Genomic DNA, 52860 nt, shown 5'->3' with positions numbered 1-52860 from the left:
GCCGTCGACGTCGAAAAACGCGGCCTTGATCATGTTGCCTCCCCCGAACAGGCGCTTCTTGCGCCCTCGATTCTAAACGTTTGCGCCCTGCGCCGTTAGGCGACGCCCCTGATGCGCAAAAAAGCCCGCAGGTACAGATACCTGCGGGCCGCGATTCTTGCCACTTGCACAAAGAGTTGCACCAAGCGCTATGCCAGGGCCTCCACGACCTTGTCGCCCATCTCGGCGGTGCCGAGGATGTGGTCGGCCGGGGTGCTGGCGTCGGCGATGTCGCGGGTGCGCCAGCCGTCGTTGAGCACGCGCTCCACGGCGTCCTCGATCCGGCCGGCCTCCTCGACCATGTCGAGCGCGTAGGTCAGAAGCATGCCCGCGGAGAGGATCTGCGCGAGCGGGTTGGCGATGCCCTGGCCCGCGATGTCGGGGGCGGAGCCGGCGCTCGGCTCAAAGAGGCTCACGCCGTCGCCGAGGGAGGCGGACGCCAGCATGCCGAGCGAGCCCGTGATCTGGGCGGCCTCGTCGGAGAGGATGTCGCCGAACATGTTCTCGGTCACCACGACGTCGAAGTCTGCCGGGCGGTTGATGAGCTGCATGGCGGTGTTGTCGACGAGAAGGTCCTCGAGCTCCACGTCGGCGTACTCCTCGTCGTGGACGCGGTGCACGACCTCGCGCCACATGCGGGAGGTCTCCAGGACGTTTCTCTTGTCGACGCTCGTCACCTTGTTCTTGCGCTTGCGGGCGGCCTCGAAGGCCTGGCGGGCGATGCGCTCGACCTCGTACTCGCGGTACTCCAGGGTGTCGTAGGCGCGCTGGCCGGGGGCACCGTTGGCGCCGGCGCCCTCCTCGTCGTAGAAGCGCTCGCGACGGCCGAAGTACAGGCCGCCCGTGAGCTCGCGCACGAGGACCATGTCCACGCCCTTGATGACCTCGGGGCGCAGGGTGGAGGCGCCGGCCAGGGCGTCGTAGATCTTGACGGGGCGCAGGTTGGTGTAGAGGCCAAGAGCCTTGCGGATGCCCAGAAGGCCCTGCTCCGGACGCGGGGCGTTCGGGTCGGTGGAGTCCCACTTGGGGCCGCCGACGCTGGCGAGAAGCACGGCGTCGCTGCTGAGGGCCGCGTCCAGGGTCTCCTGCGGCAGCGGGTTGCCGCACGCGTCGATGGCGGCGCCGCCGATCAGGTGGTCCTCGAAGACGAACTCGACATCGGCCTTGGCGCCCACGGCAGCCAGGACCTTCTTGCCCTCGGCGATGATCTCCGGGCCGATGCCGTCGCCCGGCAGGCTGCAGATGCGATAGGTCTTGGAAGCCATGGTTACTCGCCCTTCTTCTCGGAAAGCACGCGCTTGGTGCGCTCCACCAGGCCGCCGTTGTTAATAATCTCCTGGATGAACGGCGGGAACGGCTGCGCATGGAACTCGGCGCCGGTGGTCTCGTCGGTGATGGTGCCGGTGTCGGCGTCGATGCTCACGACGTCGCCCTCGGAGATGGCGTCGACGGCCTCGGGGCACTCCAGGATGGGCAGGCCCATGTTGATGGAGTTGCGGTAGAAGATGCGCGCGAAGCTCTTGGCAACGACGCAGGAGACGCCGGCGGCCTTGATGGCCACGGGGGCGTGCTCGCGGGAGGAGCCGCAGCCGAAGTTCTCGTCCGCGACGATGATGTCGCCGGACTTGACGCGGCTGGTGAAGGTGGTGTCCAGGTCCTCGAGGCAGTGCTTGGCGAGCTCTGCGGGGTCGGAGGTGTTGAGGTAGCGGGCCGGGATGATGACGTCGGTGTCGATGTCGCGGCCGTAGCGGAAGACGGTTCCCTTGAACTGCACGGCGTTTCCTTTCGTTGGCGCGGTTTCGGGCCAGATGTTCTTATTGTAGCGAAGCGGGGGCCGTCCGCGCGGCGAGGGCGGCTCTTGATGCGACACGCTTTCATCTTCCCGAGTTCGGAAGGCTTCCGAACTCGCAGGCGCTTCTCAGCGCGGCAGCAGCAAGTCGTTTACCTGCGGTTATATAATCTTAAACCGAAGTTCGGAAGGCTTCCGAAGTTTGGAAGCCTTCCGAACTCCAAAGGGGCAAGAGGGGCGGGAAGCGCTGCGGGGAGCGACTAGCGTTCGAAGGGGTTCTCGGTGGGGTACGGCAGGCTCGCGGGCTGGTTGTACGCGATGTCATCGATGCCTAGGTAGCGCAGCACATCGAAGAGCGTCTTGCCGGCGTGGCTGAAGGCGACGGCGCCGTGGTGCGGGTAGCGCTTCTGGATGAGGACGTGGCGATAGAAGCGACCCATCTCCGGAATGGCGAAGACGCCGATGCCACCGAAGGAGCGGGTGGCCACGGGCAGGATCTGGCCCTCGGCCACGTAGCTGCGAAGGTTGCCCTCGGAGTCGCACTGCAGGCGGTAGAAGGTCACGTCGGAGGCGGCGATGTCGCCCTCGAGGGTGCCGCGGGTGAAGTCGGGGTCGGAGCCCTCGGGCTCAAGCAGGCGGTGCTGGATCAGCTGGTACTTCACGGCGCGGTCGGCGCACATCTTGCAGCTGGGGGTGTTGCCGCAGTGGAAGCCCATGAAGGTGTCGGTGAGGCTGTAGTCGAAGTTGCCCTTGATGTCCTCGTCGTAGATGTAGCGGGGCACGGAGTTGTTGATGTCCAGCAGGGTCACGGTGTCGTCCGTGGCGCACATGCCGATGTACTCGGAAAGCGCGCCGTAGATGTCGACCTCGCAGGCCACGGGGATGCCGCGGCTGACCAAGCGGGAGTTGACGTAGCAGGGCTCGAAGCCGAACTCGGACGGGAAGGCCGGCCAGCACTTGTCGGCAAACGCGACGTACTTGCGGGCGCCCTTGTGGGCCTCTGCCCAGTCAAGAAGGGTGAGCTCGAACTGCGCCATGCGCTCGAGGAGGTCGGGGTAGTAGTGGCCCTCCCCCATCTCGGAGGCCATGTCGGCGCAGACGTCGGCGATTCTGGGGTCGCCCTCGTGCTCGCGATAGGAGACGAGAAGGTCGAGCTCGGAGTTCTCCTCGACCTCGACGCCCAGCTCGTAGAGGCCCTTGATCGGGGCGTTGCAGGCGAAGAAGTCCTGCGGGCGCGGGCCGAAGGTGATGATCTTGAGGTTCTTGACGCCGATGACGGCGCGGGCCACGGGCACGAAGTCGTCCATCATCTTGGCGATGTCGGTGGCGGTACCCACGGGATAGCTCGGGATATGCGCGTTCACATGGCGCATGCCCAGGTTGTAGCTGCAGTTGAGCATGCCGCAGTAGGCGTCGCCGCGGCCGTTGATCATGTCGCCATCGCCCTCGGCAGCGGCCACGTACATCACGGGGCCCTCGAAGCGCTGGGCGATGAGGGTCTCGGGGGTCTCCGGGCCGAAGTTGCCGAGGAAGACCGTGAGGGCGTTGACGCCTGCGGCCTCGGCCTCGGCGAGAGCGGCCAGCATGTCGGCCTCGGACTCCACGGCCTGCTTGATCTCCACGACGGGCAGGCCGGCGCGCTCGCACTCGGCCACGATGGCCTCGCGGCGGCTCACGGCGAGCTTGATCGGGAAGCAGTCGCGCGAGACCGCGATGATGCCCAGCTTGACGTTCGGGATGTTGCTCGATTTCAATGCCATGTTCTTTCCTCTCCTGCTACCTGCAAAAGGGACTGTCCCTTTTGCAGGTGATTTGCCATTTACATGCTGATGTTGACGCCGGTCAGGCGGACGGGGGCGCCAGAGGTGGCCTCGGCGCTCTCGGGGTGTGCGAGCAGCCATTTGTTGGATGCCCAGAGCAAGTCCGAATCGCCGGCGGCGGCGGGGAGCTCCGGCGCGTTGAGGTTCGTGCCGGCAGGAAGCGCCACGAGAACCTTGAAGCCGTCGTCTTCCGCGTTGCAGGGCGCGTAGTGAAGCGTGGTGGCATAGACCTCCACGAGCACGCCGGCGGGCACGCGGAAGGCCTTGACGCAGGTGGTGTCGAGCTTGCCGTCAACGATGTCGGACTGCTTGGCCAGAAGGAGCACGAAGTCGCGAGACCCCAGGTTGAACTCGCTCGTGCGGTGGTACTCCAGGCAGTTGAGTTTGAGGTTGTGGCCATTGCACCAGCCGAACTCGACCGGCAGGCCGCCGAAGAGCGCGGGAGCGAGCTTAGTCGCGGCCTCGAGGCCCTGGATCGCAGGGTCCTCGGGCACGTAGTCGGTGGCCTCGGGCAGGGGCGTGGCGGCCTCGAGCGCATCGGCGATGGCGCCGATAAGGCTCGCGTCCACGTTGGACCAGACGGCGCCGTACTCAGCGAACGCCGGGTCGCTCACAGGAAGAATCTCGGTCATTCTTTATGCTCCAATCTGCGCAAAGCAAGGCTTAAGGGCGGGATACATCTGGCGCCACGCCTGGTAGCGGGCCTCGTAAGCGACAACAACGGCCGGATCGGGCGCAACCGTGGCGCGCACGCTGATCACGGCGTCGCAGGCAGCGGCAACGTCCGGATAGACGCCCGCGGCCACCGCGGCGAGAAGCGCGCCGCCGTAGCCCGGGCCCTGCTCGGTGGTGGGCAGGCGAAGCTCGATGCCCAGGACGTTGACAAGCATCTGCAGCCAAAGCGGGCTCTTGGCGCCGCCGCCGCAGACAGTGGAGGCCGCCACGTCCACGCCGAGCGAGCGGGCGATCTCCACGGAGTCGCGGATGGCGAAGGCCACGCCCTCGAGCACGGCGCGCGTGAAGTCCGCGCGCGTGGTGGACATGCTCATGCCCACGAAGGCGCCGCGGGCCAGCGTGTCGTTATGCGGGGTGCGCTCACCCATGAGGTAGGGCAAAAAGTACGGGAGGTCGAGGCTCGCGTCCGCGGCGTCGATGCCCGCCTGCTCGCCGGCGAAGTCGTCGGTGCCCAGGACGTCGCCCATCCACCAGGCGTTGCAGCTCGCGGCCGAGAGGATGCAGCCCATGAGATGCCAGTTGCCGTCGGCATGGCAGAAGGAGTGGATGCGGTCGCCCACCGGCGAGAAGCCCGCCGTGGGGATGAAGACGGTGCCGGAGGTGCCCAGGCTCACGTTCATGGAGCCGGCGCCCACGCAGCCCGTGCCCACGGCGGCCGCGGCGTTGTCGCCCGCGCCGGCGCAGACCACGACGCCCTCGGGCAGGCCGAGCTCGGAGGCCACCTCGGGCAGCAGCGTGCCGATCTTCTCGTAGCTCTCGAAGACGTGGGGCAGCTGCTCGGCGGTGAGGCCGCAGAGCTCAAGCATGGGCGCTGACCAGCTGCGCGTTGCCACGTCGAGCAGCAGCATGCCGGAGGCATCGGAGACGTCGGTGGCGTAGGCGCCGGTGAGGAGATGGTTCAGATAGTCCTTCGGCAGCATCACATGGGCGATGCGCGCGTAGTTGTCGGGCTCCTCGTCGCGCATCCACATGATCTTGGGCGCGGTGAAGCCGGCATAGGCGATGTTGCCCGTCCACTCCAGGAGCTTCGCGGTACCAACCTCCTCGTTGAGGTAGCGGACCTGCTCGACCGTGCGGCCGTCGTTCCAGAGGATGGCGGGGCGGATGACCTCGTCGTCGGCATCGAGCGCCACGAGGCCGTGCATCTGGCCGCCGCAGCCGATGCCCGCGACCTGCGAGGCGTCGCGTCCCTCGAGCAGCGCCGGGATGCCGCGGCGAACGGCCTCCCACCAGTCGGCCGGGTTCTGCTGGCTCCAGCCGGGACGCGGGTACTCGACGTCATAGCTCTCGCTGACGACGTTGGCGATGACGCCATCCTCGTCCATAAGCAGAAATTTGCACGCAGAGGTGCCCAAGTCAATACCAATGAAGTACATGGCCTCTCCTTAGCTTTCGCGGCGCCCGCGGTGTGCCCCTCGGAGTCGCCGCGCAATGTTCTATAAAGCCGTTTTATAAAAGCATTTGCTAGAATACTACCAGAAGAGTCATCGGCCGTGAACGACCTATTTCCGCGATTATTTGCGGCCAGCCCCGAGCCCCGAGGAAGACCCCATGCCCGCAAAGGACACCAGCGCAATAACCAAGAGCACGCCCGCCACGTCTGTCATCTTCCGCTGCCTCTACGACGCGCGCCGAGCCATGACCAAGCAAGAGGTCGCCGACGCGTGCGGGCTCAGCCTCCCCACCGTCTATCAGGGCTTCGCCACCCTCGATGAGCAGGGGCTCATCGAGGTCGGCGGCGATCGCAGCTCCACCGGCGGCCGGCGCGCGCAGACCTTCGCCGTAGCGAGCGAGGGCTCGGCGGCCGTAGGCATCTCGCTCACCGGCCACAGCGCGCGCTGCATCGCGTGCGACCTCTACGGCGAGAGAATCGCCGGCCTCTACATCAAGCAGCCGCTGCCCGGCGAGCGCACGGCCGAGAGCCTCACCGCGGCCATCGAGGACATCGCAGGCGCCATGGAGGTCGAGCTCAAGCAGAGGAAGATCCGCCCCATCGGCATCGGCATCGCCGTCCCGTCGGCCCTCGACCCGCAGATGGGCAAGCTCCTCAACACCTCGGTTCTCAGGCTCGGGGACGCGGAGCTCTATGCCCACGACCTCACGCGTCGCCTCGCCTTCCCCGCCGGCGTCTTCAACGACGCCAACTGCGGCGGGTTCAGCCAGGTCTTCCCCAACTCCGAGGACACGAGCCTCGCCTACCTCTCGCTCGAGCGCGGCGTCGGCGGCGCGCTGATCATCAACGGCAAGCCGTTCGAGGGCCCTCGCGGCACGAGCGGCGAGTTCGGCCACATCTGCATCGTCCCCGGCGGCAAGAAGTGCGCCTGCGGGCAAAACGGCTGCTTAGAGGCCTATTGCTCGAGCAACGTGCTCTCCGAGGAACAGGGCATGACACTCGACGAGTTCTTCGCGGACGCGGAGCGCGGCGTCGAGCCCGCCAAGTCCGTGCTCGACGAGTACATCGGCCACCTGGCCCGCGGCATCCAGGCCATCCACACCACCCTCGGCTGCGACGTCTGCCTAGGCGGCGAGCTCTCGGGCTACCTCGTACCTTTCTTCGGCGAGATCCAGGCAGCGGTCGAGGCCATCAACCCCTTCCCCGACGGCGAGCCCTGCGCCGTCCACGCGCGCCACCCGTTCCACGGCGTGCCCATCGGCGCCGCCCAGCTCATGATCCAGCGCTTCATCGAGAGCGTGTAGGGGCAAAGTCGCGCCGCCGACATCGGGCTGATATGTGTACATAGATCTAAACAACAGACCGGAAATCGATGATTATTAGCCCATTTATTATTTTCTTGTACACTAACGCGCCGGCTAGCAGCGCCCAGCTGAGCCGAGGACAAGGACGTCGCCCCAGATTATTCGCGACGAAATAACGCTGCCGACGCGGGTACGTCGGCAGCGTTATTGATGCGATGACGAACAGCGATTCTACGACTCGACGATTGCGACGCCCCAGGCGCCGAGCTTCAGCGCCTCGCCGACCGCGACGCTCGCCTCGCCGAGCAGCTCATGGCCGCCCTTCTCGCAAACCGCGCTCTGCTCAGACGCCGAGAAGTTGAGATAGTACGTCACGTCCTTGCCCGCGGCGTTCTTGCCGTGCTTGGTCACGACCGGGAACGCGTTCGGGCCGCACTCGACGCCGGACGCCTCGAGCACGTGGGCCACGAGCTCGTGCATCTTCTCGCCCGTGGGCAGCGTGCCGAAGTAGAAGCCCTTACCCCCACCGAAGTCGTTCTCGGTCACGGCAGCGTACTCGCTCCACGCCGGGTTATCGTAACTCATGAGGACCTTCGCGCCCTTGGGCTCGACAAGCTCCATGAACCACTTGCAGCTCGACTCCATCTGGGGCTCGACATAGCTGAACTCCTGGTAAGTGGCTCCGAGGCACTCGCAAATAACGTGCGGCTGCGCGTCGTGATACACCTTGACGTCCTCGTTGCAGAAACCGGTCTTGAAGGTGGCGAGCAGATGACCGCCCTCGCGCACGTAGTCGTTCAGGGCCACGAGCTGCGCCTCGGGCACGCAGAAGTCGCACGGCACGACGACAAGGTCGTAGTCACCGAAGTTCATGCTCGAAGGGTTGAGGATGTCGACCTCGCAGTTCTGACGATAGAACTCGTCATAGAACGCGCGGAAAACGTCGTTGTACACCACGGAGCCGGGCGCGAAGCCGTGGGTGTCGAGCGGGAACCGGTCCATGGCGGTGAGCGACTCGTTGCTCACGAGGAACGCCACGCGGTTCTTCTTGGCAAGGCCGACGACGCTGCCGCCGATGCGCTTGAGCTCGGCGCCAATCTGGGACGCCTCTCGATAACAGGCATTCGGCTGCAGGTCGTGAGAGAGTATGCCCTTCCAAAACGTCTCGAAGCTGTTGTGGATGGAGTGCCAGTGCCAGTACTCGACGCAGTCGGCGCCGCTCGCATAGTGCGCATAGGCCTGCAGGCGAAGCTGCCCCGGGTACGGGGTCCAACCGGGATTGCCCTGGGCCTCGGTCTCGAGCACGAGGTAGTTCTCGCCGCCCTTGAGACTACGGGAGATGTCGCCGCTGAAGGAGATTTCAGCGCCGGTGAGCGCGGATTGCGTAGGGTGGTAGATGTCCACGCCCGCGACGTCGAGGCACGCGGAGGCCTGGAAGTGGTCGACGTCACGCTGCACGCCGAAGGAATAACCACGCCACTCGTAGTCGAAGTTGTGCGTAACAAACTGGTCGTTGCGCGCATACTCGCGCACGATGGCCGCCTGCCAGGCCAGATACTCCGTGACCATGCCGCGGCGGAACTTCTCGAACTCCCCCGCCACGCTCGCGTTGATGGTGTTGCGCACGTCGGGGAAGTCGGCCCAGTCGCTGACGCGGTTGGACCAGTAATCCAGGCCGAACTCCTGGTTCATGGCCTCGATGTCGCCATCGAAGCGCTGCTTGAGGTACTCGACAAAGGCGGCCTGCACGTTCGGACCGAGGGCGTCGTAATGCTTGGTCTCGTTATCGACCTGAAAGCCGATGACGCAGTCATAGCCCTGCACGGCCTCCATGAGCTTGCGAATCACGCGCTCGGCGTGGAGGCGGTAGTGCTCGTTGGAGATGTCCATGATCTGGCGCGGGCCGTAGTGGCCGGGCCCGTTGTGGGTCTCGGCGAGGACATCGGGGTACTTGCGAACAAGCCAAGAAGGAACGGCGTAGGTCGGCGTGCCGACGATGACCTTGAGGCCGTGGGCCGTCGCCGCGTCGAGCACGCGCGTGACGTGGGAGAAGTCGAAGACGCCATCGGAGGGCTCCTCGGTCGCCCAGGTGGATTCGGCGATGCGGATAAGGTTCATGCCCGCGTCGCAAATCATCTGCATGTCCTTCTCGAGGCGCTCCTCTGGCATGTACTCGTCGTAATAGGCGACGCCGAAAAGCGGCTCATTGGTGATGCTCATATCGGGTCCTTTCGGAAGTTTCGTGAACATGATAGGGGGCGCGGCCGCCGCGAGGGGAACGCGGCCGCCGCCGGAAAGGGGTTCGCGGCTACTCGACGCTCTTAATCTTGAGGATGAAGACACAGGCGAGAAGTGCGGCGACGACGGAAGTGGCGAACACGGAGCCGTAGCCACCGGTAACGGAAACGAGCAGAGAGGCGGCGATAGGGCCGACCATCTGGCCGAGCGTCGTGGCCATGTTGAGGATACCGAGGTCCTTGCCGGCAGCCTCGGGATCAGGCAGAACGTCGACGTTCAGGGCCTGGTCGACGGCGCTGTACACGCCGTAGCCGAACCCGCCGACGGCAACGTAGAGCACCATGGAGAACGGGGTGTGGATGAACCACGGGAGCGCGGTGCCGATGGCGAGGAGCACGGAAGCGATGACCACAGGCGGCTTGCGGCGACCAATCATGTCGGAGATGCGGCCGGCGGACAGCGACGAGATAAGCGAGGCAACCATGAGCACAATCGACATGACAGAGATGGTGGCCGCGGACTCCTCGGCGCTCTGGCCCATATAGTCCTGCAGGATGTAGAGCTGGTAGACGCTGATCATCTGGTAAGCGAAGAGGATGAGCGTGCGGCCGGCGAACGCCAGATAGAAGTCGGGCGCGTTCTTGGGCGGGCGGAAGGAGACGAGCAGCTCGGAGAGGCCGCCCTCGAGCTTAGGCATATCCTTGGAGGAAGCCTCCTTGGGCCAGACGAGCACGGCGACGAGGCCGGAGATACCCATGAGGACGCCGGAGAGCACGAAGCCCGGAACCATAACGGTGATGAAATACGCGCCGATGAGGGTGCCGAGCGAGTTGCCCATGAGGTTGCCGGCGGCGATGAAGCCCGAGACGGTGCCACGCATGTCATCGGGCACGCGGTCGGCAAGGGCAGCCATGATGGGGGCGATCATGGCGTTGAGTCCCACCATGGCAAGCGAGTACATGACGCCGATGAGAACCACATTGGGGACGACGCCCATGAGAAACATGGAGACGCCGGCCAGCACACCGCCGCCGACGATCCACGGGCTGCGACGACCGAAGATGGAGCGCGTGCGGTCGGAGAGGTTGCCGACCACGAGGTTGGAGGCGAGCGAGACGAACGCGGTGACGGCGTTGAGAACGCCTGTCGCAGCGACCTTGGTGGCCGGGTCAATATCGGTCAGGCGCTGCGGGAGCAGGACGACCGACACGATGCACAGGCCGACCATCCAAAGCAACGAGAACAGGAAGTACGAGGCTCCGAAGCGAATTTTCTGAGAGGACGTTGTGGTCTTTGCGGACTTTTCACCTGCAGAAACGTTCGAGTTCGTAGCCGTGGTTTCGTTCGATGACATACATGGGCTCCCTTCGTGAATGCTATGGCTCTACGTGGGACGGGCTGCCGGCAAGCTCGTCTTTGTACGTATTTATCTTATATCTGTAAGTTAGTAGTTAGAATAGACGGGGCACCGTCAGCGGCACCGTTCATGACGACGAGCGGTAGATTTTGGAGTCTGATATCTTATAAACAGCTGATAAACGCCGAGGAGGAGCCGTGGCCGCTAGCAAGCAGAGCAATGCGAGAGGAGCCGCCCGCGGGCAGCGAACGCGCATGAAGCCCGAGGAGCGTCGCGAGATGATCGCGCGCGAGGGCGCCTCGCTCGTCGCGCGCTATGGCATGTACGGCTTCTCGATGAACGCGCTGGCGGACGCCGTTGGTCTCACCGTACCTGGCCTCACCCACTACGTGAAGGACCGCGAGGAACTCTGCACGCTCATCATCGAGACCTGTTACGACAAACCGACCGACGCAGGTTTCATCTCCAGCGTCCTACTCGAGAACGCCCAGATCGAGGGCACGGACGAGTTCTCGCTCCCCCGCTACCTGCTCAACATGATTGAGGAGAACGGCGAGCGCGTCGAGATGTACCGCCTCTTCATGGAGCTGCAGATCGAGGCGCACGACGAGGACCACCCCGCCCATGGCTACTTCCGCGAACGCCATGCGGAAATCTTGCAGAGCATGCTCGATCAGCCCTGGCGCCTGCCGGAGCGCTATCAGGGCGACCGGGAGCTGCTCATCCATCTCATCAAGACATGCTTCATGGCCATGGACGGCGCGCAGCTCCACTCCCTCACCAGCCCAGACGAGTCCCTGAGCGACTTCTGGGCGCACGCCGAGGCGATTCTCTTCCCGTCGCCCGAGTGGGATGGATACCGATAGGAAAAACCACGCGCTCGCATATAGCCGGCGATCGCCTATGCGGCGCAAGCGGCCGGGCTCGCCAAGGTAGACCGCGGAGTTCGGGTTGCCCATCGGCGCCGCCCAGCTCATGATCCAGCGCTTCATCGAGAGCGTGTAGGCGGCGCCTGCGGTTTGGGGACCGTCCCCCAACCGCAGGCCCATCAAACCCTGCAGTTGGGGTCAAAATCGCGGCCGAAAATGACCCTAAATGCAGGGTTTGACAAATGTCTGTTTCGGGACCACTCCTTTTTGGCACGCTGGGGTACGCTGTTGTCCGTTGATTTCGTACCGAGTCGCGGCGGGGCGCCCCCGCAACGCGCCGGCGATGTCTAGGAGAGGAATATGACAAAGCAGCTGGTTATGGGTAACCAGGCCTTTGCCTACGCCGCGCTTCAGGCGGGCGTTCGCGTGGTGGCCGGCTACCCGGGCACGCCCTCGACGGAGCTCGTCGAGACGGTGGCCAAACTCAAGAAGCAGGGCGTGGCCCACGGCGTCCACGTCGAGTGGTCCACCAACGAGAAGGCCGCCCTCGAGGTGCTGGCAGGCGCCTCCTACGCAGGCGCGCGATGCCTCTTTACCTGCAAGCAGGTGGGCTTGAACGTTGCCTCCGACCCGCTCATGAGCCTGAACTACGTGGGCATCAAGGGCGGCCTCGTCCTCTTTGTGACGGACGACCCCGGCCCCATCTCGTCCCAGACCGAGCAGGACACGCGTCGCTTTGCCGCCTTCGCAAAGATCCCGGTCCTCGACCCCGAGAACCTCGAGCAGGGCTACGCCATGATGCAGGAGGCCTTCGAGATCTCCGAGCGCTACCACACCCCCGTCATCGTGCGCCCCACCACCCGCGTCTGCCACGCCTCCACCTACATCGACGTGCCCGAGAGCACCGAGGCGCGCCCGGCCGGAACCTTCGAGAAGGACCCCAAGTGGGTCATCTTCCCGCGCCGCTCCTTCCAGGCCCACGGCGAGGTGAACGAGCGCCTGCCGAGAATCGCCGACGAGTTCTCCGACGGCGAGCGTGGCGGCACCTTCAACCCCATCGAGGACCACGGCGAGAATCCGCGCCTGGGCATCATGGCCGGCGGCGTCTCTGCCGCCTACGCCCGCGAGGCGCTTGCCATCATCGAGCGCCGCGCGAAGGCCGCGGGCGCCAAGGTACCCGCCTACCGCTTCATGCAAGTGGGCCTTCCCTACCCGTTCCCGAAGGCAGCGGCCGAGCGCTTTGCCGACGGCCTTGAGCAGGTCGTCGTTGCCGAGGAGCTCGACTTCGTGCTCGAGGACGAGATGCTTCGCCTCGCCGGCCGCACCCACGCCGCGTGGGCAGTGCGCGGCAAGCTCGACGACACCATGCCCGGCCGCGGCGAGAACACCGTGGACGCCTTCGTGGTCCGTCTCGCCAAGTTCCTGGGCGTGGACGAGAAGGCCATGGCCGTCGCAGGCACCGACCGACCCGAGCCGCCCGCGCTTCCCGTGCGCCCGCCCGTGCTCTGCCCCGGCTGCCCGCACCGCGGCAGCTTCTATGCCGTCAAGCAGGCGCTGAAGAAGCTCGGCTGCACCGACGCCGTCCTCTCCGGCGACATCGGTTGCTACACGCTGGGCAACGCCGCCCCGCTCGACGCCGTGGACACGTGCCTGTGCATGGGCGCGGGCATCACCATGGCGCAGGGCCTGGGCATCGCCGAGCCCGAGCGCAAGCAGATCGCCTTCGTGGGCGACTCGACGTTTTTTGCCAGCGCCATGACCGGCATCGCCAACGCCGTGTACAACGGCCACGACATCACCGTCTTTGTGCTGGACAACGCCATCACCGCCATGACCGGCGGCCAGCCCCACCCGGGCACGGGCCTGCGCCTCTCCGGCGAGCGCTCGCAGCCCATCAGCATCGAGGCCGTGCTTCGCGCCCTGGGCGTGACCTGCATCGAACACGCGCACTCCTTCGACCTGGGCGAGACCGTCGAGGCCGCGAGCCGCGCCATCGCGCACGAGGGCCCCTCGGCCGTCATCTGCGAGGGCCTGTGCGTCAGCCTCTCCAAGCCCAAGCCGGCGCTGCACGTCGACAACGACCTCTGCCGCGGCTGCAAGCGCTGCATCACGCAGATCGGCTGCCCGGCCATCGGCTGGGACGCCGAGGGCAGGCGCGCCTTTGTGAACCCGGCGCTGTGCAACGGCTGCGGCCTGTGCACGCAGGTCTGCGGCTTCGGCGCCATCGTGCGCCCGGACGACGCCGCGAGCGGCGACGGCGCCGCAACCGCCGCGCCCACCGAAGCCACGAAGGGAGGCGAGGCCTCATGCTGAACATCATGATCACCGGCGTGGGCGGCCAGGGAACCGTCCTTGCCGCCAAGCTCCTGGCCCAGGCCGCCGAGGCCCGCAACTGGCGCGTGCGCACCGCCGAGACTATCGGCATGGCGCAGCGCGGCGGCTCCGTTGTCTCCCACGTGCGCCTGGGCAACGACGGCGAGAAGCGCATCGACTCGCCGCTCATCGCCCACGGCGAGGCCGACCTCATCATCGCCTTCGAGCCCGCCGAGGCCGTGCGCGTCCTGCCGTACCTGCGCGAGGGCGGTTGCGTGGTCACGGCCACAAGCGCCGTTCAGCCCGTGACGGCCGCGCTCTCCAAGGAGCCCTACACCGCCGGCCCCGTTCTGGACTACCTGGCCCAGGCCGTCCCCGGCACCGTGCTCGTGGACGACCGTGCCCTTATCGAGAAGATCGGCTCCCCGAAGGCGCTGAACGTGGCGCTTCTCGCCTGCGCGCTCGCCTGCGCCAACGTCGGCATCTCCGTGGACGAGCTTCGCGAGGCCGTCGTTGCCGCCGTGCGCCCGCAGTTCCACGAGCTCAACCTGCGCGCCGTCGACGCCGCTCTGGCGTCGCTCGGCCGCTAGCCGCCCGCACCTCTCCCCCGCACCTCTCGCCTATCGCAAAGGATCTCTTTCATGCCCGCCATGACGCCCGAGCAGCTGCAGCTCATAACCGACCAGTTCAAGACCCTCAAGGACCGCTCGCCCTTCTACGCAAAGAAGTTCGACGGCATCGACATCGCTAGCATCACCTCCCAGGAGGAGTTCGAGCAGCTGCCGTTCTCCGAGAAGGCCGACCTGCGCGAGGCCTACCCCCTGGGGATTCAGGCCGTGCCCGACGAGGAGGTCGTGCGCATCCACAGCTCCTCGGGCACCACGGGTACGCCCGTGATCATTCCCTACACCGCGCAGGACGTGAGCGACTGGGCCGACATGTTCGCCCGCTGCTACAGGACCGCCGGCATCACCGAGACCGACCGCATCCAGATCACGCCGGGCTACGGCCTGTGGACGGCCGGCATCGGCTTCCAGCTGGGCTGCGAGCGCCTGGGCGCCATGGCCATCCCCATGGGCCCCGGCAACACCGACAAGCAGCTCAAGATGATGCAGGACCTGGGCAGCACCGTCATCACCGCCACCTCGAGCTACGCGCTGCTGCTGGCCGAGGAGATCAGCAAGCGCGGCCTGCGCGACAAGATCAAGCTCAAGCGCGGCGTCATCGGCTCCGAGCGCTGGGGCGACAAGATGCGCCGCCGCATCCAGGACGAGATGGGCATCGAGATCTTCGACATCTACGGCCTGACAGAGATCTATGGCCCGGGCATCGGCATCTCCTGCAGCGAGCACCACGGCATGCACGTGTGGGCCGACTACGTGTACTGCGAGATCGTGGACCCTAAGACCGGCGAGGCACTGCCCGACGGCGAGGTCGGCGAGCTCGTGCTCACCACGCTGCGCAAGCAGGGCGCGCCGCTCATCCGCTACCGCACGCACGACCTCACGCGCATCATCCCCGAGCCCTGCCCGTGCGGCCTCAACCACCCGCGCATCGACACGCTGACGGGCCGCACCGACGACATGATCAAGGTCAAGGGCTGCAACATGTTCCCGGCGCAGATCGAGGAGGTCCTCAGGTTCGTGGACGGCGCGAGCTCCGAGTACCAGGTCATGATCGAGGCCGTGAACGGCCGCGACGTGCTCGAGCTGCTCTTTGAGTGCGAGTACGAGGGAGAGGCGCGCGAGGCCTGCGAGCGCGAGGTGGCCGCGGTCTTCAAGGCCAAGATCGGCTGCACGCCCAAGGCCACTGCCGTCCCCATGGGCGAGCTGCCGCGCTCCGAGAAGAAGACCCGCCGCATCTTCGACAGCCGCTACTAGGCCGTTCGCGGGCGGTGCCGCACGCCGCACACAACAAACCCTGCAGTTGGGGTCAAAATCGATGCCGAAATTGACCCTAACTGCAGGGTTTTCTTTGTAGCGGCGCGGAAGTCATAATCGCTTCAGCCAAAAAACTAGGCGGAGACGCTTTCCGCGGCTCCGCCTTACAAAACCAAAGGTTTTTTTATCTGTCCTAATTATCGGGCCTCAGAACCATTTGTCAATCAAGTCCGCCAAAAACAGCAAGGGCGCCCGCGCCGAGTTATCAATGCCGGCGATACCCGTGACCTTGTCAATCTTTGCTCTGAGCTCGTGCATATCCCTCGCCGCCCTTCTCTTTCCAGCTCCATCGGGCACCATTCGAGCATGGAGGTAAAGCAGTGTGGCTATCTGCTGAACTTGGGCAGACCGCATTCTCGACGTCCTTACCCTGTGGGAGAATCCGGCCTCGGATAGCGCGCGCTGGACTTCTGAGTCGGTCTCGACAGTCGCGTCCATTCTCGCGAAGCCGTTAAGCACATCGGAGGAGTGCGCGCATGCGTTGCGCACCGACTGCGCCTGCCTGAGCATGTAATGCTCGCCGACCATGGCGCGATCGCCCCATCGCTCTGCGCAAAAGAGATACAGATCCCTGAAGCCACCGAACGAGAACAGCTCCAATAGCACCCATACCGGGATTGTTGCAGGGTCGGAGCCGTATTTCGCCACGAGTTCGCCGCAGTAGGCATCCTTCGCAAGGGCAGCAACCTCGCCTTTACGGCGATTCTTCTCCTTGTGGTTCAAAGACTCGAAGTAGTCCAACGAGAGCGAGTAACCATCCTCATCCTCCCGCTCGGTCACGATGCGCATGAGCTTCGTCCTCGCAGCGTGCTCAACGTCGAGCGTCAACTGCAGCAGCGCGTACCTCATGTCGCGATCAAGAGCGGCCAGCCGACGGAGATACTCAAAATCCAGCCTTAACGTACTGACCGTCGCGCGCACCGCCGACGCGGCGCTCGAACAGCGCGCGGAAAGCAGTCAACTTGAAGAAGTAAGTATGCTCGGCAAGATAGCTCCTTGCCTCTTCCTTAGAGCACAGCTCGAACGCGACGCCTCGGCGCTCAAGGTCTTCCACCTGCTCTTCGAGGGTGAGCAGAGGCTTCGCGCATATCGAAGGGCCAACGGCAGCCTCGGTCATCGGAGCTCCTTGGTTGGTGATAAGTGGTCGCTGATTATAGCGTGATGAGCAGCTCCCGCCCCTCTCGGCATTCTGACAAACGCGACCATAGATATTCCCCGAAGGTTGCGCTCGTGCCAGTGCTGGCACGAGCGTCAGAAGCACTTTGCCGTTCGCGGGCGGTGCCGCGCGCCGCACACAACAAACCCTGCAATTGGAGTCAAAATCGATGCCGAAATTGACCCTAACTGCAGGGTTTTCTTTGTAGCGGCGCAAACGCGGGCAACAACCGCGCCCGTAATGCCTAGAGCTTCGTCACCTCGACGGCCTCGTAGACGTCGTTCCACTTGTCCATGGGCAAGTGGCCCGTCTTGGGATCCATGGCGTTCAGGGTTCCGCACGTGTTGCCCAGGCGCAAAACCTCGGCAGGCTCGGCGGCGGCGGCGATGCCGTGCGCGAAGCCTGCGATGGTCGAGTCGCCCGACCCCGTGGCGTTCACGCACTCGATGCGCGGCGCCTTCGCGCGGTACACCTCGTCGCCGACAAACGCGACGGACCCCGCGTCCCCCATCGAGACGACCACCCAGACCACACCGTCGAAGCGCCCGTCTTCGTCAATAGCGGCCTTGAGGGCCTCGATGTCGTCTGGGTCGAATGTGCGGCCGAGCAGCGCGCCGAGCTCGCTCAGGTTGGGCTTTACCAGGTACGGCTTCTCCTTAGCCGCCAGCGCGGCGTCGAGCGACGCGCCCGAGGTGTCGAGCAGCACCTTGGCCCCGGCCTCCGAGGCGATCTGCGCGAGCCTGGCGTAGCAGCCCGCATCGACCCCGCGCGGCAGGCTGCCGGACATCGTTACGACGTCGGCCTTCTCCGCAAGCTCGCGGAACTTCTCGACGAACCCCTCGAGCTCATCAGCGCCCACCTCGGGGCCCGACTCCAAAAACTCGGTCTGGTTGCCCTCGTGGAGCACCGCGATGCACACGCGGCTCTCGCCCGCGATGCGCGCGAAGTCGTGCTTAACCCCGTCCTCGTCCATACGGTCGGCGAGAAACTCGCCCATCTTGCCGCCGAGAAGACCCGTCGCCATAACGTCGTCGCCCAGCTGCCCGAGCACGCGCGTGACGTTCAGGCCTTTGCCGCCGGCGGTCTTTATCGGCGCAACACGGTTGACGTCGTCGATGACGAGCGGCCCGTCCAGGTGGTAGGCCGTGTCGATCGATGGGTTCATGGTCACGGTCAGAATCATCTTCGCTCCCTAGAAAGAAGGCCCCCTGCCCCGCCATGCTGGGACAAGGGGCCGACGCGCCGATTAGTCGTGGTAGTAGCCCTGGTCCCACTTCTCGATGATCTCGTCGAAGAAGTGAGGGTCGGCCTGCGCCTCGGCATCGGCCTTGTTGACCGCGTCGATCTTCGCGACGAGCGCGTCGTGCTCGGGCGTGGCCTCGTAGCTCTCCTTGAGGAAGGCGAGCATGATGTCGGCCATGAGGAACTCACCGGTGATCTTGCCGCCGAAGCCGACGACGTTGGCGTTCAGGCAACGGCGGGCGTAAAGGGCGCTCGTCATGTCGCGGACGAGGGCGCAGCGGGCGCCGGGGACCTTGTTCACGGAGTTGGTGATGCCGATGCCGGTGCCGCAAAGAATAACGCCCAGGTCAGCCTTGCCGGAAGCCACAGCCTCGCCGACGGCCTTGCCAAAGATCGGGTAGTGCGTGCGGGTGTGGCTATAAGTGCCGACGTCGAGGACCTCGTAGCCGGCTTCCTCCAGGCGGTCGTGCAGGTAGGTCTTCTCGTCGGTGACGATGTGGTCGCAGCCAAGCGCGATGATCATGGTCTGTCTCCTTTGGATGGTGTGTTCAAATTCGATGTGAGGGTCCCGTTAGGCCATCTTGTCGAGCATGTCGACGCGGACCTGGTGGCGGCCGGCGGCGTAGTCGGCGGCGAGAAACTCGCGGGCGATCTTCTTGGCGACCTCGGGACCGACGACGTTCGGGCCCATGCAGACGATGCGGGAGTTGTTGTGCTCGCGGGTCATGTAGGCGCTGCGCTCGTCGGAGATGTTGGCGCAGACCATGCCCTTGACGCGGGTGCAGACCATGTAGCTGCCCACGCCGAAACCGTCGAAGCAGAAGCCGAGCGAGCCCTCGTTGGCCTTCACATCCTGGGCGACGGCGAGCGCGGAGTCGACGAAGTCGGCGGCGGGCTCTTCGGAGAGGTCCACGACCTCGTGGCCGTCCTCGACAAGCGTCTCCTTGATGATGTTCTTGAGGGACATGCCCTCGGCGTCGGAACCGATAACAACTCTCATGTTTCCTCCTTTTGGGCAAGACGGTCCCTAGGTCACGTCGCCGAGCCTCATTTGACAAGGCTGCGCCAAGGGCGGGGTCTGCCGCGTTTGTTATTCACTTGGTTGCGGGTTTTATGATGCGTAGTTCAAAAGACGTGCTATGAACCCTCGCGCGGCGCCGGGCACACCGCTCGCTGGTAACGAAGGGATTATGCGGGCCGGATCACCCGCGTGAACTCACCGATGGCCGCCGCCTGCTCGGGCGTGATCGCGCCGTCGCAGACCAAGGCATCGATGTCGGAGAGCTTATAGAACGAATAGAAGTCGCGGACGGCGATTTTGCTTGCATCAGCGACCACGTAGCGAGAATCGGCCTGGTCGAAGGCGGCTTTCTGGAAATGCCCCTCCTCCATGTTGGAGGTGTATACGTCGTTTCCGACGATACCGTTGACGCCGACGAACGCAGTATCGATGCCGACCTGGGCAATCGCGGACTCAGCCATAGGACCGACGAAGGCGCCGGTCCGCTCACGGAAATTGCCACCGGTAAGAAAGAGCTCGCAGCCGGCGCGCCCACAGAGCAGGTTGAAGACGTTGATGGAATTGGTGATAACGCGCAGCTCGCCGGACGGCAGGTAAGAAACCATCTGCTCAACGGTGGTGCCGGTGCCGAGGAAGATGGTCGAGCCCTCTTCCACGAGGCCCGCGGCAAGGCAGGCCGCCTCGGCTTTCTCGGCGGCGTTCTTGTCGCGCTTCTCGGTATGGGTGTACTCGCGGCGAAGCATGGAGTGCACGGGCGAGTTGCAGCGACGGGCACCGCCATGGACGCGCTCGATGTCGCCGGAGGAGCTCAGCTCCTCGAGGTCGCGGCGGATCGTCATCTCCGAGACGTCGAGGGCCTCGGAGATCTCCTTGACGGAAACGGTTCCCCGAGCATCGAGAAGGGCGCGGATCTGCTCGTGCCGCTCTGCTTTGATCATGAGTGCCGCTCCCTTCGTCGCGTCGTTGTTTGTCTCCTACATTTGAACACTTTCGAACAGTTGCGAACGCGAGAATCGAAAATTCTTTGCAAATAACCGCTCACGGGCTGTTTGATACCGTTCGTAGTTGTTCGTTTTGTTTATCGATGTTCTTTATTGTTTGAGATGTATCGTAGTTACAGCAACACGCTCGGCAGCGGATGCCCGGACGCCGGCGAGCACACGCGATCCATCGAACAAGAGAAAGGTGACTCATATGGCCACCAAAGAAGAAATCTCGATGATCGGCTTCGAGATCGTCGCTTACGCGGGCGACGCCATGACCGACCTGCTCCACGGCCTCGACGCTGCCCGCGAGGGCGACTTCGACAAGGCCGAGGAGCTGCGCAAGAGCGCCTACGACTCCTTGATCGAGGCGCACAACATCCAGACCAACATCCTCTCCAAGGAGTGCGGCGGCAACGAGATGGACGTGACCTTCATCATGATCCACGCCCAGGACACCCTCATGACCACCATGATGCTCGAGAAGCAGTTCAAGTTCATCGTCGACCAGTACAAGCGCATCGCCGAGCTCGAGGCAAAGAACGCCTAAGCCTGCCGCGCCACATCCCGGCCAAAGACAGCGCGCCCCGCATAACCAAGTGTGCGGGGCGCGCTTCTATTTGTGAATTCTCTAACATGGCCCTTGAACTGGTATTTTTAGTTGTAATAAGAACGCATGTTTTGTAGAATATGACTTGAAGGACACCCTTGGCCGGTGGTATAAATTAACCAGGTCCTCCCGAAAGGGTCGGCCTCCAAGAGCCGGGGTCTTACCCCCGGCATTTTTTATGATTGGAGGCCGCGCATGCGAGAGCTATCCGTCTTCATCGATGAATCGGGCGATCTCGGAGAGGTTTCCGAATACTACCTGGTATCTCTCGTCCTGCACGACCAATCCGTTGACATTTCCAAGCGTGTAGGTCGCTACGTCGATTCTCTCAACAGGCGAGACCTGCCCGATATACCGATGCATGCCGGTCCGCTTCTCAACGGCAACGACAGCTATAGGCACCTCGACAAGGAGACTCGACGCCACATGCTCAGCACTTTCAGGGCGTTTGTGCAGCACCTCCCATTCGACTACCTTTGCTTCTCGTACAGAAAATCCCAGTTCGGAAATAACAGCGACAGGCTGGCGGCGGCCATGAAGCGCGACGTCACTTACGCGCTGTTCGAGAAGCTCGAATCCCTTCAGGTGTTCGATCGGGTCAAGATGTACTACGACAACGGCCAGGGAATTGTCACCGAGGTTATCCACGACGCCTTCGAGTATGTGTTGGCCAAGGAAGCAATTTTTTATAGAGACGCTAAGCCTGCCGACTACCGATTGCTGCAGGTCGTCGATTACGTCTGCACAATCGAGTTGACGGCCATCAAGTTCGAAACCGGCAAAAACACTGCTACTGATTCTCTCTTCTTTGGTACGCGCAGGGATTTCAAGAAGGGGTTTCTTGCACACCTGCGCAAGCACCGGTTGGGCTAGGCACCCATAGCTCTCTTAACGCAGCGGCATACCGATGCTCGCGCGCTCGATGAGAGTGGGCTGCACCAGGATGCGACGAGGATCGGTGTCGGCGAGCAAAGCCTCTTCAAGTGCACGGGCGCCCAGTTCAGCATGGTTGAAGCGGATGGACGAGAGCTGAGCGTTCGGCACGACACCCTCGAGCGAGTCGTCGAAGCCGATAACGCTCACGTCCACGGGGATTTGCTTCCCGGCGTCTCGCAGCGCCTGCATGGCGCCGAGGGCCATGTGGTCGTTGCCGGCGAGAACGGCCGTGCAATTCGCGTCCTGAGCCAAACGCGCACCAGCCTCGTAGCCGGAGTCCGCCCCCCAATCGCCGCGCTCCGGCTCAACAACGCGCAGGCCAGTTACCTGAAGCGCTTCTCGCCAGCCGGACTCGCGGTTGCGGCTGGCGAGCGACTCGTCGGGGCCCGCGATAAAGCGAATCTCTCGGTGACCAAGCTCTATCAGACGCTCGACCGCCACCTTGGAAGCACCTGTCTGGTCGTCGGAGACCGTCGTGCACGCAGCGTGCTCAAACGGCGTTACGATCACGGTCTTGAGGCCCGTAGGCGGACGGTACGTCTCAAAATCCTCGACCATCTGACCCAAGTTGAAAATCATGGCGTCGACCGCGAGCGTCGACATGCGGCGTGACGCCTCTCCCAAGGTAAGCTGCTCGCCTTCCCTGCCCGTGAGCAGCGTAATGGCGTAATCGTTATCGGCGGCAGCAGAGGTGATGCCGCGAAGGACACTCATCTCGCCACCCTTGAGCTCAAAGAACACGAGGCCGACGGTCTTGTAGCTGCCGAGCTTGAGAGAACGGGCGGCATAATTCGTCCTGAAGCCCAGACGGCTCATCGCCGCCTCTACCGCCTCGCGTGTCGAGGTTCGCACCGTACCGGGCTCATTGACCACGCGAGAAACGGTCTTCAGCGAGACACCCGCCTCGCGCGCGACATCGACCATCGAGGGACCGCTCGTGTTCTTTCTTGTCATTCGAAACCTTTCGCACAATCTCGAACAAAACCGCTCACGCTAAGAATCTAACCGTTCACCGCATTAGCTCGATTTTACGACCTCGGTGCAGCAAGAAATGTCTTACGTTGTCATCAAGCCAAATGACAACGTTGTCATTCTCAAATCCACACAGGATTGAGAGGTCAGCAAGGGGCAACCGGGCTGCCCCGAGCGAACCGGCGCCACCGGGCAGGCGCCGGAGCACCAGGCGCGTAAACGCCCTATCCAATAAGCATCCAACGCAAAGGAGCGCTATGGACGCAATCATCAAGATGCTCGAGAAGCATCAGCCCCTTTTCGAGAAAATCGGAAAGAACCCCTTCCTGCAGGCAATTAAGGACGGCTTCCTCGGCTGCATGCCGATTGTCCTCACCTCGTCGATCTTCCTGCTCATCGCGACGCTTCCCGGCGTCGTCGGCATCACCTTGCCCCAGGAGATCATCGACTGGTGCAACAAGCTCTACAACTTCACCATGGGCGTCATGGGCATCATGTGCGCTGGCACCACCGCCAAGAACTTCACGGCTTCCATGAACCGCAGGATGCCGGACGGCAAGGTGCTGAACGACTCCTCCACCATGATCGCCGCCCAGTGCAGCATGCTGCTGCTCGCCGTCACGCAGCTCTCTGTCACCGTCGACGGCTCCGAGCTCTCCGTCATGGACTGCACGAGCATGGGCACCCGCGGACTGTACTCCGCCTTCATCGCGGCGTTCATCACCGTCGGCGTGTACATGTTCTGCGTGAAGCGTGACCTCACCATCCAGCTGCCCAAGGAGGTCCCCGGCGCCATTGCCCAGAACTTCCGCGACATCATCCCGTTCGGCGGCGCCGTCATCATCTGCGCCCTCATCGACGCGGCCGTTCGCGCCCTCTCCGGCGTGCCCTTCTCTGAGATTCTGATCAAGCTCCTCTCGCCGCTCTTCGCCGCGGCCGAGACCTACCCCGGCCTGATCATCATCCAGTTCTTCACCGCGTTCTTCTGGTTCATCGGCATCCACGGCCCCTCGATCGTCCAGCCTGGCATCGACCCGATCCGTCTTGCCAACCAGGCCGAGAACCTGCAGGTGCTCCTGGCCGGCGGCCACCCTGCGCACTCTCTGTGCTTCAACCTCAGCCTCGTCGGCGAGTTCGGCGGCACCGGCGCCACCTTCATCGTGCCCCTTCTGCTCATCCTCTTCATGAAGTCCAAGCAGCTCAAGGCCGTGGGCAAGGCCTCCATCGTGCCCGTCGCCTTCGCTGTGAACGAGCCGTTGCTCTTCGGCGCCCCGATGGTCCTCAACCCCTACATGTTCATCCCCTTCACCGTTACCGGCTGCGTCAACGTCTGCCTGGCCAAGTTCTTCATCGACGTCGTGGGCATGAACGGCTTCAGCTTCGTCGTGCCTTGGGCAACCCCCGGCCCCATCGGCATCTTCATCTCGACGAACTTCCAGCTGATCTCGCTGGTGTTCATCGTGCTGCTGCTGGTCATCGATGCAGTCATCTACCTGCCGTTCCTTAAGGCATACGACAAGATGCTCTGCGACCAGGAGGCCGAGCGCGCCGGCGAGGTCGCCGTCGAGGCCGCCGTGGCCGAGGCTCCCGCCGCCGCCATCGCCGAGACCAGCACCGAGCCCGTCGCTGCTCCCGAGGCTGCCGCCCCCTCCGCCGCAGGCAAGTCCGTCGACGGCCTGAAGGTCCTCGTGCTCTGCGCCGGCGCCGGCACCTCCGCGCTTCTCGCCAACGCCATCAAGGAGGGCGCCGCAAAGACCGGTGAGAACATCGCCTCCTCCGCCGGCGCCTACGGCCAGCACACCGCGATCATGGACCAGTACGACGTGATCGTCCTCGCCCCGCAGGTCCGCACCTATTACGACGACATCAAGGTGGACACCGACCGCCTCGGCATCAAGCTCCTCTCGCCGCGCGGCCAGGAGTACATCGCCCTCACCCGCGATCCCGAGGGCGCCGTCAAGTGGCTCCGCGAGAACGTCTCCAAGTAAGCACCACCCTTCTTTCCTTGTGCTCCCCGGGCCGTCCCCCTGGCCCGGGGAGGCCTTCGCAAAGCAAAGCCCGGATGCCGGCGACTCGGCACCCGGGCCCACTAGAAAGGAACCAATATGACCAGGCAGTTCCCCGAGGGATTCGTCTACGGCGGCGCCACAGCGGCCTACCAGGTTGAGGGTGAGACCCGTACCCACGGCAAAGGTAAGGTGCCCTGGGACGACTTCCTCGCCGCCCAGGGACGCTTCTCCCCCGACCCCGCATCCGACTTCTACAACAGCTACCCCGTCGATCTCGAGCTCTGCGAGCGCTTCGGCGTGAACGGAATCCGCGTTTCCATCGCCTGGACGCGAATCTTCCCTGCCGGCACGGGCGAACTCAACCCTGAGGGCGTGGCGTATTACCACGAGCTCTTCGCCGAGTGCGAGCGCCGCCACGTGACCCCTTACGTGACGCTCGATCACTTCGATACGCCCGAGGCGTTCTACGAGAATGGCGGCGAGGGTTTCCTCACCCGCTCGACCATCGACGCCTTTGAGGCCTACGCCAAGTTCTGCTTCGGCGAGTTCACCGAGGTCAAGCACTGGTTCACCTTCAACGAGATCCCCGCGACGGCCGAGGGTATGTACATCGTGGGCAACTGGCCGCACGGCGAGAAGTATCGTCTGGACAAGGCCTTCCAGGTCATGCACAACATGATGGTCGCACACGCCCGCGCCGCCGTCGCTTTCCACGAGGGCGGCTACGAGGGCGAGATCGGCATCGTGCAGAACCTTGAGCCCAAGTACCCGCTCGATCCGAACTCGGCAGAGGACGCCGAGGCCGCACGCATGGCCGACGTAATCAACAACCGCTGGGTGCTCGACGCCACATTCCGCGGACACTACGCGGCCGATACCTGGGAAGCCGCGAGCAAGCTCGCGCAGATCGCCGGCGGTGAGCTCGATGTGACCGATCAGGACATCGCCGACCTGACCGCCGCTCTCCCTTACTGCGACTGCTTGGGCGTCAACACCTACAAGTGCCAGTTCCTGCGCGCCGCCGAGGGCGAGAACGACATCCACCACAACGGCACGGGCGACAAGGGATCGAGCCGTTGGTTCCTCAAGGGCGTGGGCGAGTCCAGCGTGCGTGAGGGTATCCCCACGACTGACTGGGACTGGATCATCTACCCCGAGGGCCTCTACGACCTGCTGTGCCGCATCAAGAACGACTACCCCAACTACAAGAAGATCTACGTGACCGAGAACGGCATGGGGTACAAGGATGATTTCGTCGGCGGCTTCATCGACGACGCGCCGCGCATCGACTATCTGCGCCAGCACCTCACGTGGATTCACCACGCCATCGAGGGCGGCGTGAACGTAGAAGGCTACTTCGTTTGGTCGCTGCAGGACCAGTTCAGCTGGACCAACGGATACAACAAGCGCTACGGCCTGTTCTACGTGGACTTCGAAACCCAGAAGCGCTACCCCAAGGCCAGCGCCTACTGGTTCAAAAACCTGGCCGAGACCGGGCGCCTCGAAGACTAAGGGCTAAAGCTCGATTTGACAACATTTGCTTACCCCCTTCCCGCTGAGAGCGACGGCCCTCAGCGGGTTTTTTGAAAGGAGCAGATATGATCAAAACGCTTCGCTACATGCGCCATGGCCAAACCGTTTTCAACGAGCGCGGCATCTGGCAGGGCCGCGCCGATTCGCCGCTGAGTGCTATGGGCATTGCCCAGGCACGAGCAACGCGGGCATACTTTGCCGGGCTCCCGACGCCGATCGACCACGTGTATTGCTCGCCGCTTGGGCGTGTGATCCAAACGTTGGAGGAGGCGCTGCCTGAAATCGGTAAGAATTACGTCGTGGACCCGAAGCTTATAGAGATGAGCTTCGGCGAGGTTGACGGAACCCCGATTGCTGGCGAGGCGACCGACTACGAACGGTACGACTTTTCGCAAATCGGCGGCGAGCGAGAAGAAACAGCTGGCGAGCGCACATGCCGGGCACTCGAGCGGATTATGAACCGGACCGGCAACGTCAACGTCCTTGCCGTGGGGCACGGCGGGACGGGCCGCTACTTTTACAAGCGCTGGCGCGAGCTGTCGCAGGTGGCATTCGATGAGGCGTTGCCCAACTGCTCGGTGGCCACGTACACCTACGACACGAATACGCGCACCTTTAGCTGCATCGACATCTGGATTCCCAAGGTTTAGCGCGAGGCGTGGCACAATTTGGCCACGCTTTCTAGGGAGGGCGTCATGGCGGTTTGCGTGCCGATAAGGGACCTAAAGGACACGGCCAAGTTTACCGAGACGGTCAATTCGGCCGCCGGGCCCGTGTTCGTGACCAAAAACGGACGCGAGAGCTATGTTTCCACGTCCATGGCCGAGTACGAGGGGCTTCGCATGGAAGCGGCGCGCGCCAAGCTGTACGAAAAGGTCGCATTTGCCGAAAAGGACGTTGCCGAGGGGCGCGTTTCTGACGCGGTCGATACGGTCGCGCAGCTAAAGGCCCGCTATGACCTATAAGGTCCTAGAGACGGCCACGATCAAAAGGGAGCCGCTCGAAACCCTGCACTACATCGAGGGCGCTCCTTGCGAGCCGTCCGCAGCGGTCGAGCTTGCCGGGCGCTACATTGAGTTCGCCGAAAATGTCGGCGCGTTTCCCGAGGTGTACCCGCAGATGCGCGAAGCGGCACTTCAGTCTAAGGGCTATCGCAAGGCGGCGCTTAAGAACTATCTGGTGCTCTATCGGATCGACGGCGGCATCGCGTATGTGATACACCTGTTCCATCAATCACGGGATTACGCACGTCTGGTATAGACCTCGCCTTGCAGCAGGCGCTTGCTTCCAAGATGCGATTGGACGCCGAAGCAGCCGCAGCGCCCCCTACCGCAGGTCGCGGACCGTGTCGCGCTCCACGAGCTCGCCGGGAAACAGCACGTGCTCGACGGCAGCGCCGCCTTCGCCGGCGTTGACGATCTTCTCGACGGCCCACTCGCCCACGCGCTTGTTGTCGAAGCGCATGGTGGTAAGGCCCAGGTCGGGCACCACGTCGCCCAGCGAGTCGTCGACGCCCACCACGCTCACGTCGGCCGGCACGCTCTTGCCGCGCGACTGCAAGCCGAGGATGCATCCGTAGGCCATAGCGTCGTTGCTGGCATACACGGCAGTGCAAGTCGGGTCATCGGCAAGGGCCTGGCCTGCGGCGTAGCCGCTCTTCGCGGTCCAGTCGCCGCGAATAAGGCGCGGCGGCTCGATCCCTCGCCCTTGCAGCGCGGCGCACCAGCCCTCCTCACGTTGCATGCCCGACAGCGAGCGCTCGGGGCAGCTTATGAAGTGGACGGTCTTGTGCCCGCGCGCAAGCAGGTGCTCCACGATGGTGCGCGACGCGGCGAACTGGTCGTTGTCCACCGTTGAGCACGTGGGATGCTCCAGCATGGTTACCAGCACCGTCTCCAAACCGGGCAGCGGCTTAAACGAGCCGAAGTCGGCCGTCATGCGGTTCATGACGATGACCATGCCATCCACCGGCAGACCGCCCATGCGCCGCGCCGCCGCCTCCAACGTAAACGGCGGCTGCGAGCCCATCTTTACCAGCGTGAGCGCATGGTCGTTCTTGTCGGCGGCGGTGGTAAAGCCCTCAAGACGGTCGAGGTTACCCGTGCCGGCCATGTTGAACATGGCCACGCCCACGGTCTTGAACTTGCCGCGTCTGAGCGAGCGGCCGGCGAAGTTGGGGCGATACCCCAGCTCGCGCATAGCGGCGCGCACGCGTTTCTTGGTTTCGGGGCGCACGCTCGGCGAATCGTGCACGGTGCGCGACACGGTCTGCTCGGACACGCCGGCCAGACGCGCCACGTCCTTAACAGATACCGATTTAGAGATGCGCGAAGACATGCGGCACCCGTCCCCTATCTATGGCGACGCTAACAATTGCTAAACCAACAGTATAAGAAACTCACCAAAATACGACGCTCGCGACCCGTTTTGTACCGTTCGCCGACACTGGGCAACGCAATATCACGCTCCTTTCTTGTCAATGTTAACGTTGCCATTGTTAGTAAGACGGCCACCGGGCGGCCGAATATTTCGCAGCAGGAACCATCGCATGCAACGTCACAGGTGCGAAAGAGGTTCGAATCTATTTGTGCAATTTTATGGCAACGTTCACATTCTAGAGAATCAACCGCTGCGTACGATCGTTGCCGAATGCACCGCATACGTTAGGAGAAAACATGGAGCAGCTCATCGCTACCATCGAGAAGGGCCAGCCCTTCTTCAACGCGATCGCCCGCAACAAGTACCTCAAGGCGATCCGTGACGGCTTCATTTCCGTCATCCCCATCATCATCTTCTCGTCCATCTTCTGCCTGGTCTCGGCAGTGCCGAACATCTGGGGCTTCTACTGGCCCGAGGACATCGACGGCATGCTGTGGAAGGCCTACAACTACTCGATGGGCATCCTCGCCGTCGCCTGCGCCGCCACCACGGCCAAGCACTTCTGCGACGCCCAGAACCGCGACCTGCCCAAGAACAACCAGATCAACTTCATCTCGTGCATGTGCGCCGCGATCGTCGGCTTCCTGCTGCTCTCCAGCGACATGATCTCCGACGCCACCGGCGAGCTTTCCGGCCTGAACGTCGCCTACCTCGGCTCCAAGGGCCTTCTCACCGCGTTCATCTCGGCCTTCGTCGTGGGCATCGTGTACAAGTTCTTCATTAGCCGCAACATCACCATCAAGATGCCCGAGCAGGTCCCGCCCAACATCTCGCAGACCTTCAAGGACATCATCCCGTTCTCCGTGTCCTGCGCCATCTTCTGGATCGTGAGCATCGCCTTCACCTCCACGTTCGGCTACTGCTTCGCCCAGGGCGTCATCACCGTCTTCCAGCCGCTCTTTACCGCGGCCGACGGCTACATCGGCCTTGCCGTGATCTACGGCGCCATGAGCCTCTTCTGGTTCGTCGGCGTCCACGGCCCCTCGATCGTCGAGCCCGCCATCGCCGCTGCGCTCGTGTCCAACATGACCGACAACATGGCCGCCTACCAGGCCGGCCAGCACGCCTCCGCCGTCCTCACCCAGGGCGCCCAGTACTTCGTCGTCTGCATGGGCGGCACCGGCGCCACGCTCGTCCTCGTCTTCATGTTCGCCTTCATGGCCAAGTCCAAGGAGATGCGCGCCGTGGGCAAGGCGGCCGTCGTCCCCGTGTGCTTCGCCGTCAACGAGCCGCTGCTCTTCGCCGCTCCGATTGTGCTGAACCCCGTCTTCTTCGTCCCGTTCGTCCTCGCCCCCATCGCCAACATCTGGATCCTCAAGCTCTTCATCGACCTGCTCGGCATGAACGGCTTCATGTACACCCTGCCCTGGACCACCCCGGGCCCCATCGGCACCATCCTGGGCCTCGGCTTCCAGCCGCTCGCCTTCGTGTTCCTGGCGTTGATCCTGCTCGTTGACTTCGCTCTGTACTACCCGTTCTTCCGCGTCTACGACACCCAGAAGTGCGCGGAGGAGGCCGAGGTCTCCGAGGAGGAGCTCGCCGCGAAGAACGCCGAGAAGGCCGCTAAGCTCACCGACGCCTTCCAGGGCCGTGCCGATGCCAAGTCCGTGGCCGACGGTGCCGCGGCAAGCCTGAACTCCGCGGCTGCCGCCGCCAAGGCCCCCGCTGCCAGCGCCGGCGTCGTCAACGGCGTCGACCTCAACGGCAAGCGCGTCCTGGTCCTGTGCCAGGGCGGTGGGACCTCCGGTCTTCTCGCCAACGGCCTGGCCAAGGCCGCCCGCGAGGCCGGCATCGACCTCACCACGGCCGCCGAGGCCTACGGCAACCACGTCGACATGCTGCCCGACTTCGATCTCGTGGTCCTCGCGCCCCAGGCCGCAAGCTACCTCACCGACCTCGAGAAGGACTGTGCCCGTGTTGGCAACAAGTGCGTGGCCTGCCGCGGCAAGCAGTACATCGAGCTGTCACAGAACGGCGAGAAATCGCTGGCCTTCGTGAGCGAGCAGCTCTCCAAATAACCAGCTGCTAAAGCCAGTTTCCCCTGGGCGCGGGCCCCCCTACGGCCCGCGCCCAAATTCTTAGCGCTCCGGCGCCCAACCCCCCGATTGGACATGTCATGTCTTTGAACCCCGAAAACATCAATAACCCCGAGGCCCAGTTTCCCGAGGACTTCGTCTTTGGCGGTGCCACCGCGGCCTACCAGGTAGAAGGCGAAACCCGCACCCACGGCAAGGGCAAGGTGGCCTGGGACGACTTCCTGGAGGCCCAGGGCCGCTTCTCTCCCGACCCGGCCTCGGACTTCTACAACCAGTACTCCGTGGACCTCGAGCTTTGTGAGCAGTTCCACATCAACGGCATTCGCCTGTCCATCGCCTGGAGCCGCATCTTCCCCAACGGCACCGGCGAGATCAACCCCGAGGGAGTGCAGTTCTACCACGACCTGTTCGCCGAGTGCCGCAAGCACCACGTTGAGCCCTATGTGACGCTGCACCACTTCGACACGCCGCTGGCGCTGTTCGAGAAGGGCGACTTCCTCAACCGCGAGACCATCGACGCCTTCGTCGAGTACGCCGAGTTCTGCTTTAAGGAGTACGCCGACGACGTCACCTACTGGTTCACCTTCAACGAGATCTGGGCGGACGCGAGCAACACCTTTATCGAAGGCACCTTCCCCGGCGGTGAGAAGGCCAACCTGGCCCGTGCATTCCAGTGCGAGCACAACATGATGCTGGCCCACGCCAAGGCCGTGCTGGCGTTCCACAACGGCGGCTACAAGGGCAAGATCGGCGTCATTCAGTCGCTGGAGTTCAAGTACCCGCTGGACGAGAACGACTTCGGCGACATTGAGGCAGCCAACAACGAGCATGTGCTGCAGAACCAGTTCCTTCTGGACGCCACCTTCCGCGGCGACTACGCGGCCGACACGCTCGAGATAGCCAACCGCCTGGCCGCCATCTCGGGCGGCACGCTCGAGATTCTGGACGACGACCTGACCGTTATGCGCGAGGCGGCAAAGCACAACGACTACCTGGGCGTAAACAACTACCAGTGCCGCTTCCTCAAGGCCTACGACGGCGAGAACGACCTGCACCACAACGGCACGGGCGAGAAGGGCACCGGTCGCTGGCGCGTGAAGGGCATCGGCGAGCACGTGAACAAGCCCGGCATCCCCACCACCGACTGGGACTGGATCATCTACCCCCAGGGCCTGTTTGACCTCCTGGTGTACATCAAGCACCGCTACCCCAACTACAAGCAGATCTTCATCACCGAGAACGGCATGGGCTACAAGGACCCCTACAAGGACGGCTTCGTGGACGACCAGCCGCGCATCGCCTACATCGAGCAGCACCTGCGCTGGCTGCTCGAGGCCATGAAGGTGGGCGTGAACGTGGGCGGCTATTTCCTGTGGAGCCTGCAGGACCAGTTCAGCTGGACCAACGGCTACAACAAGCGCTACGGTTTCTTCTACGTGGACTTCGAGACCCAGAAGCGCACGCCCAAGGCAAGCGCCTACTGGTACAAGCACGTGGCCGAGACGAGGCGCCTCGACTCGTAAGCGCATAACCAGGGGCGGTGCCGCGCGCCGCACACAAAAAACCCTGCAGTTGGAGTCAAAATCGATGTCGAAAATGACCCTAACTGCAGGGTTTTCTTTGTAGCGGGCGATAACCGCGGCGATGCGGCCTGTGGAGCCCTAATCCAGGTCGCTCGGGAGGGCGATGTGGCCTACGACGGCGCTGGCGGCGCAGACGGCCGGGCTCGCCAGATAGACCTCGGAGGTCGGGTCGCCCATGCGGCCGACGAAGTTGCGGTTGGTGGAGCTCACGCAGCGCTCGCCGGCGGCGAGAATGCCCATATAGCCGCCCAGGCACGGGCCGCAGGTGGGCGTGGAGACCACACAGTGGGCGTTGATGAAGACGTCCATGAGACCCTCGTGCACGCACTGCAGCCAGACGCCCTGGGTGGCGGGAATCACGATGCAGCGGACGCCCGGGTCCACCACACGGCCGCGCAGGACCTCGGCGGCGGCGCGCATGTCCTCGATGCGGCCGTTGGTGCAGGAGCCGATGACGGCCTGGTCGATTCTGATGTCGCGGCTCTCGGCCACGGGGTGGGTGTTGCTCGGCAGGTGCGGCCAGGAGACGCATGGCACGATGTCGGTGGCGTCGATGTGGATGACCTGCTTGTAGCTGGCGTCGGCGTCCGGGTGGTACTCGCGGATGCGGCGCTTGGCGCGGCGCTCGACGTACTCGCGGCACTTGTCGTCCACCTCGAAGAGGCCCGCCTTGCCGCCGGCCTCGATGGCCATGTTGGCAATGGTCAGACGCCCCTCGACGGAGAGGTTCTCGATGGTGGAGCCGGCGAACTCCATGGCGCAGTAGAGCGCGCCGTCCACGCCGATCATGCCGATGATGTGCAGGATGACGTCCTTGGCGGAGGCACCCTCGGGCAGCTCGCCGTCGATGACAAAGCGGATGGTCTCGGGCACCTTGAACCAGGCGCGGCCGGTGGCCATGCCCACGCCGGCGTCGGTGGAGCCCACGCCCGTGGAGAAGGCGCCGATGCCGCCGTAGGTGCAGGTGTGGGAGTCCGCGCCGATCATGAGGTCGCCGGGGACGACGACGCCCTGCTCGGGCAGAAGGGCGTGCTCGATGCCCATGCAGCCCTGCTCGAAGTAGTTGGTGATCTGGTGCTCGTGGGCAAAGTCACGCGTGACCTTGGTCTGCTCGGCGCTCTTGATGTCCTTGTTGGGGCTGTAGTGGTCGGGCACGAGGCAGATGCGGTCGCGGTCGAAGACGCCGGCGCCGATCTCGCGCACGGTCTTGATGGCGATGGGGGCCGTGATGTCGTTGGCAAGCACGAGGTCGAGGTCGCACTCGACGAGCTGGCCGGAGACGACCTCGTCAAGGCCTGCGTGGTCGGCCAGGATCTTCTCGGCCATGGTCATGGGACGTGCCATGTTGGTTCCTCTCCTAGGGGCTGTTTTGCAGCAATGGTTTAATGATACTCTCCCCCGGCGAATGCCGCGCGGGGCGACGAGGAGCCGCGCGGACCCGGCGCGGTCAAACGATGCAGCGTTGGTGGCGGCGCATCAAGTAAGTTGGTTTTTCAACACAGGCGACGTCGGCGAATACCCCGCCAACTTCCGCTTCTACGAGACATGGCGCATGGCTAGGCCTTGCTTGGCAAGCAAGAGGAGCTCAACCCAACTCGACGCCGTTCTCGTCGCAATATGCACGACACGCCTCGAGCAGCGGGCCCAGATCTCGCTCGACGACTTCCCAGATGATCTCCCTATCGACCTCGCCATAGGCATGCGCAAGGCGGTTCCTCACGCCGCTGGCCGCGGCGCAGTCGAAGCCAAACCTCTCCGCGACGGCATCGCTGATTTTCCCTGCCTCCTCGGTAATTCGCAGGACGCGGTTCATTAATCCCTCTGCGATTGAATCGTCCGAATCGTCCGCCGGGTCCAGAAAACGCTGCTTAGTAATCCCAAGGGCGGTGATCTGGCGCCTGGTCTGCGTAGCGACGTCCCAAATCTCCTGCACCTTGGCTAGGTCGCTACTCTTGGCGCTCATAGATCAGCTCCTTGTCGCGCTCGACGGCGGCCTTCAGTGCCTCGTTTTTTATCACCCTAGCGGAGACGACATCCGCCTCGCGCCCTGTGCGTTGCTCTATCTCTTTTGCGAAGTGGCTCAGCTCCCGTAAGCCGAAAGGCTCGGCATCATCAAGAACAACCCGCAGGTCAACGTCGCTCTCCTTGCCATAGGTACCTCGTGCGAACGACCCGAACAGATAGACCTTCTCGATGCCCGAATAGCGCGCCGCAACTTCACGAACCGACGCAACGACGCCATCCTTATCGGTCCTGCCCGCAGGCGTGCCCGTATCGTCCATTCGCGCGAGCACGGCATCGAGCTTTACGGAAATCTCCCGGAGCGCCACCGTGTCTGGCCGCGCCGCCTCCGCATTTATGCCAAGTCGAAGAAACCGCACGTAAGCATCGGTCTTGCTCAGGTGTTTCTCGCTGGCGTAGCGCTCAATAGCATCGGCGAGGTCGTTCGGAAGGCGCAGAGAGACTCTGGCCTTCTCCTCTCTCGCAGGCGTAACGATAATCATGCTGGCCCCTCTCTGTATGACGTTTGTCATACATCATAGCTATTGAGCGGCCATAAGACAAGAGGTGGCCGGAAGCGCTCGGCTGCCGGCCACCCCTTGCCCCTTCCCTACGGAAAAGTGCTTGTCGCTACTTCCCCGCCTTGGAACGGGCGGTCTGGATCATGCGGTTGATGGCGTTCACGTAGGCCTTGGCGGACGAGACGATGATGTCGGTGTCCGCGCCGCGGCCGGAGTAGATGGTGCCATCCTCGGCGGTCACGCGCACCGTGACCTCGCCGATGGCGTCGATGCCGCGCGTAATGGCCTTGACGTTGAACTCGGAGAGGTCGCCGTGGACGGCAACCACCTGGTCGACGGCCTTGTACGCGGCGTCGACGGGGCCGGTGCCGGTGGCGCAGACCACGTGCTTGACGCCCAGCTCGTCGGTGATGGTGGCCGTGGCGGTGGGCACCAGCGGGTCGCCGCAGGAGACCTGCAGGGCCTCCAGGGTGTAGATGGCCTTCACCTCGCGGTAGCGCTCCTGGACCATGGACTCCAGGTCCTCGTCGTAGACCTCCTTCTTCTGGTCCGCGATCTCGAGGAAGCGGTTGTAGATGTCGTCGAACTCCTCGTCCTTGAAGGTGTAGCCCAGCTCGCCCAGGCGGTGGCGCAGGGCGGCGTGGCCGGAGCGGGCCGAAAGGATGATCTCGGAGCCGGCGGCGCCCACGTCCGCGGGGTCGATAATCTCGTAGGTGTTGCGGGCCTTCAGCACGCCGTCCTGGTGGATGCCGGAGCTGTGCGCAAAGGCGTTTGCGCCAACGATGGCCTTGTTGGCCTGCACGTTCATGCCTGTGATGCGGCTCACCAGGTGAGAGGCGCGCGTGAGCTCGGGGGTCACCACGTCGGTGTGGGCGTTCAGCTCCTCGCCGTGCATCTTGATTGCCATCACGACCTCCTCGAGCGCGGTGTTGCCGGCGCGCTCGCCCAGGCCGTTGATGGTGCACTCGATCTGGCGGGCGCCGTTCTTGACGCCCTGCAGGGCAAGCGCGGTGGCCATGCCCAGGTCGTTGTGGGTGTGGACCGAGATGATGACGTTCTCGATGCCGATGACGTTGTCGGAGAGGCTCTTGATGCGGGCGCCGAACTGCTCGGGCAAGCTGTAGCCGGTGGTGTCCGGTATGTTGACCACGGTGGCGCCGGCGTCGACGGCGGCCTGGATCACGCGGATGAGGAACTCCTGGTCGGAGCGGCCGGCGTCCTCGGCGTAGAACTCGACATCCTCGACGTACTTCTTGGCGTAGGACACGCAGTGGCGGGCGCGCTCGATGCACTCCTCCTCGGTGATGTGGAGCTTGTCGCGCAGGTGAGAGGGGCTGACGCCCAGGCCCGTGTGGATGCGGGGGCGCTTGGCGGTCTTCAGGGCCTCGGCCGCGCGGTCGATATCTTTGTCGACGGCGCGGGTGAGTCCGCAGACGGTGCAGGCATCCCCGGCCAGGCGGCCAATCTCCTGCACGGAGCGGAAGTCGCCCGGGGAGGAGATGGGAAAGCCCGCCTCGATGACGTCGACGCCCATGCGGATGAGCTGCTGGGCCACGACGAGCTTCTCCTCGGTGTTCATGGAGGCGCCGGGCGACTGCTCGCCGTCGCGCAGGGTGGTATCGAAGATGTGGATCTTCCTGGTCATGATGCTTCCCAATCGTTTGGGCGCCCGGTCGCGGGCGCAGCTTGTGGCGGGATTCGCGTCGCAGCAAATGAGCTGCAGAAAAAAGCGGCCGCGGCTAGCGGGTAGCCGTCGGCTCAGGTCGCGCGCGCAGGTGTGAGCATTGCCCCTAGCGCGCGGACGTAAGTAGCAGGAGATCTAGGCCGGCAAGAAGCTCAGCGCCCGCGAGTCGGCCGCGCGAAATCTCGCGCTCGCTCACAAAGACGACTGCAGCCTTCTGACGTGCCATTGCCTGGACCCCCTTGGAATCTCGCGCCCCGTGTGGGCACGGTGACTTGAACTATGCCACAACTGCGGTTTATATGCTTGCGCGAATAGGCGAGCGGGGCATCGGCGCCGCGTGGGGGCCGGCGGTTAGGAAGCGCTGGACGGGACGGCGACGCGCACGGAGCCGGGGAAGACCTCGCGAAGGCGGGTCCACGCGGCCGTAACCTCGGCGGGCACGTCGACGTGGGCGATAAACCCGGCGCCTGCGGGGCCGTAGCCGTTCTCGTCGTCGGTCAGGCGCGCGACCTCGCCCATAAGGAGCGTGAGGTAGTGGCCCATGTCCCACATGCCGAGCGGCTCGTAGTCGAAGGCGAGGCGCGAAAGCGTCGACCCATCGGTCGCGGGCGCATCGCGCAACTCAACGCACACCTGGTAAGCGGCGTAATTCACGCGCAAGACGTCGGGCATCTCCTTCTCGATCTGCGCGGACATCCGCCGTTGCATCGAGACGTCGTGGATATACGCCATGCTGCCGCACACCACTCTCCTCTTTGCTAGGAGCGCGCGCAGGTTGATCACGTTCGCGCCGCAGTTCGTGGACTCGCATTCGAGCAGGTCGGCCGAAAGGCCGTGGCGCGCCCGCAGGTAAGCATCGAAGACCTCGGCCTCGGACGCGTCGTCGGCGAACTCGACCTCCGGGCGGAGGGCGCGGGTCTTCGCTCGAAACGCCGGCGTCGTGTGGCCGACGCCGCCCACGATGGCGTAGGTCTTCGCCACGCCCGCACGCATCGCGCAGGCAAACGCGTCCGCCCCGGCAAGGGGCGCCCCGCCAAAGAGCGTGAGCACGTCCACCTGCGGCGCTCCGACAACGCGCCGCAGCTCATCGGCGTTGAGCGATGCCACGTCGCGCACGCCCTCGAACGCAGCTAGCGTATTCATGTCGTGCGCGATCTGCGCGTAATCCTTCTCCGCCACCGAATCCTCCTCGCCCAGCGATCTGCAAAAGGGACAGTCCCTTTTTGCAGGTTCATACCTCTTGAATCTATTTACGTCAGCTTGCTCGCGTCGATCTTTCGAACCTCGGGGACCGTACGGTCGACCACCAGGCCAGGGATGTTCATGGGCTCCTCGTCGGTCAGGGCAGTCACGATGCTAATAGCGGGACCGAGCAGGTCGACGGACGGCACGCCGCGCTCCTCGAGCTCCTCACGGATACTCGCGCGAAGCTCGCGGTCGAGCACCGTGTGGAACACGGCGGTTTTCTCGCCAGCCGGAACGTAACGGTCCAGGTAAGCGCGCACCTGTGCCAAGCTCTGGACATGGCTGAGCGTGCTCACGGCGACGCTGCCGCGACGGATCTGGACCACCGCAGAGGCGACGACGCCGCGCGCGGTCGTGCCGAGCGAATCCGAGATGATATGGACGGTGATGGTCTGGGGGTCGTGCTCGAGCTCGTCGCTCATGGCCGTTTCCTTTCTTGATCGCATCTAAACACCGGGCGCCGCGGGCCGCGGGCGACCGCGGGCAAAAGACACAAGGCGGGGCCGGGCCGCTTTCGCGAGCTCGGCCCCTGGGCTCAAAGCAAGGGTAAAGCTATGACTTCAGGCAATGCGCCGCAGGTAGGCGTGGGGGGTCTCGGACCTGGGCTTCTTGCCATAAAGACCGTAGCTTAGAGGTTCTTGGCCTCTTCGGGGATGCGGTCGAGCACGACCGGGGTGGAGCGGTAGCCGACGCCCATGCGGTCGATGCCCATGTCGATGAGCTGCAGGAAGTGCTCGCGGGTGCGGATGCAGCCGGAGCCCTTGACAGCGATCTCGCCGTTGGCGGCGTCCATCATCAGCTTGACGACGCGCGGGGAAGCGCCCTCGGACTCGTGACCGGTGAGGAAGCCGGTGGAAGACTTGATGAAGTCGGCGCCGGCCTCGACGGCACAACGGGTGCCGTCGGCGATCTGCTCGTCGTTGAGGGACTCGGTCTCGATGATGACCTTGACCTTGGTGCCGTGCTTGTGGCAGACCTCGACGAGCGGCTTGAGGTCGGCGACGACCTTGTCGTGGAGGCCGGAGCGCAGCCAACCGTAGTTGGCGACGATGTCGAGATCCTCGATGTCGTACTTGGAGCAATACTCCTCGGCGAGCATTGCCTTGGCCTCGGTGGTGGCCAGGCCGAACGGGAAGTCGCAGACGACGCACAGGCCGGTGTCCGTGCCCTCGACCATGGGAGCGACGACCTCGAGGCTGGCGGGGTTGATGCAGATGGTCTTGCAGCCGAAGTCGATGCCCTCCTGGGTGTACTTCTTGATTTCCTCGACGGTGAACTCGGGCTTCAGGACGGACTGGTCGATGTAGCGGGCGAGCTCCTTGACGGTCATCTCGGCGGCGGGCTTGGTGGGCTTCATTGCGGTTCCTTTCCTTCGTGCTCCTGCTTGACTTCTAATGTTCGGCTTGTACAGTGGTTACTGTACGTGCTGCATCTATAGAATACGGGCCACCGAGGCAGGACCAGCCGAGAAGCCCATAGCGCGCTTCATGTACAGGACATACCAAACCTAAAGCGGGGGAACGACCATGGACATGCTTCAGACGCTCGCGAGCGAGCCGCTCGACCCGGAGGGAAGCGCCCCCTTATACCAGCAGCTCAAGGACCGTGTCCTGCAGCTCATAGCCACGCGCGCCTTCGACGACTCGACGCCGCTGCCGCGCGAGCAGGACATCGCCGACACGCTGGGGCTCTCGCGCGGGACGGTCCGGCGCTGCTTCCAGGACCTGGTCGACGACGGCACCATCATTCGCCGTCGCGGGCGCGGCACCTTCGTCAACTACCGGCGAGACGCGCACACGCTGGGCGCGGCGTTCAACTTCACGGCCGAGATAAGCGCGCTTGGCAAGGTCCCCTCTTCGCGCGTAATCAGCCTCCGTAAACGCGCCGCGAAAGGCGGCGTGGCCAAGCGGCTCTCGATCCCCGAGGGCACCGAGGTCTGGGAGATCCGCCGCGTGCGCTACGCCGACGAGAACCCCATGCAGTACGTGACCGCCTTCGTGCCCGTGACCGTTTGCCCCGAGCTCACCAAAGAAGCGCTCACGGCGTCCCTGTACACCATAATCGCGACCGCGTCGGGCCGCATGCCCGCGCGCGCGACCGAGGTCTACGAGGCCGTGAACCTCGACGGCGCCGAGGCCCGCGCGCTGGGGCTTGAGCCGGGATGCGCCGCGCTTCGCGTGCTGCGCACCACCTTCGACCAGCACATGCGCCCCTTCGAGGCGAGCGTCATCGTCATGCGCGGCGACCGCGACCGCTTCATGCTCACCCTCGACACCGCCGGCACCACCTTCTCCAAGGTCACCAGCTGACGAGGGTTGGCGGGCAGTCGCGTGAACTGCGCCGTGGTCGGCGCGGGCTGCGTTGCGGACGGCGGCGCGTTGCGGAATCCGGCCTGATGGCAAGAAAACCCTGCCATCAGACCGGTTTCCGCAACGCAACGGCCCCCATCCCTGCCATCAAGCCGATTTTCGCAACGCGCCTTGGCGCCCGCCATGGGCTGCCGCTTACAGCGGCTCGCACACCCAGGCACCAACGTTGTGCGTCTCGCAGTCGAAGGCGACGCCGAGAAGCGCCACCTCGTCGCCCGAGGCGCGATAGAGGTCGGCGTAGCCGCGCTCGCGGATCTGCGCGATCGCGTCGCGGGCCGCGGCCTCGCCGGCGCGCTCGCCGGAGGCCACCTTCATCTCCATGACGTAGACGCGCCCCGTGGCGCGCATGACGAGATCGATGCACCCTCGCGAGGTCGTGACCTCGGCGTCGAGGTAAATGCCCACAAAGCGCAGGATCGCCACGGCCACGCACTGGTAGGTCTGCTCGGTAAGGCGGTCGGTGAGGTCATAGCCGATCGAGGCGAAGAAGCTCTCCAGCGACCCCATGAAGCCTGCCGCGTCGCCCGCGTCGAGGGCACGGCGGCACGCGAGCGCCCAGCCCGAGGTATGCCCCTGGGCAGCATCCGTGTAGGCGTCCGCGAGCCACTCGGAGAAGCCGTCCTCGACCTCCTGGTTGGGGAAGCCGAGCCGGTATGTCCGCGAGCGGCCGACCTGCTCGAATCCCTTGACGGTGAGGTAGCCCGTCTGGAAGAGGACGGCCGGCATGTAGGGCTCGGCCGGCTCGAAGGTGCCGAGCGCCGCCTCCCCCACCTCGAGGCCGTCGGGATCGATCGGGGCCTTCTTTGCATAGGACATGAGCCAGCCGGGCGTGCCGGTCTCGAACCAGTAAGAAGAAAGCCTCAGGTCCCTCAGCGCGCTGCCGAGCGAGACCGGGTTGAAGACGGGAACCATCCGCTCGTCGAAGAAATAGCCGTCGTACATGCGGACAAGCTCCTCGAAGGCGCCATCCACGTCAGTGTGGAGCGAGTCCGCAAGAGCGGCCAGACGCCCGGGGAAATTGGCTCGGACCTCGTCGTGGGTGTAGCCAAGAATCTCCGTGGCGTAGGGGCTCATCGTGAGGTCCGTCAGGTTGTTCAGATCTGAGAAGATCGAGACCCTCGAGAACTTGGACACGCCCGTCATGAGGCAGAAGCGCTGCTTGGACTCGGTGAGCTTGACGATGGAGTAGAACGACTTGAGGAACGCCTGGAACGGAGCGACCTCCGGGGTGCCCACCCAACGGGTAAGCGGCTTGTCGTACTCGTCAATAAGAAGGACGATCTGGCCGGACGGCGTCGTGTCGGCGAGGTCCTCGATGAGCCATGCGAAACGGTCGCTCAGGTTCTCGGCGTCGCGCAGGGGGACGCCGAGCCTCTCGGACTCGCGCTGGAGGGTCGACGTAACCGCGGCCTCCACCTCCCCGAGCAACTCGCCGGAACAGAGGCTCATGTCGAGCCGCAGCACCGGGTACGTCTACTCCCAGTCCCACGGCAGCGAGTCGATGGCCAGCCCCTCGAAGAGGTCGCGGCGGCCCTCAAAGAGCTTCTGGATGGTGGAGATAAGCAGCGACTTGCCGAAGCGCCGCGGGCGCGAGAGGAAGAACTGGTTGCCGATCGAGCCGTCGACCAGCGGGTACATCAGCCCCGTCTTGTCCACGTAGACGTAGCGGTTCCTGCGCACGTTCTCGAAGTCGTACGTGTTCGTCGCGATCCGCTCAAGCTCCATGGCGCGGGCCTCCCTCCGGCAAAGTCGTTTTGCTCCATGGTAGCCGACGGCAAGGACTCCACCCACGCGACGCGCACCGGACCGGCGGGCACGCCGCCTCGCCGCCCATCAAATAGAATGGTCATGGGCCCGCGCCCGCAACCCGCCGTCAAAGGAGCCATATGTACAAGCTGATCGCCTGTGACCTCGACGAGACCCTGCTGGACTCCGACCACAAGATCCCTGCCCGCGTCCGCGACGCCATCACAGCCGCCGGAAAGAAGGGCGTCAAGTTCGTCCCCGCGACCGGCCGCCCCTACGGTACCGTGACCGACGTGCTCGAGAAGCTCGGCCTTGACGGGCGCGACGACGAGTACGTGATCAGCTTCAACGGCGGCGCGCTCACCCGCAACTCCGACCCCGAGCCCCTGCGCAAGTCGGAGCTCCCCTTTGAGGTGGCCGAGCGCCTGTGGCGCTTTGGCATCGAGCACGAGCTCTGCATCCACCTCTACACGCTCGACCCGGTCTACGTGTGGAACTACTACGACTGGGAGCGCGTCTACATCGAGGGCCGCATGAACATCGTCGAGACGCACGAGCCCACCCTCGATTTCCTGCGCGGCACGCCCCTGACGAAGATCCTCTTCGCCGACACCGACCTCGACCGCCTGCGCGCCTACGAGGACGAGCTCGCGCGCGCTGGCGCGACCGAAGGCCTCGACGTCGTCTACTCCAGCAACCGCTACCTCGAGTTCAACCCCCACGGCGTCAACAAGGGCGCAGGCCTGGCCGCCCTCGCCGAGCTTCTCGGCATCGAGGTCGCGGACACCATCGCCATCGGCGACAACACCAACGACCTGGCCATGATTCGCGCCGCCGGCCTCGGCTGCGCCGTTGCCAACGCCAGCGACGACGCCGTGGACGCCGCCGACTACGTGTGCGCCGACGACAACAACGCCGGCGGGGTCGCCGAGGTCATCGAGAAGTTCGTGCTTTAAGCTGTTGCCTAGCGCGGCCGCGCCCGAGGCGTCGTCGAATTCGGCCGGCGCAGCTTCGCCGGCAGCTGCAACCAGATCAAGGCCCTGGACCTCTCGAGCGCCGAGGTGATCGGCGAGGAGGCCTTCAAGGACATCTCGTATCTTGCCTGCCCGGCCATGCCCAAGGTAAGAAGCATCGGGAAATTCGCCTTCGGCGGCAGCACCTCGGCCGACAACACGTCCAAGCTCGTGCTGCCCGCCTGCCTGGAGGCCCTCGAGGAGGGCGCGCTCGCCAACATGGGCGGGGGCATCGTCTCCATCGAGGTCGAGGACGGCTGCGCGGCCTACAAGAGCGTAGGCGGCGTCGTCTATTCGAAGGACGGGTCGACCCTCGTGGCGGCTCCGGCCGCCCTGAGCTGCGAGAACGACGTCTTCGCCGTTGCGCAAGGAACGATCGCCGTCGCCGCCTACGCCTTCTCCGGAATCGGCACGGGAGACTCGAGCGCCATCACGGTGGTTCTCCCCGAAAGCGCGTGCGAGCTCGGGGAGGCCAGCTTTACCTGCGCGAGCGTGGCCCAAATCAACCTGCCCGCCGGAATCTCCGAGATTCCGCGCCGGTGCTTCAGCGAGACCCAGCTCAAGGACGTGACCATCCCGGGCACGGTGAAGGTCATCGGCAACGAGGCCTTTACCAACTCGTCCGTCGTGAACGTCATCCTCGAGTCCGACGTGCAGTCCGTGGGAAAGTGCGCGTTCTTCAATTGCAGTATCCTCGCGTCCTTTACCCTGCCAAGCACGGTCACCTCCCTTCACGCCACCTCCCTGGCCAACACCGACGAGCTTAGGGACGTGACCATCGTGCAGGGCAGCCCCTACTCGATCTCCGCAAACGGCTGCCTGCTCACGGACGGCGGCAAGACCCTCATCGGCACCGTCGAGAAGGACCTCTGGCAGAGCTATGAGTACGTGGTCCCCGACGGCGTCGAGGCCCTGGCCGACAACGCGCTTTGCCAGGTCGAGTCCGTCGTGAGGCTCCCGTCCACCGTCGCGCAGGTCGGCGAGAAGGCCATCGGCTACAGCTGCAGCAACGCCGCGTCGACATCCCCCATCGAGGGGACCGTCGTCATCTGTCCCTCCCCCAGCGAGGGGCTCGTCAAGTACGCGAAGGCCAACCGCGTGCCCTCTACACCGAGACGTCCTACTGCTCGGTAGCCAAGACGGCGCTCGCGCCCGGCGAGACGACGAGCACCTCTCGCCCGCGGAGGCGAAACTGTTCGATCATCTCGCCGGTAAGGCTCACGCGATCGTCGGCGCGCTCGAGGGTCATCTCGTCGCGGGTAAACCAGCGGGCCTCCTTGAGTTCCTCGTGGTCCACGCGGATGGTGGGGTCGCCGTCGACCTCGGCCCAGAACCCGACGAGCAGCGTGTCCGAGAAGCTCCACGGCTGGCTCTTGTAGAAGCGCAGGTTCTTTACCTTGAGGCCGATCTCCTCCATGACCTCGCGGCGCACGGTGTCCTCGAGCGGCTCGCCGATCTCGGTGAAGCCGGCGACGAGCGCCCAGAGCGCCGTCGTGCGGCCGTTGTAGCGGGTAAGGGCGATGCGCTCCGTCTCGCCCTCGCAGTCCACGACGCCGCAGATGATGCCCGGGCAGATCTTCGGGTAGGTGATCTTGGCGCACTCGGGGCACACGACCTCGCGGCTGCGGGGGCCGAGCTCCGTCGCGTGGCCGCAGCGCGGGCAGAAGCGGTTGTCGCGATACCAGCGGTCGAGCTGGCTTCCCGTGACGGAGGCAAACAGCAGGTGGGCGGGCTCGGCGTAGCGCAGCCAGCTGATGGCCTCGTAGGTGAAGCCCTCGGGCATGGCAACCTCGTCGTCAAGAGCAAGGAAGAAGCGCTCGCCGCCAACGGCAAACAGGTAGGTCACCTGCGAGGGCGCCTTCTTGTAGTCGCAGACGCGCGGCAGGTCAAAGGCGTTGCCCTCGGCCCAGGCGTCGGCGCCGCCGCGCGAGATCACGCGAGACAGGCACAGGCGGTCGCGGTAGTGCAGCAGGTAGTCTCCGGCCTCAGGCTCCAAGACCTCAAACTCGTTGCAAAAAACGTGCTCGCCGATCTCTTGGATCATTGGTTGTCGCCGGTCCTTCCGAAGCCGTTGAACAAGCAGAATATTGTCCAGGCAATAAGCACGACCGCGGCCACGAGGACACCTATGGCGGCGTGTTCGGAGAGCCGGTCGAAATGCAGGAACATCTCGATGCCCAGGCGCCCCTCCTCAGCCGAGTCGACAAGCGCCGCCGCGAGAAGAACCGCCATGACCGCCCAGTACGCGACTGCGAGCTGCCTCACGCGGATGTTCTTTGTGCTGGGGACGACGAGCACGGCGCCGGTCGAGACGATGGCCGCGCAAAGGAGGACGAGAAGGGCCATTTACGCGTCGGCCTCCTCGACCGCGGCTTTGCGCACCGGGCTCGCGGACGCCTTGTCCGCAAGGCGCGAGCGCACCCACGAAAACGCGGGCGCCCCGACCTCACTCACCAGCACGGCGGCAAAAATCGTGGCGAAACCGCAGGCCAGGCGCGGCGTCACGACCTCGCCGTAGAACACGACGCTCGCCGCGACGGCAAACACGCTCTCGAGGCTGAGGATGAGCGACGCCGGTGCGGGCGGCACGTGCGCCTGCCCCAGGTTCTGGATGACCATGCAGAGCGCCGACGATAGAAGAACCAGGTAGAACAGGGCGCCCCACATGCCGGGCGCGCAGAAGAGCGAGAGATCGACCGCGCCCTCGAACGCGACGGCGCACACAAACGAGACCACGGAGCTCATCACCAGCTGGCCCACGGTCATCGTCATGACGTCGTGGCCCGAGTCCGAGAAGCGAGCGACGGCCACGATGTGGAACGCATAGAGCACGGCCGAGACCAGCGTGAGCGCGTCTCCGTAGCCGAGGCCGAGCGAGAGGTCGTCGCCCAGCGAGAGAAGCCCCACGCCCACGACGGCCAAGGCGGCCGCGACGACGCTCGCCGCGCCCGGGCGGCGGCGCGCCGCGACCCAGTTGACGAACGGCACCATCACGCAGTACGTGGCGGTAAGAAACGCGTTGCGCCCCGGCGTCGTCTGCGCCAGGCCGATGTTCTGCACGACGAACGCCGTGCCAGAGAGAAGCCCCAGCACAGCGCCGCAGCGCAGGTGGCTCGTGTCGATGTGCGGGCGCACCCGCTTCCAGAAGATGGCACCCACGATGAGCGCCGAGAGGATGAAGCGCACGAACATGAGCCAGCACGGCGGCACCACATCCAGCGCGCCCTTGATCACGACGAACGAGCCGCCCCAGATGGCGGCGGCCCCTGCCAGGGCGAGCTTCCAAGCTCCGACCGGTATGTCCTTCTCAGTAATCACGGGACGAATTATACGGCAGACGGTAAGTTTTTGCCGCCGAGCGTCACATTCGAGCAAGTTCTGCCGTAAACTACTAAAAGGATTGGCCGCGGTGCGGCCATACCGCAAGCTCTGACCGGTCTGAGGGGACCGGTAGGTTCGTGCCGGGCGCATGGGCCCGCACGGGATTATACGGAGAGGAGCATTACATGCAGTATTCCGCTGAAGTCGAGAATATGTGCCCTGTTACCAAGGGCGCATATCACGGCCCCGCACCCATCCCCGAGGAGGGCAAGTGGGTTCAGGCCAAGGAGATCTCCGACATCTCCGGCCTCACGCACGGTGTGGGTTGGTGCGCCCCCCAGCAGGGCGCCTGCAAGCTGACGCTTAACGTCAAGGAGGGCATCATCGAGGAGGCCCTCGTCGAGACCATCGGCTGCTCGGGCATGACCCACTCCGCCGCCATGGCCGCCGAGATTCTCCCCGGCAAGACCATCCTCGAGGCGCTCAACACCGACCTCGTCTGCGACGCCATCAACGTGGCTATGCGCGAGATCTTCCTCCAGATCGTCTACGGCCGCACCCAGACCGCGTTCTCCGAGGGCGGCCTGCCCGTCGGCGCGTCCCTCGACGACCTCGGCAAGGGCCTGCGCTCGCAGGTCGGCACCATGTTCGGCACCAAGGCCAAGGGCGCCCGTTACCTCGAGCTCGCCCAGGGCTACGTGACCCGCATGGCGCTCAACGCCAACGACGAGATCATCGCCTTCGAGTTCTTCAACCTCGGCAAGTTCACCGACGCCCTCAAGGCCGGCAAGACCCCCGAGGAGGCCATCGCCGGCTCCATGGGCCACTACGGCCAGTGGGAGAACGCCGCCAAGTACATCGACCCGCGTACCGACGAGGAGACCCACTCCGTCGCCAGCACGTTCCCGGTTCACGAGTAGAAAGGGAGGGATATAACCATGGCTGTTACTTTCGAAGGCTACGAGCGTCGCGCCGACAAGATCAACAAGTGCCTCGCCGACAACGGCATCGCCTCCCTCGAGGAGGCCCTGCAGCTCTGCACCGATAAGGGCTTCAACCCCCGCGAGATCGTCCACGGCACCCAGTCCATCGCTTTCCAGAACGCCGAGTGGGCCTACACCCTCGGCTGCGCCCTCGCTGTCAAGCGCGGCGTGAAGTCCGCCTCTGAGGCTGCCACCGTCATCGGCGAGGGCATCCAGGCCTTCACCGTTCCCGGCTCCGTCGCCGAGGACCGCAAAGTCGGCCTGGGCCACGGCAACCTTGGCGCCATGCTGCTCTCCGACGACACCGAGTGCTTCGCGTTCCTCGCCGGCCACGAGTCCTTCGCCGCCGCTGAGGGCGCCATCGGTCTGGCCCTCAACGCCAACAAGGCCCGCCAGAAGCCGCTGCGCGTCATCCTGAACGGCCTCGGCAAGGACGCCGCCCAGATCATCGCCCGCATCAACGGCTTCACCTACGTGAAGACCCAGTTCGACTACTTCACCGGCGAGCTCAAGGTCGTCGAGACCATCCCCTACTCCGATGGTCCCCGCGCCGCCGTCAACTGCTACGGCGCCGACGACGTCCGCGAGGGCGTTGCCATCATGTGGCACGAGAACGTCGACATCTCCATCACCGGCAACTCCACCAACCCGACGCGCTTCCAGCACCCCACCGCTGGCACCTACAAGAAGGAGCGCCTCGAGGCCGGCAAGAAGTACTTCTCCGTCGCTTCCGGCGGCGGCACCGGCCGCACCCTGCACCCGGACAACATGGGCGCCGGCCCCGCCTCCTACGGCATGACCGACACCATGGGCCGCATGCACTCCGACGCCCAGTTCGCCGGCTCCTCCTCGGTGCCCGCGCACGTCGACATGATGGGCCTCATCGGCATGGGCAACAACCCCATGGTCGGCGCCACCGTTGCCTGCGCCGTTGCCGTCAACGCCGCTCTGAACGCCTAAGTCCCCCTCGCCTCGCGCGAACCTGGACTTGCAAGGCCGTCGCCTTCGGGCGGCGGCCTTTTTGCTGCGCCGGGAGCTTCTTGCTTGGCAAGAAAATCACATAAGGCATCCATCCCGCCTACTGCCTCGGAACGGACGCCTTCTCTATGCTTGCGAGCCCACAACTCCTGCGGCTACGACTTCGCGCAGCTCAAACGAGCCTCCCATGGCTCATCCTGAGCACGCGGTCGCACTTAGCCGCCATGGCCATGTCGTGCGTCACCACCACGAGCGTCTTTCCCGCGTCCCGCGCGGCAGCGATAAGCGAATCCATGACGGCGCCCGCCATCCTCACGTCCAGGGAGCCCGTCGGCTCATCGGCAAGAATCAGGCCACCCGGCTTGAGCATCGCGCGGCAAATCGCAACGCGTTGTTTCTCTCCGCCCGAGAGCTCGTTCACGGCCGAGTCGAGCTTGTCTAGAATCGAGAACTTCTCAAGTTCTTGCCGAATCGCGGCTTCCTTCGCCCTCTTGTCCGCCTTCGTGTAATGCAGGGCGAGCATAAGATTGTCCCGCACCGTTCTCGAGTCGATAAGGGCAAACGACTGGAAGAGACAGTTGATCTCGTTTCGGCGCAGGAGCATCGCCTGCCTGGTCTCAATCTCGGGATAGGGCTCCCCCGCCAGATAGATTGCCCCCGAATCGTACGTCTCGAGCAGTCCAAGGATGTTCAGCAGCGTTGTCTTCCCGCAACCGGAAGGCCCGGTGACGGCAACGGCCTCTCCACCACCTATCGCGAGACTGAGGTTAAAGAGGACGCGATGCTCGCCATAGGACTTCGACAGAGACTCAACCTTAATATACGGCCGCATTGCTACTCCTTAGAAACGGTTTCCAGCACGACGGCCGCGGATCTCCTGCGCGACGCGATGGCGATGGCAAGGTTCGAGATGACGAGCAACGCCACGCCGACGATCATGCCGGCGTTGCACTTTGCGATGGTGCACACAACGATGCCCGCAAGCGAGACGATGGTCACGAACAGGATTTCCCTCCGATAGAGCCCCCATGTCCCAAAACCCAAGACATACTTCACGGAAATCTCCCGAGCGCTCACCCGGTTGACCACCTCGACAAGGCACATAACCATAACGACAATGGTCGCAGCCAAAACCGCCAGAACAATCCCGAAGAGGGCAAACAGCTCCTTGAGGGACTTCTGCAACCCGTCGATGTAATTGCCTACCGTCGCGAACCGGACACTGACCGAACCGCATATTCCCACTTTGCCTTCTTCGTCGAGCAGGCTTGACGCCGCGCGTTCGTCAAGCTTGATCTGCGAGCTCTCCAGGCCCGTGGCCGTAAGGCTCTCGGACTCGAAGTAGACCATGTTGTTCGCTGTTATCAATGCTATGACGAAACCATCCGAGGTGACTGGGGCCTCCGCGTCCGTTGGCCAGGTAAAGAGTTCTTTGCCGGCATCGTAGCTGGCGAACTCGTACGTCGGATTCTCCATAAACCTCGTAACTATATTCGAGTCGAGCGGCTTTCTGGCGGCAACGAGCAGGTCTTTCATCTGTTCAGTCTCGGAAGCACTGAGCGACTCCGGCAAAAGATACACGCGTGTTCCCTGCTCGGCCTCCTGAACGAGTTCGTCAGGGATATCCACCCCGATTTGCTCGAGGTATGACGGGGATGCCGCAAGGTACCAGAACGGCTTGATCGTCATATCGGGTCCGCCGTATGCCTTGATGGTCGTCTCCTTAAACAGTTTGGTATTTATGAAGTAGACCCCTTCATCATGCTCGTGCTCGGCATACCACGCATACATATCCTCGGAATAGACCCCAGGTTGCCCGTATACCGGCCGTCCTCAAGCCAGAAATCCCGCACCACATACCAGTCCTCGTACTCCTGCCAGGCCGAGCGCGTGTGGGCAAGCTCCTTATACATGCAGAGCGGTTGGTCCATATAGATGCAACCAGCAAAAGCGGCCGCCACACATACCAGATAGACCGCGACGGCCAGAACATAGAATCCGCGTCGCGAGTACCGACCGTGAATTGCCTCCACCGGCTTTACCAAAAGGAGCGGTATGACGGCGATGACCGCGGCCACAAGAACCGCCAGTACCGCGGGCAGCACGGAACCGAGGGCATACCCCACGAAAGCAGAGTTCACCGTAAAGCCATCCAAGGCGACGAATGCACCGATTATCCCAACCGGAACGAGCGCAAGGACCTCGAACGCCTGAGGCGAAACCATGTCGTTCACGAAATCGAGCTTGCTCCAGCCGAGCATGAGGTGGGTCCCCAGCGTCTTGAGCTCAAGCAGGGACCGGGTCACCATAAGCAGGCAGAGCACGAGGGAGAGAAGGGCGAACGACCCGGCGCAAAACAAATAGAGCAGGCCGAGTTCCGTGGCCGAGCCGGACATCTTTGTGGTGAGCGTCTCGGGCGAGACCCCGACGGCAGAAGACAGGTCTTCCACCAAGACCCGAAAGTCATCGTCATCCAGCCCGAAGAACACATAGGCATCCCCCAGGCCATCCCCGGAATTCATCTGGTCAACGCGAAAATACAGGCCGGAGCGGATGCTCGGGAGCTCCGATACCCGCTGGAAAACATCGTCTCCGTAACCGGCGTAGCCATTGGGATCGCCGGAACACACACCCTTAACAAGGGCATCGTCCACAATTACGGTGCCCAGCAGAGCAAATTCGTCGACAGGTGCCTGCTCGTCCGCCGCCGCCGAGAGCACGCTGAGCTCGCAGACAAGAGCGCCTGACTGCAAGCGCTCGTTATTCCGAGTCATCGCGACAAACCCCTCTTCGCTCGTAAGGCTCCGGAGCTCAGAGTACAGAGCATCCTTCTGTGAGTCGGTTAGTTGCGAGGTGTATATAGCCGGTCGGTTATAAAGCCATCCGTCAACCTGCCTAGACGCAAATATTTCAAAAATGCCTTTGACGAAGACAACCGAGGAAATCCCAAGCAGGGCGACAATAAGCAAGCTAACAGCAGACCACATCCGTTTCATAGAGCACCGCCATTGTTGATGTGTTGCACGTTCGACGAGCATACGGAACGTAAGGTCAATAACTAAGAAGTACTAGCCCCTGCAGCTCCAGTACGCTTCAAGCGTATCCGTTCCGATGTAACCCCAGGCTTGAGCAAGATCGTCAGGTTCCATCCATCCAGACTCATAGCCATTGCAAGAGGAATGATGCTCATAAATAGCTGAATTGCAGTCCGAGAACCCCCAGACACCGGCATTACGCCCATAATGCCAATACACTGCGGCCCCCTTGTAATAGACGGTATCTGCCAGCGCAGCCACAGGCGCCGCTGCACAGATAGAAACGCACAACAGAGCAGCAATCGATTTCTTTCCCTTCATTTCATTCTCTCCATCCTCTGGCAATGGCGGTGCTTAAGCGCAAGCATGTCATGCCAGCGGCAAAAAGCCTCCGAAATCAATAGTTACCGGTGGGTAACTGGTATTCAATCGTCGACAAACGTGCGGTCGGGGGTACTTTCGCGTAAGGAAAAGGTTCGATGGCGGGGCGCCTGGTGAAGAGCCCCGCGCAACTAAATAACGTTTGTGCGGCAACTTTCGTGCCCTAAGCACGCTCCAACCAGGAGAATTGTCGCTTCTTGACCCGAAGCAGCACTTCGAGGCGCCCTTGGGCCCCATAATCTGCCGCAGAGCCGTAAATTTGTTGCAGGCAAGGCGACACCGGAGGTCAACACCTAGCCCTCACGATACAGAAAGCACCCCTTGTCGTGCGAATAGATGACGCCGACGGCTTGCAGATACGCATAGGCCACCGTCGTCCCGACGAACTTCATGCCGCGCCCCTTCAGATCCTTCGACACCGCGTCGGATTTATGTAAACAACGATGGGCCCAGCCTAAGCAAGCCTTACCCATGCAAGGCAACGCTGGCTACTGCGGTTCTCATAAAAGGTCAGCAGACGACGACAAGAATGCCTATGTTTATTCGAGAGGTTCACGACAGAAACGAATCCCTGGTAGATGAGCTGCTTGTGATTTGGGAACGCTCGGTGCGGGCGACGCACGCGTTTCTTTCCGACGCCGAGGTGCGGCGCATCAAAGGTTATGTGCCGCAGGCGATAGAGGCCGTCGAGCACCTGGTAATCGCCGAGAGCGACGGGCCCGACGGAGAGAAACCCGTTGCCTTTATGGGCATCCAGAGCGACCGTCTGGAGATGCTGTTTGTCTCGCCAGAGTATCGAGGCGGCGGCATAGGCAAGTGGCTGCTTCAACACGGCATCGAAGGCTACGGCGTCGCCGAGCTCACGGTCAACGAGCAGAACCCGCAGGCCATCGGCTTCTACGAACACATAGGCTTTGTGGCCTACAAACGCAGCAACCGCGACGAAGAAGGCGGCCCTTACCCGATTTTGTACATGCACCGCGCCGGACAATGCCTAGGTCTAGGCTAATGCGAAAGGGGCTTTTAACAAACCCGAACATCATCCGCGAGCGCCTGTTTGTGGGGGGCACCTTTCATTTTAGTTAGCATGCGTTAGCTTTTTTAGCATGCGTTAGCTATGGTTAGCTCGTGTTAGCCAGCGTTAGCTTTTCTCACCTTGTCCGCCGCTGGGCAGCAGATTGCTGTAGTACCCAATACGGCCGGCTAGGACATCGTCGTAGAAGCCCTGCTTCCAGTCGATGTAGTCGATGCTGGCCTGGACCTCGG

At 63.8% G+C, this 52860-nt stretch carries 51 protein-coding genes and 2 pseudogenes; 21 read left to right on the top strand and 32 right to left on the bottom strand.

Annotated features, from left to right (window positions below):
• Positions 1-188 precede the first annotated feature (188 nt).
• The 5 genes from leuB to xylB form a co-directional block, all read right to left on the bottom strand.
• Positions 189-1304: a 3-isopropylmalate dehydrogenase gene (gene leuB, locus U5709_RS08240; RefSeq protein ID WP_321973178.1), complete on the bottom strand. Its 1116-nt coding sequence runs from the start codon at positions 1302-1304 to the stop codon at positions 189-191.
• Positions 1305-1306: 2 nt separating this feature from the next.
• Positions 1307-1813: a 3-isopropylmalate dehydratase small subunit gene (gene leuD, locus U5709_RS08235; protein WP_321973177.1), complete on the bottom strand. Its 507-nt coding sequence runs from the start codon at positions 1811-1813 to the stop codon at positions 1307-1309.
• A 275-nt stretch (positions 1814-2088) separates the two neighbouring features.
• A complete protein-coding gene (locus U5709_RS08230) occupies positions 2089-3588 on the bottom strand; it encodes a fucose isomerase (protein ID WP_321971618.1) in 1500 nt (499 codons plus the stop codon).
• Between the two features lie 59 nt (positions 3589-3647).
• Positions 3648-4280 (bottom strand): DUF4867 family protein, encoded by a 633-nt coding sequence (locus tag U5709_RS08225; protein ID WP_321973176.1) that lies wholly within the window; start codon positions 4278-4280, stop codon positions 3648-3650.
• A gap of 3 nt (positions 4281-4283) precedes the next feature.
• Positions 4284-5759, bottom strand: a complete 1476-nt coding sequence (gene xylB, locus U5709_RS08220; RefSeq protein ID WP_321973175.1) for a xylulokinase — start codon at positions 5757-5759, stop codon at positions 4284-4286.
• A 175-nt stretch (positions 5760-5934) separates the two neighbouring features.
• Between xylB and U5709_RS08215 the strand changes: the two genes are divergently transcribed.
• Positions 5935-7080 (top strand): ROK family transcriptional regulator, encoded by a 1146-nt coding sequence (locus U5709_RS08215; protein ID WP_321971621.1) that lies wholly within the window; start codon positions 5935-5937, stop codon positions 7078-7080.
• A gap of 231 nt (positions 7081-7311) precedes the next feature.
• Here U5709_RS08215 and U5709_RS08210 read toward each other — a convergent pair whose 3' ends face one another.
• Complete coding sequence (locus tag U5709_RS08210; RefSeq protein WP_321971622.1) at positions 7312-9300, bottom strand: alpha-amylase family protein; 1989 nt, start codon at positions 9298-9300, stop codon at positions 7312-7314.
• A gap of 88 nt (positions 9301-9388) precedes the next feature.
• Positions 9389-10672 (bottom strand): MFS transporter, encoded by a 1284-nt coding sequence (locus U5709_RS08205; protein WP_321971623.1) that lies wholly within the window; start codon positions 10670-10672, stop codon positions 9389-9391.
• A 200-nt stretch (positions 10673-10872) separates the two neighbouring features.
• On the opposite strand from U5709_RS08205, the gene U5709_RS08200 reads away from it, so the two are divergent.
• The 4 genes from U5709_RS08200 to U5709_RS08185 all read left to right on the top strand — a co-directional run bounded on the left by U5709_RS08200 (position 10873) and on the right by U5709_RS08185 (position 15737).
• Positions 10873-11541: a hypothetical protein gene (locus U5709_RS08200; RefSeq protein WP_321971624.1), complete on the top strand. Its 669-nt coding sequence runs from the start codon at positions 10873-10875 to the stop codon at positions 11539-11541.
• Between the two features lie 363 nt (positions 11542-11904).
• The gene (locus U5709_RS08195) at positions 11905-13857 is read left to right on the top strand and encodes a thiamine pyrophosphate-dependent enzyme (RefSeq protein WP_321973174.1); all 1953 of its coding nucleotides are present in this window, start codon (positions 11905-11907) and stop codon (positions 13855-13857) included.
• Positions 13851-14447 (top strand): 2-oxoacid:acceptor oxidoreductase family protein, encoded by a 597-nt coding sequence (locus tag U5709_RS08190; protein WP_321973173.1) that lies wholly within the window; start codon positions 13851-13853, stop codon positions 14445-14447. The genes U5709_RS08195 and U5709_RS08190 overlap by 7 nt, the downstream gene beginning before the upstream one ends.
• 51 nt (positions 14448-14498) lie before the next feature.
• Positions 14499-15737: a phenylacetate--CoA ligase gene (locus U5709_RS08185; protein ID WP_321973172.1), complete on the top strand. Its 1239-nt coding sequence runs from the start codon at positions 14499-14501 to the stop codon at positions 15735-15737.
• A gap of 207 nt (positions 15738-15944) precedes the next feature.
• Here U5709_RS08185 and U5709_RS08180 read toward each other — a convergent pair whose 3' ends face one another.
• From U5709_RS08180 to U5709_RS08155, 6 genes are all read right to left on the bottom strand, one after another.
• Positions 15945-16646 (bottom strand): Abi family protein, encoded by a 702-nt coding sequence (locus U5709_RS08180; protein WP_321973171.1) that lies wholly within the window; start codon positions 16644-16646, stop codon positions 15945-15947.
• 34 nt (positions 16647-16680) lie between these two features.
• Entirely contained in the window at positions 16681-16914 is a 234-nt protein-coding gene (locus tag U5709_RS08175) for a hypothetical protein (protein ID WP_321971629.1), read from the bottom strand.
• Between the two features lie 283 nt (positions 16915-17197).
• On the bottom strand, positions 17198-18136 hold the full coding sequence (locus tag U5709_RS08170; protein WP_321973170.1) for a hexose kinase: 939 nt from the start codon (positions 18134-18136) through the stop codon (positions 17198-17200).
• A gap of 63 nt (positions 18137-18199) precedes the next feature.
• Entirely contained in the window at positions 18200-18718 is a 519-nt protein-coding gene (gene lacB, locus U5709_RS08165) for a galactose-6-phosphate isomerase subunit LacB (RefSeq protein WP_321971631.1), read from the bottom strand.
• 48 nt (positions 18719-18766) lie between these two features.
• Entirely contained in the window at positions 18767-19195 is a 429-nt protein-coding gene (gene lacA, locus U5709_RS08160) for a galactose-6-phosphate isomerase subunit LacA (protein ID WP_321971632.1), read from the bottom strand.
• Between the two features lie 188 nt (positions 19196-19383).
• The gene (locus tag U5709_RS08155) at positions 19384-20154 is read right to left on the bottom strand and encodes a DeoR/GlpR family DNA-binding transcription regulator (RefSeq protein ID WP_321971633.1); all 771 of its coding nucleotides are present in this window, start codon (positions 20152-20154) and stop codon (positions 19384-19386) included.
• A 256-nt stretch (positions 20155-20410) separates the two neighbouring features.
• Here U5709_RS08155 and U5709_RS08150 point away from each other — a divergent pair, with 256 nt between their 5' ends.
• Both U5709_RS08150 and U5709_RS08145 read left to right on the top strand, forming a co-directional pair.
• Positions 20411-20749, top strand: a complete 339-nt coding sequence (locus U5709_RS08150; RefSeq protein ID WP_321971634.1) for a PTS lactose/cellobiose transporter subunit IIA — start codon at positions 20411-20413, stop codon at positions 20747-20749.
• Positions 20750-21004: 255 nt separating this feature from the next.
• Complete coding sequence (locus tag U5709_RS08145; RefSeq protein ID WP_321971635.1) at positions 21005-21682, top strand: DUF3800 domain-containing protein; 678 nt, start codon at positions 21005-21007, stop codon at positions 21680-21682.
• A 15-nt stretch (positions 21683-21697) separates the two neighbouring features.
• Here the strand turns inward: U5709_RS08145 and U5709_RS08140 are convergent, their stop codons facing one another.
• Positions 21698-22699, bottom strand: a complete 1002-nt coding sequence (locus U5709_RS08140) for a LacI family DNA-binding transcriptional regulator (protein WP_321971636.1) — start codon at positions 22697-22699, stop codon at positions 21698-21700.
• Positions 22700-22974: 275 nt separating this feature from the next.
• On the opposite strand from U5709_RS08140, the gene U5709_RS08135 reads away from it, so the two are divergent.
• The 5 genes from U5709_RS08135 to U5709_RS08115 all read left to right on the top strand — a co-directional run bounded on the left by U5709_RS08135 (position 22975) and on the right by U5709_RS08115 (position 27519).
• A complete protein-coding gene (locus U5709_RS08135; RefSeq protein ID WP_321971637.1) occupies positions 22975-24705 on the top strand; it encodes a PTS lactose transporter subunit IIBC in 1731 nt (576 codons plus the stop codon).
• 117 nt (positions 24706-24822) lie between these two features.
• Positions 24823-26238, top strand: coding sequence for a 6-phospho-beta-galactosidase (gene lacG / locus U5709_RS08130; protein WP_321971638.1), 1416 nt, complete (start codon positions 24823-24825; stop codon positions 26236-26238).
• Positions 26239-26324: 86 nt separating this feature from the next.
• Positions 26325-26909 (top strand): histidine phosphatase family protein, encoded by a 585-nt coding sequence (locus tag U5709_RS08125; RefSeq protein WP_321973169.1) that lies wholly within the window; start codon positions 26325-26327, stop codon positions 26907-26909.
• A gap of 45 nt (positions 26910-26954) precedes the next feature.
• Positions 26955-27224 carry a hypothetical protein gene (locus U5709_RS08120; protein ID WP_321973168.1) on the top strand — a complete coding sequence of 90 codons (270 nt, stop codon included), beginning with the start codon at positions 26955-26957 and terminating at the stop codon, positions 27222-27224.
• Positions 27214-27519 carry a type II toxin-antitoxin system RelE/ParE family toxin gene (locus tag U5709_RS08115; RefSeq protein WP_321971641.1) on the top strand — a complete coding sequence of 102 codons (306 nt, stop codon included), beginning with the start codon at positions 27214-27216 and terminating at the stop codon, positions 27517-27519. Before U5709_RS08120 ends, U5709_RS08115 begins: the two co-directional genes overlap by 11 nt.
• Positions 27520-27585: 66 nt before the next feature.
• On the opposite strand, the gene U5709_RS08110 is transcribed toward U5709_RS08115, so the two are convergent.
• Positions 27586-28596, bottom strand: a complete 1011-nt coding sequence (locus U5709_RS08110; RefSeq protein WP_321973167.1) for a LacI family DNA-binding transcriptional regulator — start codon at positions 28594-28596, stop codon at positions 27586-27588.
• Between the two features lie 338 nt (positions 28597-28934).
• On the opposite strand from U5709_RS08110, the gene U5709_RS08105 reads away from it, so the two are divergent.
• Together U5709_RS08105 and lacG (U5709_RS08100) are read left to right on the top strand one after the other, a co-directional pair.
• On the top strand, positions 28935-30716 hold the full coding sequence (locus U5709_RS08105) for a PTS lactose transporter subunit IIBC (protein ID WP_321971643.1): 1782 nt from the start codon (positions 28935-28937) through the stop codon (positions 30714-30716).
• A gap of 98 nt (positions 30717-30814) precedes the next feature.
• Positions 30815-32257: a 6-phospho-beta-galactosidase gene (lacG, locus tag U5709_RS08100; protein ID WP_321971644.1), complete on the top strand. Its 1443-nt coding sequence runs from the start codon at positions 30815-30817 to the stop codon at positions 32255-32257.
• 138 nt (positions 32258-32395) lie between these two features.
• On the opposite strand, the gene leuC is transcribed toward lacG (U5709_RS08100), so the two are convergent.
• The 7 genes from leuC to deoC form a co-directional block, all read right to left on the bottom strand.
• On the bottom strand, positions 32396-33661 hold the full coding sequence (gene leuC, locus U5709_RS08095; RefSeq protein WP_321973166.1) for a 3-isopropylmalate dehydratase large subunit: 1266 nt from the start codon (positions 33659-33661) through the stop codon (positions 32396-32398).
• 241 nt (positions 33662-33902) lie between these two features.
• Complete coding sequence (locus U5709_RS08090; RefSeq protein WP_321971646.1) at positions 33903-34280, bottom strand: DUF86 domain-containing protein; 378 nt, start codon at positions 34278-34280, stop codon at positions 33903-33905.
• Positions 34264-34821 (bottom strand): nucleotidyltransferase domain-containing protein, encoded by a 558-nt coding sequence (locus tag U5709_RS08085; protein WP_321971647.1) that lies wholly within the window; start codon positions 34819-34821, stop codon positions 34264-34266. Before U5709_RS08085 ends, U5709_RS08090 begins: the two co-directional genes overlap by 17 nt.
• Before the next feature lie 127 nt (positions 34822-34948).
• Positions 34949-36484 (bottom strand): 2-isopropylmalate synthase, encoded by a 1536-nt coding sequence (locus U5709_RS08080; RefSeq protein ID WP_321971648.1) that lies wholly within the window; start codon positions 36482-36484, stop codon positions 34949-34951.
• A 390-nt stretch (positions 36485-36874) separates the two neighbouring features.
• Positions 36875-37702, bottom strand: a complete 828-nt coding sequence (locus U5709_RS08075; RefSeq protein ID WP_321971649.1) for a hypothetical protein — start codon at positions 37700-37702, stop codon at positions 36875-36877.
• Between the two features lie 71 nt (positions 37703-37773).
• Complete coding sequence (locus U5709_RS08070) at positions 37774-38190, bottom strand: kinase/pyrophosphorylase (protein ID WP_321973165.1); 417 nt, start codon at positions 38188-38190, stop codon at positions 37774-37776.
• Between the two features lie 206 nt (positions 38191-38396).
• A complete protein-coding gene (gene deoC, locus U5709_RS08065) occupies positions 38397-39125 on the bottom strand; it encodes a deoxyribose-phosphate aldolase (RefSeq protein ID WP_321973164.1) in 729 nt (242 codons plus the stop codon).
• 169 nt (positions 39126-39294) lie between these two features.
• On the opposite strand from deoC, the gene U5709_RS08060 reads away from it, so the two are divergent.
• Positions 39295-40077: a GntR family transcriptional regulator gene (locus U5709_RS08060; protein WP_321971652.1), complete on the top strand. Its 783-nt coding sequence runs from the start codon at positions 39295-39297 to the stop codon at positions 40075-40077.
• A gap of 195 nt (positions 40078-40272) precedes the next feature.
• Here U5709_RS08060 and U5709_RS08055 read toward each other — a convergent pair whose 3' ends face one another.
• Positions 40273-40644: a PD-(D/E)XK nuclease domain-containing protein gene (locus tag U5709_RS08055; protein ID WP_321973179.1), complete on the bottom strand. Its 372-nt coding sequence runs from the start codon at positions 40642-40644 to the stop codon at positions 40273-40275.
• A gap of 375 nt (positions 40645-41019) precedes the next feature.
• A pseudogene (locus U5709_RS08050) lies at positions 41020-41862 on the bottom strand (AAA family ATPase); the annotation flags it as partial.
• Positions 41863-42023: 161 nt separating this feature from the next.
• Between U5709_RS08050 and U5709_RS08045 the strand changes: the two are divergent.
• The 3 genes and pseudogenes from U5709_RS08045 to U5709_RS08035 all read left to right on the top strand — a co-directional run bounded on the left by U5709_RS08045 (position 42024) and on the right by U5709_RS08035 (position 44030).
• Complete coding sequence (locus tag U5709_RS08045; protein WP_321973163.1) at positions 42024-42839, top strand: Cof-type HAD-IIB family hydrolase; 816 nt, start codon at positions 42024-42026, stop codon at positions 42837-42839.
• A gap of 54 nt (positions 42840-42893) precedes the next feature.
• Positions 42894-43100 (top strand): annotated as a pseudogene (locus U5709_RS08040) (hypothetical protein); the annotation flags it as partial.
• A gap of 15 nt (positions 43101-43115) precedes the next feature.
• A complete protein-coding gene (locus U5709_RS08035; RefSeq protein ID WP_321971666.1) occupies positions 43116-44030 on the top strand; it encodes a leucine-rich repeat domain-containing protein in 915 nt (304 codons plus the stop codon).
• Here the strand turns inward: U5709_RS08035 and nudC are convergent.
• From nudC to U5709_RS08020, 3 genes are read right to left on the bottom strand one after another with little or no spacing between them, the layout of a single operon-like run.
• Positions 44017-44940 (bottom strand): NAD(+) diphosphatase, encoded by a 924-nt coding sequence (gene nudC / locus U5709_RS08030; protein ID WP_321973162.1) that lies wholly within the window; start codon positions 44938-44940, stop codon positions 44017-44019. The genes U5709_RS08035 and nudC overlap by 14 nt on opposite strands.
• Entirely contained in the window at positions 44937-45242 is a 306-nt protein-coding gene (locus tag U5709_RS08025; protein ID WP_321973161.1) for a hypothetical protein, read from the bottom strand. The genes nudC and U5709_RS08025 overlap by 4 nt, the downstream gene beginning before the upstream one ends.
• Positions 45243-46214, bottom strand: a complete 972-nt coding sequence (locus U5709_RS08020; RefSeq protein ID WP_321971656.1) for a DMT family transporter — start codon at positions 46212-46214, stop codon at positions 45243-45245. It abuts the gene before it with no gap.
• Between the two features lie 188 nt (positions 46215-46402).
• On the opposite strand from U5709_RS08020, the gene U5709_RS08015 reads away from it, so the two are divergent.
• Both U5709_RS08015 and U5709_RS08010 read left to right on the top strand, forming a co-directional pair.
• A complete protein-coding gene (locus tag U5709_RS08015) occupies positions 46403-47137 on the top strand; it encodes a hypothetical protein (protein WP_321971657.1) in 735 nt (244 codons plus the stop codon).
• Positions 47138-47155: 18 nt separating this feature from the next.
• On the top strand, positions 47156-48160 hold the full coding sequence (locus tag U5709_RS08010) for a GGGtGRT protein (protein ID WP_321973160.1): 1005 nt from the start codon (positions 47156-47158) through the stop codon (positions 48158-48160).
• Between the two features lie 190 nt (positions 48161-48350).
• Here the strand turns inward: U5709_RS08010 and U5709_RS08005 are convergent, their stop codons facing one another.
• The 5 genes from U5709_RS08005 to U5709_RS07985 form a co-directional block, all read right to left on the bottom strand.
• Positions 48351-49010 carry an ABC transporter ATP-binding protein gene (locus tag U5709_RS08005; protein ID WP_321973159.1) on the bottom strand — a complete coding sequence of 220 codons (660 nt, stop codon included), beginning with the start codon at positions 49008-49010 and terminating at the stop codon, positions 48351-48353.
• A 2-nt stretch (positions 49011-49012) separates the two neighbouring features.
• Positions 49013-49969 carry a hypothetical protein gene (locus U5709_RS08000; RefSeq protein WP_321971660.1) on the bottom strand — a complete coding sequence of 319 codons (957 nt, stop codon included), beginning with the start codon at positions 49967-49969 and terminating at the stop codon, positions 49013-49015.
• Positions 49918-51174: a hypothetical protein gene (locus tag U5709_RS07995; RefSeq protein ID WP_321973158.1), complete on the bottom strand. Its 1257-nt coding sequence runs from the start codon at positions 51172-51174 to the stop codon at positions 49918-49920. Before U5709_RS07995 ends, U5709_RS08000 begins: the two co-directional genes overlap by 52 nt.
• 72 nt (positions 51175-51246) lie before the next feature.
• The gene (locus tag U5709_RS07990) at positions 51247-51534 is read right to left on the bottom strand and encodes a hypothetical protein (RefSeq protein ID WP_321973157.1); all 288 of its coding nucleotides are present in this window, start codon (positions 51532-51534) and stop codon (positions 51247-51249) included.
• A 353-nt stretch (positions 51535-51887) separates the two neighbouring features.
• Complete coding sequence (locus tag U5709_RS07985) at positions 51888-52067, bottom strand: DNA-3-methyladenine glycosylase I (protein ID WP_321971663.1); 180 nt, start codon at positions 52065-52067, stop codon at positions 51888-51890.
• 116 nt (positions 52068-52183) lie between these two features.
• Between U5709_RS07985 and U5709_RS07980 the strand changes: the two genes are divergently transcribed.
• Positions 52184-52603 carry a GNAT family N-acetyltransferase gene (locus U5709_RS07980; RefSeq protein WP_321973156.1) on the top strand — a complete coding sequence of 140 codons (420 nt, stop codon included), beginning with the start codon at positions 52184-52186 and terminating at the stop codon, positions 52601-52603.
• Positions 52604-52860: the final 257 nt, after the last annotated feature.

The sequence above is a fragment of the Paratractidigestivibacter sp. genome (assembly GCF_963660155.1).
Taxonomy (GTDB): Bacteria; Actinomycetota; Coriobacteriia; order Coriobacteriales; family Atopobiaceae; genus Paratractidigestivibacter.
This window is presented reverse-complemented; position numbering and strand designations above follow the sequence as displayed.

Coding starts and splice junctions, on each gene's coding strand:
- leuB (WP_321973178.1), bottom strand. CDS start 1,304: ATGGCTTCCAAGACCTATCGCATCTGCAGCCTGCCGGGCGACGGCATC.
- U5709_RS08230 (WP_321971618.1), bottom strand. CDS start 3,588: ATGGCATTGAAATCGAGCAACATCCCGAACGTCAAGCTGGGCATCATC.
- U5709_RS08225 (WP_321973176.1), bottom strand. CDS start 4,280: ATGACCGAGATTCTTCCTGTGAGCGACCCGGCGTTCGCTGAGTACGGC.
- xylB (WP_321973175.1), bottom strand. CDS start 5,759: ATGTACTTCATTGGTATTGACTTGGGCACCTCTGCGTGCAAATTTCTG.
- U5709_RS08215 (WP_321971621.1), top strand. CDS start 5,935: ATGCCCGCAAAGGACACCAGCGCAATAACCAAGAGCACGCCCGCCACG.
- U5709_RS08210 (WP_321971622.1), bottom strand. CDS start 9,300: ATGAGCATCACCAATGAGCCGCTTTTCGGCGTCGCCTATTACGACGAG.
- U5709_RS08205 (WP_321971623.1), bottom strand. CDS start 10,672: ATGTCATCGAACGAAACCACGGCTACGAACTCGAACGTTTCTGCAGGT.
- U5709_RS08195 (WP_321973174.1), top strand. CDS start 11,905: ATGACAAAGCAGCTGGTTATGGGTAACCAGGCCTTTGCCTACGCCGCG.
- U5709_RS08190 (WP_321973173.1), top strand. CDS start 13,851: ATGCTGAACATCATGATCACCGGCGTGGGCGGCCAGGGAACCGTCCTT.
- U5709_RS08185 (WP_321973172.1), top strand. CDS start 14,499: ATGCCCGCCATGACGCCCGAGCAGCTGCAGCTCATAACCGACCAGTTC.
- U5709_RS08180 (WP_321973171.1), bottom strand. CDS start 16,646: ATGAGGTACGCGCTGCTGCAGTTGACGCTCGACGTTGAGCACGCTGCG.
- U5709_RS08175 (WP_321971629.1), bottom strand. CDS start 16,914: ATGACCGAGGCTGCCGTTGGCCCTTCGATATGCGCGAAGCCTCTGCTC.
- U5709_RS08170 (WP_321973170.1), bottom strand. CDS start 18,136: ATGATTCTGACCGTGACCATGAACCCATCGATCGACACGGCCTACCAC.
- lacB (WP_321971631.1), bottom strand. CDS start 18,718: ATGATCATCGCGCTTGGCTGCGACCACATCGTCACCGACGAGAAGACC.
- lacA (WP_321971632.1), bottom strand. CDS start 19,195: ATGAGAGTTGTTATCGGTTCCGACGCCGAGGGCATGTCCCTCAAGAAC.
- U5709_RS08155 (WP_321971633.1), bottom strand. CDS start 20,154: ATGATCAAAGCAGAGCGGCACGAGCAGATCCGCGCCCTTCTCGATGCT.
- U5709_RS08150 (WP_321971634.1), top strand. CDS start 20,411: ATGGCCACCAAAGAAGAAATCTCGATGATCGGCTTCGAGATCGTCGCT.
- U5709_RS08145 (WP_321971635.1), top strand. CDS start 21,005: ATGCGAGAGCTATCCGTCTTCATCGATGAATCGGGCGATCTCGGAGAG.
- U5709_RS08140 (WP_321971636.1), bottom strand. CDS start 22,699: ATGACAAGAAAGAACACGAGCGGTCCCTCGATGGTCGATGTCGCGCGC.
- U5709_RS08135 (WP_321971637.1), top strand. CDS start 22,975: ATGGACGCAATCATCAAGATGCTCGAGAAGCATCAGCCCCTTTTCGAG.
- lacG (WP_321971638.1), top strand. CDS start 24,823: ATGACCAGGCAGTTCCCCGAGGGATTCGTCTACGGCGGCGCCACAGCG.
- U5709_RS08125 (WP_321973169.1), top strand. CDS start 26,325: ATGATCAAAACGCTTCGCTACATGCGCCATGGCCAAACCGTTTTCAAC.
- U5709_RS08120 (WP_321973168.1), top strand. CDS start 26,955: ATGGCGGTTTGCGTGCCGATAAGGGACCTAAAGGACACGGCCAAGTTT.
- U5709_RS08115 (WP_321971641.1), top strand. CDS start 27,214: ATGACCTATAAGGTCCTAGAGACGGCCACGATCAAAAGGGAGCCGCTC.
- U5709_RS08110 (WP_321973167.1), bottom strand. CDS start 28,596: ATGTCTTCGCGCATCTCTAAATCGGTATCTGTTAAGGACGTGGCGCGT.
- U5709_RS08105 (WP_321971643.1), top strand. CDS start 28,935: ATGGAGCAGCTCATCGCTACCATCGAGAAGGGCCAGCCCTTCTTCAAC.
- lacG (WP_321971644.1), top strand. CDS start 30,815: ATGTCTTTGAACCCCGAAAACATCAATAACCCCGAGGCCCAGTTTCCC.
- leuC (WP_321973166.1), bottom strand. CDS start 33,661: ATGGCACGTCCCATGACCATGGCCGAGAAGATCCTGGCCGACCACGCA.
- U5709_RS08090 (WP_321971646.1), bottom strand. CDS start 34,280: ATGAGCGCCAAGAGTAGCGACCTAGCCAAGGTGCAGGAGATTTGGGAC.
- U5709_RS08085 (WP_321971647.1), bottom strand. CDS start 34,821: ATGATTATCGTTACGCCTGCGAGAGAGGAGAAGGCCAGAGTCTCTCTG.
- U5709_RS08080 (WP_321971648.1), bottom strand. CDS start 36,484: ATGACCAGGAAGATCCACATCTTCGATACCACCCTGCGCGACGGCGAG.
- U5709_RS08070 (WP_321973165.1), bottom strand. CDS start 38,190: ATGAGCGACGAGCTCGAGCACGACCCCCAGACCATCACCGTCCATATC.
- deoC (WP_321973164.1), bottom strand. CDS start 39,125: ATGAAGCCCACCAAGCCCGCCGCCGAGATGACCGTCAAGGAGCTCGCC.
- U5709_RS08060 (WP_321971652.1), top strand. CDS start 39,295: ATGGACATGCTTCAGACGCTCGCGAGCGAGCCGCTCGACCCGGAGGGA.
- U5709_RS08055 (WP_321973179.1), bottom strand. CDS start 40,644: ATGGGGTCGCTGGAGAGCTTCTTCGCCTCGATCGGCTATGACCTCACC.
- U5709_RS08045 (WP_321973163.1), top strand. CDS start 42,024: ATGTACAAGCTGATCGCCTGTGACCTCGACGAGACCCTGCTGGACTCC.
- U5709_RS08035 (WP_321971666.1), top strand. CDS start 43,116: ATGGGCGGGGGCATCGTCTCCATCGAGGTCGAGGACGGCTGCGCGGCC.
- nudC (WP_321973162.1), bottom strand. CDS start 44,940: ATGATCCAAGAGATCGGCGAGCACGTTTTTTGCAACGAGTTTGAGGTC.
- U5709_RS08025 (WP_321973161.1), bottom strand. CDS start 45,242: ATGGCCCTTCTCGTCCTCCTTTGCGCGGCCATCGTCTCGACCGGCGCC.
- U5709_RS08015 (WP_321971657.1), top strand. CDS start 46,403: ATGCAGTATTCCGCTGAAGTCGAGAATATGTGCCCTGTTACCAAGGGC.
- U5709_RS08010 (WP_321973160.1), top strand. CDS start 47,156: ATGGCTGTTACTTTCGAAGGCTACGAGCGTCGCGCCGACAAGATCAAC.
- U5709_RS08005 (WP_321973159.1), bottom strand. CDS start 49,010: ATGCGGCCGTATATTAAGGTTGAGTCTCTGTCGAAGTCCTATGGCGAG.
- U5709_RS08000 (WP_321971660.1), bottom strand. CDS start 49,969: ATGTATGCGTGGTATGCCGAGCACGAGCATGATGAAGGGGTCTACTTC.
- U5709_RS07995 (WP_321973158.1), bottom strand. CDS start 51,174: ATGAAACGGATGTGGTCTGCTGTTAGCTTGCTTATTGTCGCCCTGCTT.
- U5709_RS07990 (WP_321973157.1), bottom strand. CDS start 51,534: ATGAAGGGAAAGAAATCGATTGCTGCTCTGTTGTGCGTTTCTATCTGT.
- U5709_RS07985 (WP_321971663.1), bottom strand. CDS start 52,067: ATGGGTAAGGCTTGCTTAGGCTGGGCCCATCGTTGTTTACATAAATCC.